The sequence below is a fragment of the Microcoleus sp. w1-18aA5 genome (genome assembly GCF_036701705.1).
Lineage (GTDB): Bacteria > Cyanobacteriota > Cyanobacteriia > Cyanobacteriales > Microcoleaceae > Microcoleus.
In genome coordinates, this window is record NZ_JAUPTE010000023.1 from 1 (window position 1) to 57,671 (window position 57,671).

A 57,671-nucleotide genomic window follows, 5' to 3' on the forward strand; every position below is an offset into this window, starting at 1 on the left:
TTTAGCAGGCATTCACTTTGTCTGAATATCATTATGTTATATTATACCACTATGCGTTTTAAATGCACAACAGCTTATCAAACAAACCTTTGATGTCATTGCATATTTGAGCTAGGAGTCGGCGCATTGAAGGTCGATCGTGGTTTCGTTTTGTTGCCCTAAATCTTGAAGCTTGACGGGAATTTTCTTAGGTTAAGCCATTGCTTGAATAATGACGAGTGGGGAAGGAAACACAGACAAGAAAGCTGCATATTGGTAGAGGCTTATTCCGTGAAATATGCAGCTTTATTTATCACACTTTACCAATCGTTTCTCTCTAAAATTGATTGGGCAAAATCTCTCGTTGCTTCACCTGAGTGGTACCACCAAGATATATTTAAGGGAAAAGCTGGCAAATGCCCTTTAGGAGCATATTGTAAGTTAAAGTTTAAATCATCATAGGATTTCCAACCAAAAACGCCACCGAATAAACCTGCTTTTCCTCGCCAGCCCATCTTTTCTCCAAAATCGCCTACTTTTTTTGACACATCCCAATAAATTTGTTTTTGCGCCTTAAAACCAAAATGTCCATTACTATTCTGTGACCAAAGTTGATTGATAGTCCGTAAATCCTCAATGGGCAAGATTCTCAAATTTTGCTCAAAACCACGGCTAGCTATCTTTACTATGATCTCACAGGTTTCTTGGTCTGCTTTTTTCCATTCTCCCACTTGTAGTAAACTACTGAGTCTAGTATAGTCTATGGTCAAAGCCATATTGATTTCGCTAGAAATCAGAGCAACGATTCCTTCTTCGGAAGTAGCGTTATCTAAATAATGTTGACTTTGTTCCCTAATTTTATTTATAACTGTTGGCGAAGTTAAGGGATTAATATGTTGATTAAGTTTGGCTTCATAGAACTTACAAGCAGCATTTCCTACTGCATAAATCATTAGGGCTTTAGCAGAAGCACTTATTATTTTACTGGGAATCATGCCATATTCTAGCCAGTCTATACCTGCATCAATAGCTCTTTCTCCCAAAAAAGCTGCACCAAAGGCTGTTAAAGCTTCAATTTTTCGTTCGGGATCTTGTAAGTTAAATCCATAAATATCGGCAATCTGATAAACCATTTCTGCCGATAGTTTGGTGATTTCTGGTAAATCGTACTTAGCTATCCCCCTGATAACAGCTTCGGCTCTTGGAATTCCTCTAACTAAATCCACTCCAGCCGCTTGTAAGGATTTGTGAACAATAAGAACATGAGCAATTTCATAGGGAGATTTGTCTCGGTAGCTGTGCTTTAGCCTTTTAACAGACGATTCAGATGCAGCAAAATTAATTTCACAAATAGATTCACCAATCCAATTAACTAGACTATTCCAAGCATTTGAATTAGATTCTTGCTTTAGTTGTCGTAGTTGAGGATTAGCATTGACTTCAGTATTTATTTGAAGAATTTGTTCGCTGGTTTGTGGCGATGATGTTGTATTGGTCGGCGATGGTGCGGGTGTTGGTGCGGGTGCGGGTGCGGGTGCGGGTGTTGGTGCGGGTGTTGGTGCGGGTGTTGGCGATATTCCTTCAAATGGAGGTTCAATAACTTCATCAATAATCTCTGGGTATGTCAGTTCGTCTGACATCTCGAAAATTGCTCGCATTACTGGCTTCATCTGGTGGTCATCCATACTGTCAAAATCCTCATACCGACGGCGCTTGGCACGGTTAGCAACTTGAACAGTAATGCGGTAGCGATTGGAAGATGCCGCCACCAACTCTTCAGCACGTCGGATGAGTTGAGTGGAATCAAATTGAGGACGTTTCACCATAATTGAGTACCTTCTGGTGCAAATTTACCAGTAATAGGAGGGTTACTTATTAAGATTAAATAAGAGCTAGGCGAACTTCTCAACAGGGTAGGCAAGCGACGCTTTTTTTCCTACCCTTATCGCTTAAAACCAGCGCTTTTTGAGTTTCTTCAAGTGCGATCGCCTCAAATTTTCCACCAACCCCCGCAACTGGTTCAAATTACCCGCTTCGCCCCCGTACTTCCACCGCACGTAAGCCTGCGAAACCTCATCAATCACCTCAGCTTCATCAGTTGCATGATTCCCGCGCATAGCCTCAGCATACTCCAAAGGCGTTTGAGCGCGAGGTTTCACAAATCCCCTACTCGCCAAATCTTTCAGCATTTCCTGATAAACTCCCTCCACGGGCGGCAACTTCGCCAGCCAGCGGCGGTGGCGCCACTTGCGCCACAGTTGCCAAATTAACCAGCCAATAAAGCCAAAGGCGATCGCAGCAATCAAACCAGTAAATAACCCCACCCAACCCTTAGCAAACTGTCCCAGAAACCAGCCTACAATCAAAGTTATCCAGCCAATTACAAAACCTATGACTGAATCCAGCCCGCTTCTGAGAGGAGTCGGTAGCCAACCCGCGATCCAATTCCAAAACGATTCCAGCGCACTAAAAGTCTGGTTGTCTTCCACCGAAGCCGGAATCAGCGGATAACCGGGAATCGGATTAAAAGCAAACCAGCCATTATTGGGAAAATATACCTCCGTCATCAAAAAAGCGTCGGTATTTTTCACAACATAGTAACCAGTAAACGGGTTGAATTCCCCCGTATCGAAACCGCCCACCAGCCGCGCCGGAATCCCGATCGACCTCAGCATAATTGTCAGTACCGTCGAAAAGTGGTCTGGATATCCACCTGTAACTTTTTTGCCGTCCTGGGTGTTTTTGTAGCCAAACAGAAAAGCCTGGACTAAATCTTCACCTTCTTCTAAGTAAGGCAAAGCTTTTTCTATTTTGTAATTCGGATTTTGCTTTAAATATTGAGCCAAATACAAAGCTTTTTCGTAAGGAGAATCGATCGCTCTATCAGACTTAGCTACTCTCGTCCTTGCTAGCAATATTTCCTCAGTTTTTGCCCGCACCTTTGCGGCAATTTCCGGCGGCACATCCAAATAGAAATTGCGAATATTTTTCGGGTAATTAGTACCAGTTTTACCCAACAAAGCTCGATCGCGAAAAGGCACATTAGAAATCACCGTATAAGTCACACCTTCTCCCAATTCTGCAGGCGCTCGCAAACCCCCCTCCGCATCAATCGCCGCCTCTGGACTAGGAAAATAAAGCTCCTTCGGCTTGTTTAAAGCCGGAATCAAATTCGGCATTGGAGCAACAATAGTATAACTTTGAATCACCTCTTGAGTCCGAGGCGCATTGGGAAACGGATTCAAATAAAATTGATAAGACCAGCTAGGTCGAGTCAGCTTTTGAGCTTGTTCGTTGCGAGAAATTTCCCAACCCTGACCAGTGTATTTGTCAAAGCCTAATACCCGCCAAAAACCCGCAGCCTGCGATCGCACCCGCATCACCACTTGAGGTTTCATTTCCCCCCGCAAATTTTGATTAATGCGCTGGTTGAAACCGTAATAAAAAGTAGAGTCTACCTCTCCTGGCCCAGAGTCTGGATTTCTCCCCGTTCCTCCGCCAGTTCCTTTTTCATTTCCCCCTCTAACATACCCCGGATTCAGAATGCTGCGCGAGTCAAACTCCCCCTGATATTCAATAGGAGCACTCACCGGAAAAGTCCGCAACTGATAGCCAGGGAGGCGTGGCAAAAACGCAAAAATAGTCAGCCCCAACCCGACAGTTATCAGTAGCAGCCAACCAAAATACTTTGGGGATAAAGTAGCAGCAAATAGCGACAGGCTTTCATTTTTCCCTTTACCTTGTGCTTTTTCGCCAATGGCTTCTGGCTTCAAAAATCCCAAGCGCGATCGATAATCCAACACTAAAGTCGGAAGTGCTAAAGCCAAAAACACCAACAACAGCGGCCCAAAAGTCAAGGTTTGGCTGAGAGTCGCTGCTACCCCTAACAAAATTAGCCCGATTACCATCGAATAGCCCAAATCCTTGCGGCGGGGCAAATCGAAACTGTGCAGCACTTGAAGTTGGATTAACAGTTGCGCCAAAACTAACCGCGTATCGTTCAATTCTCCCACCAAGCGGCTAAAAAAAGCGAACAGCGCCACCAGCATTCCAATAGCTATGCAGAACTTAGCAGCTACATTGCGATCGCGGCGGCGGTACCAACTCCAAGTTGCTCCCACAATACTAACAGGCACAGCCCACAGGTTTAGAGCTTCTTCAGCAGCAACGTCAGTAGCTACAATTCCCACAATTACCAACAACTGAACTAGGATTCGCAGCAGTAAAGAATCCTCAATCACCGGCGGAGGCATGGCCTCAATCTGCTCCCACAGCTTACCCAACACAGGTATATTTCGCAGGTTATCAGTTGTCATGTGCACCCATCCAACTATTTTAGATTTTAGATTTTAGATTTTAGATTGAATCCACAGATAAATCTGGATTTTAACTAATATCTAAATCTTATTTCCCTGTCAAACGATTTTAGATTTTAGATTTTAGATTGAACCCACAGATAAATCTGGATTTTAACTAATATCTAAATCTTATTTCCCTGTCGTTAGATTTTAGATTGAACCCACAGATGAATCTGGTGGCTTTAACTAATATCTAAACTTTTTCGCTTTCCACGACCGAAGTCGAGGGATTCCATCTGTTTTTGTGTGAGGTCAAACCACAGAGTAAACACCTACATTATTTACTCTAAATAGACCTTTCTAGTTGCTATATTGTCCTGCCCAAATTGGACGAATAGCAAACATCAAAGGTCTGGTCTCGAAGTTTTGGAATCGAACTTCTAGGGCATAAGTCTTGTTAGGTTGCGGGTCAAACAACTCCACACTTAAATGCCCCGAATTCGGACGGTGTGCAGTTGCTTCGGCATCTCCTCCCTTGAGTTCCAAACTTCCTGCCCCCGGAAATTGGCACTCAACTCTTAAACACGGCATTGGCTGTTCTCTGTTGGGGTTCGAGAGGTATTGAGCCTCCAGAGTCAGCGCACCCAAACCAGTCAGCCACTCCCGGGAAACCGGCGGCTGATTCACAGGACAATCGAGAGTTAGAGACTCAATGATTTCCTTGGCGGCCAACAGCGATAGCACCATTTGTTGATCGGTACTGGCTGCTTCGTAATTCGGGAAATCTTCTAAATCTAGAAGTCCCCGCAAAGAACCTCGGAGCACTAAACCAGCTAACTCGTTGAGTTCCTGAGACTGGCCCGGAAATAAGCTATCTACAGCGCGAACTAACTTTGAGCCTTGCCGCAGCGACGACATTACCAGTTCCTGACAAGGTTCTAGCAGTTGAGCAAAAACCCCTTGGGCGATCGGAATTGGCAGGCGGCCCCACCTGATATTTTGTAGTTGGGGAGTCCAGATGTGTAGGGGGGGAACCCATTGCGGGGCTACATCGTCTGGGTAGTCGTGGTCGTAGCTTTTGAATTCTGTTTCCCAGGGGAACAGCGGCGGGTTAGATTCAATTTCGGCTCTAAGCCTTTCTTTTAACAAGGTCTGAAAACGGTCTTGCACGGTCGGTATTTCTCCAATTGTCAGCGGTTGTGCGGGTGCATTGTTGTGCGCCCCCACTTGATAGTCCAGCGGGTCTGGTTCGTCCCATTCCCAGTATTCCACCCCGGAATTGTCTTCTGTGTCGCCCCACTCTTCTGAGCGAGGGGATGGATTGAGGTTTTCCTCATTTTCGTTAGAGGTATTCGCGATCGGCACCTGCAATATCCAGTCTAAAAAATGGCGATCGAAAGCCTCTGCATCCCTGTTCGTTTCGTTATTCATCACTAGATGCCCCTTCTCCGGAATCTGAACGATTTCGCAATTCCCACGCAAGTTCCAGCAATTTAAACCACCGCTTCTGTACCTGGGCTACCGTGCTACCCAGGGTTTGGGCGATCGCTGATTCTGACAGACCCTGTTGTTTCAACTTTAGCAAACGCTGTCCCTCTGGACCAATTTGCTCGCCAAACGCCTGCCACTGAGAAGGCAGCAAACCCAAATTGCGGTCTAAGTCTGCTTCCAGCCACTGGTGAACAAGTTCCCAGCGGTGCGACATGGCGAACCTGAGCAAATGGTACTTGAAGCGCTGCTGTAAATAGTCTCTTTGGCGGGGAGTTATGCCCAGAAGCGACTCTATTTCATTAGTCGGCAAGTCTTGCAAGCGCAGCACGAAGTAATCGGCGCAGTCTTGTTGATTGCGCTCTTTCAAGTAAGCCACTAATTCGTCAATCACGTTTAGCCGCAGAGATTCTGACTCGTCGCCTTGCGGGCGAATTGCAGCGGAACCCTGTCCTGCCATCGCTTCCCGCACGGAGTGCACCGAGGTGTCGTTCCAAGTTTGGTCGGAATCGGAAGCCCCTCCGTCAGCGGCTTGTTCCATATCTACGGAGGTTTCTTTGGGCTGCTGCTGGGAAAAGGTTTGGGCCCGTAAAATAATTAGTTGCTGACTGCGGTTCCGAGGTAAAGGAATGCGCCGCTTGCCGAAGCGCTCTACAAAGGCCATGTACTCTGCTAGTTCTAAGCGAGTGCGGGGACTGTAGGTAGGTGGCAGTTGGGTTTCGCGCCGGAATGCCTTTAAAGCTTCCAGATAAAATCCTTGCAAAAAATCTTTGATCAGTTCTACTCGCGCCTGATAGCTAGACTGCACCTGCGGAGGGGTGATGTAGCGATAGACGATCGCGCTGAGGGTACTGTGCAATTCTACTCGCCCGGGCCCGGAGCCTAAATTGTAATAGTGGAGGCATTGTTGCAGGCGGTGCTGAGCTAGGCTCTGGGCTGAACCTTCTATATCTCCAGAGGCCTGAATCCGCTGGCTTTCAGTGCATATCCTGTTGACTTCTGCTGCGAGTCGCCCTGCTACATCTTGGCAGTTCTGCTCAGACGCGCGAGTGGACTTTTTGAGTTCGTCTAACAGCAGTTGAAATATGGTTTCCACGCTCTGGCAGATTTCCCGCATGATGGTTTACAGCTAACAATGAAAGTAGCACAGTTAGTCAAAGTATGGATAAATATTTCCTACCGCTACTTTACCCCGGATTCCCCAGATAGGACAAACTGCAATGCCCTCTTTCTCCTCCTTCGCGCAAACACAGAGGATTGCTTTTTTTATCTCTCCTGGAGACGCCATCCGCCAAGAACCAGGTTTAAACAGTTGCCATAACGATGGTTCATCAGAGTGTCGGGTTGGACAAAGCATTCATGGGGGCCCAAAACGCTACACGGCCGTTGATACCTTCGGCTGAGTGCTGTGGTGGTCACAGCAGCGCAAGTCCTTCCCAAGGTGAAGCGAGCAAACAGGCTCTCTCTTTCGGTCTACTAGATGGGGTCAAGGGTTATATTTAATTGCAAGTTCCTTATGCCATCATTTAAACCCGCCCGCACAATTAAGTGTGTGTGATGTTCGTTAACTTCGGCATAAATTCCTTGATTTTTACTAACAATCAGAGTGCAGCCTTTTTATATAGCGGGATTGAGCGGGGGTTCCCCTGCTGCCCAATCGATGCGATCGGCAAACAAAAGCGCTTCGGAACAATAAGTTTGATTGCATCTATCTAAGGGTATCAATATTGCAATTACTTTAACCTGAAAAGCAGATATTTTACTAAAATGCGATCGTCTTCGATCGTCCTCTGGGTTGATGTAAGTGGTTGGGTAAATTTGTTCTAATAAATGTAAAGTTAGATTTGAAGGAACAATTTCAATGCGTAAGTTAAACATAGGTCTATCTGACGAGCAGCGTGCAGGCGTTATCGAACTATTGAATCACGACCTGGCAGATGCTTATCTGCTGTTAATCAAAACCAAAAAGTATCACTGGGATGTAGTTGGCCCACAGTTTAGATCGCTCCATCAGTTGTGGGAAGAACACTATCAGGCGTTAACACTAAATATCGATGCTATGGCTGAACGGGTGAGAACTTTAGGTGGTTATCCAATTGGTACTGCTGAGGGCTTTCTGAAGTATGGTTCGATAAAAGAACATATCGGCGATTTGCCTTTGGCTACGGAAATGGTATCGCGTTTAGTTGACGACCACGAACTGATTATTCGCAATCTCCGCAAACACGTTGAACAGTGCGGTGAAGAGTTTAAGGATGACGGAACCGCAGACTTTTTGACTGGTTTGATGGAACAGCACGAACAAATGGCTTGGATGTTGCGATCGTTTATTGAAGGGGAATCTATTTCGCCCGATGGTAAGCAGCCCCAAGCTCAAACTGCTACAGCTTCTCACGCTTAGAGATATTAAGTAGAGGGAATAAGGAAGTTCGGCAACGGATTCGCTCCACGGATGTAATGGATGTAACGGATGTCAGGAAGCAGGAAGCAGGAAGAAAAGGAAGAAGTAAGAATGGAAAATTAATTTTTTTTATTTAACCCTCTTTCCTGATTCTCGATCGACCAACCAGGCAGAATTAAACGCCCTCTAGCTTCCTCAAAAACCCGGTTTCTTCAAAAAACCGGGTTTTTCAACGTAGGGTTTATGTAGATTTTCGATTTCCTAAACTATTGAATCGCATTCTTTCGTATAGCTGCGATGGCAACATTCTGTGAGCCTTGGTTCGCGCCTCAATCCTAGCAAGTGTCGTCCCTTCACTCGATTCTGATGCTTGTTTTAACTCTAACCCTGATTCTGTTGGCGGTGGGAGTATTATTTTTAATATACTTTCAATTGACAGCAGATACAAATTGTGGCGCAAAAGTGCCATTAATAAATCTTCTTTGAAAGCTCGATACAGCCAAGATAATGTACTGCGGTGATTGCCGCTGCGGTTGCTTTTAACAGCTAAGTAAATGTAAAAATTGCTGCTAGACCAGTGATAAATTCTGCTGGGAATTTCGGGATGTTGCTGTCGGACATCTGCCATAATTAAAGAGTGAGCTTTGGCCATTGCTGCATAGTTGCTAGACATACTTCTGGCAATCTGCCGATAGCCAACTAAGTATTCTGGTACGACTTTAAATTGATAATGTTCGGCTATGCGGAGGTGCAGTTCCCAGTCTTCGCAGCCTTGAGCGTTTTCTAGTTTAAGTTGGCTGTTGTAACCGCCGACTTTTGCAAAACAAACGCGGCGGATTAGAGATGAGCTGGCATTGCCTATAAAATATTTATAAATTAATGCTGTGTAAACTTCTCCTTCGATGGTGGAGTTATAAAATCCACCTGTGAGCAAGTCTTTTTCATTTATATCAACTGACCAGGAATAGACAACTCCGACAGATGGTGCTGAGGAATTCAGGCAGTTAACTTGTTTTTCTAGGTTTTGCGGATACCAAATATCGTCGGCATCGATGGGGGCAATATATTCGCCTTTTGATTTTTCAATTGCTAGGTTGCGGGCGACGGCGACGCCGGAATTTGGCTGGTGGAATAAGCTGACTCGGCTATCTTTTTGAGCAAAAGATTGGACGATTTTGGCTGTTGTATCTGTAGAGCCGTCATCAACTACTAAAACTTCTATGTTTTGATAAGTTTGAGATAAAACAGACTCTAAGGTTTTAGCAATAAAATTGTCAGCGTTGAAAGCTGGTATGATGACTGAAACTAATGGCTGATTTAAAGTGTTTTGGGAGTTGTTCATGTAATATAAAAAAGGGTTTATGTAAAAGTTTTGGTTCAAAGGGAGCTAGCTAAGGGTATGTTAGCAAATTACGAAAGCTCGATCGTACAGCGTCAGAAATTTTAAGACGTATATTTGACGTATATTTAAAATATATTGCCAAAAATAATAAAATGTGCATTGACTCCGCAGTCGCGATCGACACTTGGTGCAGGAGTCATTCGGAGATGAGGTCTGTAAAATAAATTGTACCGCGCAAGTCCTGACAGTTCCCGGATACCCGTAGAAAGTATGTTTTATTTTATACGGTGTACTTACTTATAAAATCACAGTCTTGTGCGGTGCAACACAGCCGCACAAAAATCCTGCCGGTGCTTTTTCGCAAGTTTACACAAACAATCCTATATTTAAAGATTTTGTAAAGCTGTTGTCTGCATCAGGTCAGTCTCAGCAAGATATGGCGTAGAATACAGGTATGAATTGGGGAAAATCCCATCGAGAATGCCAGCAAAAAATCTAGTTGAATACAAACAGCAATCGAGTTATAAATAAAAAAGTAGAGCTAATTTTACCCTTAGTAAAGTAGCAACAATAAAATCCCAGCAAATTTTAGCCCCTGCAACTTAAACAATTTAGGTAATGATTTCTACCGCCGACCCCACTGTATCCGTTATTATCCCAGTCCACAACGGGGGCTCTTACTTCCGCACCTGTTTGTCAAAACTGGCTCAAGCTGTGCCCAAACCGATCGAAATTATTGTAGTAGCAGATGGCGAAAGCGACGGTTCCTGGCGTCTGGCCAAGGAATTCGGCGCCAAACTGATCAGGATTCCCGAATGCGGGGGGCCAGCGCGGGCAAGGAATTTGGGTGCCCAAGCTGCAAAGGGAGATATTCTGTTTTTTGTGGATGCTGATGTCGCTGTTTGTCCAGAAGCTGTGGGCTATGCGATATCGGTGTTCAAAAATAATCCCTACTTAGCTGCTTTCATTGGCTCTTACGACGATGATCCTGGAGATCCTGATTTTCTATCGCAGTACAGGAACTTGCTGCACCACTACGTGCACCAAACAGGTAACGAAGAAGCTTCGACTTTTTGGGGCGCTTGCGGAGTGATTCGCCGGGAAATTTTTTTGCAAATGGGTGGCTTTAATGAGAGTTATCGCCAAGCTTCGATCGAAGATATTGAGTTCGGCTACCGTTTGAAACAAGCAGGTTATAACATTCGGCTGTGCAAAACATTGCAGGTTAAGCATTTAAAGCAGTGGAAACCTATGGGGATGGTGAAAGCTGACTTTTTCTACCGAGCACTGCCTTGGACAGAACTGATTTGGCGTGATCGCCAATTGAATAACGACCTCAACTTGCAAGTTTCAAATCGCATTAGCGTGATTTTAACTTATGCAGTGCTGCTGGCAGTTTTGGGAACGTGCTGGTCGCTGAGCTTTCTGTTACTGGCTAGTTTGCTGGCCATACCACTGGTAGCAATTAATGCACCGCTTTACCGATTTTTTCACCGTAAACACGGTATCCTATTTGCCCTGAAAACTATTCCGTGGCACTGGCTTTTCTACTTTTACAGCGGACTGGCATTCGCGATCGGCACTGGTCGCTACTTATACCAAAAAAAGCCTGTGACTGGCAAAGTTAGCTTGCCGGTATCCGCTCAATAAATCAAGGTAATTTGTGCTTAAACATCAGGTAGATCGATAGTTTCTCAGGGTATTCACGGGTGCATCTATCCCTTTGACAAGTTATAAATAACTGTATAGTTTCGATAAAAAAGCTGGAGGTAGGCTGAGTGAAACATTATCCTGTTGCGATCGTGGGTGCAGGCCCTGCGGGCTTGACTGCTGCCTATGAGCTCGTCAAGCAAGGCATCATCCCTGTTGTACTAGAAAAAGGTGATAAAGTTGGGGGAATAGCTCGCACAGAAACCTACAAAGGCTATCGTTTCGATATTGGCGGCCACCGCTTTTATACTAAAGTTGAAGCCGTGCAGCAGTTGTGGCAAGAGGTTCTGGGAAATGAGTTTATTAAAGTGCCACGATTGTCGCGAATCTTTTATCGAGGTAAATTTTTTAACTATCCGATCAGTGCCTTCAATACTCTCTTTAATTTGGGCATAATTGAGAGTACGCTAATTATTTTGAGTTATCTGAAAGTGAGAGTTTGGCCACTTACCGAAGAAAAAACTTTTGAACAATGGGTGATCAATCGTTTTGGCGAACGCTTGTATAAAACATTTTTTAAGACTTACACTGAAAAAGTTTGGGGCATTCCTTGTTCGGAAATTCAAGCAGATTGGGCGGCCCAGCGGATTAAAGGATTGTCGCTGACGACAGCAATTATTAATGCTTTGTTTGGTAGCAACGACACTAAAACATTAATCAAAGAGTTTGATTATCCAGCTTTGGGGCCGGGGATGATGTGGGAAAAGTTCGCGGAAGCTGTGGAGAATAAAGATGGCAAAGTTTATCTCGATACTAAAGTGATTAGCTTTGAGCGTGAAGGGAATAAAATTAAAAGTATTACTGCTGAGCAAAACGGAGAATTAATTCAATATTCCGCGGATAATTTCATTACCAGTATGCCGATATCGGCGCTGGTAGCAAGAATGAAACCGCAGCCGCCCGAAGAGGTATTGCACGCCGCGCGATCGCTCAAATATCGAGATTTTTTGATTGTATCGCTGATTGTCGATCGCAAGGATTTGTTTCCTGACAACTGGATTTACATTCACTCTCCCGAAGTCAAAGTTGGACGAATTCAAAACTTTAAGAATTGGAGCGCAGCTTTAGTTCCCGATGTCAGCAAAAGTTGTTTAGGAATGGAATATTTCTGTAGCGTAGGCGACGAGATTTGGGAAATGTCGGACGCTGAACTGATCGAATTAGCAACTCGCGAATTGGTTGGTTTAGGGTTAGCAACAACGGCTGATGTGGAAGATGGAGTGGTCATACGGCAACTTAAAGCTTATCCAGTTTATGATGGAGAATATCGAGGACACTTGCAGGTACTTGAAGGTTTTTTGAAGGGATTTGAGAATTTGCAGACGATCGGGCGCAACGGTATGCACCGATACAACAACCAAGACCATTCCATGCTGACGGGGATGCTGGCTGTGAGAAATATTCTCGGCGAAAAGCACGATTTGTGGGATGTGAATACTGAGCGATCGTACTATGAAGACTTTAGTGTCGATCGCTCAAAAGAAAAGAAGGATTCGGATTTGATTTCGCAGTCAATATAGGCAGCCGAGATAGGGATTGCCATGAAAAAAGCGAACCTGCCAAACTTAATCGGCTTGACAGCAAGCATCTTCGTACTCCTGCTTTCTGTGCAGTGGTTTGTCCCTATCCAACTCGACTTAATGGAAGCGATAGCCGCGATCGCTTCTGCTTGGAGCGTTTGGCTGCTTGCTAAAAACAATCCCCTAGGGTGGTGGATCGGCTTAATCGGAGTTATCGCCTACGCTGCGGTGTTTTATCAAGTTAAACTTTACGGCGAAGTTGCGATTCAATTTTTCTATTTAATCACGAGCTTGCGAGCAATTTATATTTGGCTGCAGGGCGGCGAAAACAGCACAGAAAAACCTGTATCTCGCATGGATCAACGCTGGCTCATCCTCACCGCAGTCTTAGTTACAGTTGGCGTATTTGCCTTGCGAACAGTATTAGTATATTTGGGCGGTGCGGCACCATTTTGGGACGCCCTGACCACCATCTTAAGCTCGATCGCCCAGTTGTATCTGATGGAACGCTATCTCGAAAGCTGGTATTTGTGGATTGTTGCAGACACGATTTACGTTCCCTTGTATGCCTCGCGCGGGCTATATCTGACGAGTATTTTGTACGCGATATTTTGGTTGATGGCAATTTACGGACTGCAAAATTTTCAGCGGATTTACTCGGAACAAAAGTTAAAACAGCAGCAATCTTTATGATACTGGGTGTTACTGTAGGCAAATTTTACCCCTTCCACAAAGGACACGACTACTTAATTCGAGAAGCTAAAAAAAAGGTTGACCGTTTAATCGTTCTCGCCTGTTACAAAACAAATCAAGCAGTTGCAGGAAGCGTTAGAGCCGACTGGATTCGGTTTTTGCATCCCGACGCAGAAGTTATCGAAGTCCTCGACGATTTGCCGGAAGCCCCCGAACCTTGGGCTCAGAGGACTCTTGAGGTGCTTTCCGGGCGAAAACCAGATATCGCTTTTACTTCAGAAGATTACGGGGAACCTTGGGCAAAACTGATGGGAACTCAACACTTTGCAGTCGATCGCGAACGGCTCAAATTCCCGATTTCTGGAACCCAATTGCGATCGCACCTAGCCGAACACTGGCAAATGCTGACTCCCCCAGCCAAAGCCTACTTTGCCAAACGAGTCTGCGTGCTGGGTGTAGAATCGAGCGGCACAACTACCCTGGCACGATCGCTCGCACAGCACTACCAAACTGTTTGGGTTCCCGAATACGGCAGGTGTTACTGGGAAGGTAGGCAATATTCGCCCGAACCTGAAATTTGGGACAGCTATGAATTTGTAGAAATTGCCAAAAAACAAGCTGCTATAGAAGACGATATTGCTACTCGCGCTAACAAAGTCGTTATCTGCGATACAGATTCTTTAGCTACTTGTATTTGGCACAAACGTTACCTTGCTTCGGAACACCCGACACTCGAGCAAATTGCAGACAGCCGCCGCTACGATTTGTATATCTTGACTCAGCCGGATTTCGGGTTTGTTCAGGATGGAACGCGAGAAAGCGAACATTTACGGATGACTATGCACCAACAGTTTGTTGAGGTCCTTCAGCAGAAAGGAAAGCGGTATATTACTGTGGGAGGAACGCACGAGTTGCGAATGTCGGAGGCAATTGGGGCGATCGATTCAGTGTTGGTGTTTGAACGATTAAAGGAGCTAGAGAATTAGGAATAAGTGGAGCGTGAGCGCGCACCTTGTATTTGCGGGCGATCGCTCTTTTGAAATATCTCTTTCTTCTGTAGATATCTATTAGAATAGTCGCACTAGGCGGTTAAAAGGATTGCAGGGAAACGATTTATGCAACTCATGGATTTGCCCCAAGATGTTCTCGATGATTTATGTCAGGATCAACAGTGGCGATTAGATATCGATCCAGGATTTGACAGCAAACACGAATTTTGGATGGCGTGGCACCATTTTCTCAAGTTACCGGAGGAATCCTACTTTGAGATCGCCGAAGATAGTCTCGCAGATTTTCTCACAGTTGAAGAGTATAACCTGCTGCTGCCAGTGCCGCGATCGCACCATGCCAGCATCGATCCCATTCGATTGATTTCGAGTGCTGACCAACAGACACTTACCCTGTTTCTTCAGGACTCTTACCATCGTGATTGGTTCACAAAGCCCAGCGATGCCCGTTATGGATTTCTGGCGATCTGCGATCGCTATCAGAAGTTTGGTTGCGATTTCTATCTTGCCAGCTATTATCATTTCGCTTACCTCCTCGGAAAGGATTATGAAGTGGCTGTAGCGATTCTTACTCAAAAATTAGGTCAGCTACCGTAGTTGATGTCCGATTGAATGATATCGATTCAGATGAGTTTGTAGTGAGGACTTTAGTCCTTCGATCCTGCGGACTAAAGTCCAATGGCAAAGATTCTCCCAAGGTGAGGCAACGCTCTGCAAAAATTGTTGTTTGAGAATGCACGCAGGATTTGACATAATGGAGAGAGATATTTTGGTTGGTCAGGCAATTATCTATGTATATATTGCCTTACAGATTTTTTGGGGCTCATTTTTTCAGTGCCATTAGACTAAAGTCCTCACTACAAACCAATGTGAATGTGGTTGTTTGACCGGAGATAATAGGACTTTACGATTCTTTAAAAAAGCGGATGATTTCGCGGACATGGTTGAGAAATTGTCCGTCATCGGTGAGTTGGGCGATCGCACTTTCTGCATCTCTTCTCAGGTGAGTGTGCTCTGCTTGATTTGTCGCTTGCAAAGATTGTAGAGATGCGGATAAAGTAGTTAGTTCTATTCTGATAGCTTCCCGTTCCCGATTTTGGACAGCCACCCATGAATTCGGATTGTCTGAACTTAATTGATTGCTCAAATCTCTAACTGTAGATTCTAAGTTTGCAAAGCGGCTGCGGAGTTCGACAATATCTTCGCGGGGGTGCAAAAATTGGCGGCGGATACTTGTCAGCCTTTGGGCTAAATACTGATAACCTCGAATAGCTGGACGCAGTACAGTTAACAGCAGTGCAGCAGCGGAACTGAGATAGCCAATCGCACTAATTCCGGCGGCGGCTAGGGCGTAAAGTGTGATCGCGCTAAACAGGTGAAGTGCGATCGCCACAAAGAGCGATCGGCTAACTAATACAGTAACGTATTTGACTTGTTCCTGATCGACAGCAATGTTTTTTTTAGTCGATTCTGCGGCTTGGGCTAAAACTTCTTTAGCTTCAAAATGGATATTCCAGGGAACTGTAACTATCAGCAACAGCCATTCAAAAATAGCAATGGCAATTATCCAATCAATAAAACTGCCGGCGGAGACGTGCAGCCATTGCAGAATGGCAAAAACTAGCAGCAAAAATATGCCTGTGGCGGCACCAAAACCTGCAAAACTGTAATACATAGCGATGCCTTGGTGGAATGTTGTTTTGATTGTGGGTAGGTGTTTTAGGTCTGGAGTAATAAACTGTGACAGTTAAGTGAGCGTCCTATTAATCCCGGTTAATTAGTTATGAGTAAAAGTGCAGGCCAAGGGTTGCGATCAACCTGTTTTTTCCCACAAATGCTTGCTCTACCTCAATCGTGCAAGTTAGTTGAGAATTGGGGTAAGTTGTTTAGGTATGGATTCATAAGGTGTGACAGTTAAGAAATCGTCCTATTGAACCCAGTTTATTAGTGATTAGTAATACTCCGGGAGACAAGGGTTTCCAGACGCCTGGTTTGTTCCATGAAAATACACGGGCTTGAACCCATCAATAATAGTTAAAGGAAACGGTTTGTTTGTTTGGGAGTGCGTAAGTCCTCAATAATGAGTCATTGGCGATTAATTAGAGCGACACAAACAAACTTGACAATGTAACAAAATGTAAACTAATTACAACCTCGGCGATTGCTTCATTTCACTGGCAATGACATACTTATGTTTTTCGCAGTTCATCTAGTTAGTAATCAGGATGAAGTCAATCGATTTTAGATTTTAGATTTTAGATTAAAGAATTGAAGCATTGACCCCACGGATGAATCCGGGGGCTTGTATCCTGGATGCTTTGGGTCACATTCTCCCCTACTCATACCATTTGAGATTTGAGATTTGAGATGGGGAATGGCTGATTATGTATGGGTTTGCAGATTCTATACAGTTGCATTCATTTTTTGAACTGGTATCACTAACGGCGTTACGCGGTGCTAGTCCTAGAAAAGCAGGAATCTCAAAACGCTCCCCTCTATCTATTTTTATTTTCCAGAGCTGCTAAATCACCTGTGGCTGAGATAAACTGATTTGGAAGTAGAGCGCGCGTTTTGCAAGTTGCCTCTGTGTAACCGAGAGACTGCTACTGCAACCTGCCCTCAGCCACAGCAAGATAGATGCCTAAATTAACTCTACATTCTCGGATTTCCATTAACAGGGCGTCTACAATCTAAAATCAAAAGTGAGCAGCAAGGACAAACCGATGGCGAACTCAACTCTTGGCCTAGAACATCAACTTTACGATTATCTGTTATCTATTTCTCTGCGGGAGCCAGATATTCTCGCTTCACTACGAGAAGAAACTGCTAAGCATCCTATGGGGATGATGCAGATTGCTCCCGAACAAGGTCAGTTTATGGAGCTCATGGTGCAGCTTATGGGAGCGACCAAAACCTTAGAAATTGGCGTTTTTACTGGTTATAGCGCGCTGTGCGTAGCTTTAGCACTGCCTCCTAACGGTCAAATTATTGCCTGCGATGTCAGCGAGGAATATACTGCGATCGCACGACGCTATTGGGAAGCTGCGGGCGTGGCTAATAAGATTTCTTTGCATTTGGGCCCAGCAATAAATACTCTCGACAAACTAATAGCCGAGGGACAAGCTGGAACCTTTGATTTTGCCTTCATCGACGCCGATAAAGAAAATTATGAGGCTTATTTTGAGCGATCGCTACAACTTGTACGCAATGGCGGTTTAATTGTAATTGACAATGTTCTGTGGTCTGGACGAGTTGCTGACCCTCAAGTACAAGACGAAAGTACCACCGCTATTCGTAGTTTCAACGACAAATTGCGTAACGATCCCAGGGTTACTCTCAGTGTTGTCCCCATTGCTGACGGACTGACTTTGGCATTGAAACGCCGTTGGGCTACTCTGATGGAACCTGAACAGCATAATTAAAGAGTTATTTGCGGTTTGTGGTGGATTTCTAAGGGACTCATACCAAAGCTATGAAGAAACCGGATTGCTGAGTCAGTCGATTTTAGATTTTAGATTTTAGATTTTAGATTTACCCCACAGATAAATCTGGGATCTTGAACTTTGGTCTAAAATTTTTATCTTTCCACGACAGGAGTACGTGGCACGGTATCCGTTTTTGGGCTGGGTCAAGCTTCTGGGATAAAAGAGATAATTTTTTTTCATACACCCCGTTTATAGGTTCAGTACTGTTTTTAATTGTTGCAAACCGCGAAGAAATAACAATTTAAGAATATTATATATAAACAACGTAATTAATTGATTTGAGGCGTAACTTCGGGTGTCTAATTTACAACTAAAATTACCAATTCACGAAACTTTTCAGTGTACTGTTCAAGGCGAAGGTTACTGGACGGGGACTTTAGTTGATTTTATCAGATTGGCCGGTTGCCCTGTGCGGTGTCCTTGGTGTGACACAGGCTACGCAAATGGGGGCAAAGGTTTGCCGTCTGTGCCGCAGTCGATCGCACAATTGCTCGCTCAATTGCAGTCTCCGAGGGTAGTCATTACTGGCGGCGAACCTTTCATTCACCGCGATTTGCCTGAGTTAGTTGAAGCTTTGTTACAAGCTGACAAGCAGGTGAGTATTGAAACTTCGGGTGCTTGCTGGCAGGATGTTTCCCCCCAGGCTTGGATTACTCTTTCCCCGAAGGAACACGTCAATCCTAACTATCCGGTTCAAGAGCTTTTCTGGACTAGAGCTAATGAAATTAAGTTGGTGATTAGCACTGGCGAAGAAGTTAAATTTTATCACAAGCATTTAGAAAGTAATGTGAATATTCCGGTTTTTTTGCAACCAGAATGGAACTCAAAAAGTTCAGCAATTCCCATTATATTGGAGTTGCTAAAACAGAATCCTAGTTACAGGTTATCTTTGCAAACTCACAAGTTGATTGGCGTGCAATAATTTGATGATTTAGCCCTGGCTATTCGTCAGGTGGGCGGTGCAGAATGGGGAGTGCATCGCCTTAGAATCTGTGGAAATATGTGCGCTATAATTAAAGTAGCAATTTATGATAATTTGAACGTAATGGAAACAACTACGGAAACTCCACTGGGAAAAGTTATCACAACCCTAGTAATTACGAATCGGATTGATGAAGCTAAAGCAGAAGATGGTCTGATTCCAATGGAGCAAGTCAGGTCTGTTACTCTAGAAAATGTTTTGGTGGATACGGGCGCGACAACTTTGTGTTTGCCTAAAGATGTCATCGCCAGACTGGGTTTGAAAATTCTCAAGCAAGTAGTTGGGGAAACAGCCACGGGCATTAGTGAGGCGAGGATTTTTCGGGATGCTTCGATTTCTCTGTGCGGGCGCGAAGGGACTTTTGAGTGTTTGGAATTGCCAGAGGGGAAAACTTCACTTTTAGGGGTGATTCCGATGGAAGCGCTGGGAATTGAAGTCGATTTGAAAAATCAAAGATTGAAAGTTTTGCCCGACGGGCCGACGGAAACTTATTTGACAATTCTTTGATATTCTTGAGTTTGGATGCCAGCTATTCGATCTGCAGCGCTAAGATGGTTAAGCACTGTTTTGCACTACTCTCATGTCCCAACGCGCCGAAACCTCAAACAGCCAGCCAAGTGCATCCCGCAACGGGCATAATGTGACGAATTCTCACTCTAACAACCAAAATACGATTCGGGTTCGCGGTGCGAGACAGCACAACCTGAAAAATATCGATCTGGAACTGCCGCGCGATCGCCTGATCGTTTTTACGGGTGTCTCCGGTTCTGGTAAGTCTTCCCTCGCTTTCGATACAATTTTTGCCGAGGGCCAGCGCCGCTACGTGGAGTCTCTCAGCGCTTACGCGCGCCAGTTTTTGGGACAGTTGGACAAACCGGATGTGGACGCGATTGAGGGGTTGAGTCCGGCTATTTCGATCGACCAAAAGTCAACTTCTCATAACCCGCGATCGACTGTTGGCACTGTTACAGAAATTTACGATTATCTCAGATTACTCTACGGCAGAGCCGGTGAACCGCACTGTCCGATTTGCGATCGCTGCATTGCACCGCAGACTATTGATGAAATGTGCGATCGAGTCATGGCACTTCCCGACGGCACTCGCTTTCACCTTCTGGCACCAGTTGTGCGCGGAAAAAAAGGCACTCACCGCAAATTATTGTCGAGTTTAGCTTCCGAAGGATTTATTCGTGTCAAAGTTAACGGAGAAATTTTAGAACTTTCGGAAAATATCGAATTAGATAAAAATCATACGCACAATATCGAGATAGTTGTCGATCGGTTAATTAAAAAACCCGGTTTAGAAGAACGTTTAGTTGATTCTCTGGCAACTTGTTTGCGCCATTCTGAGGGAATTGCGATTATTGAAGAGTTACCGACTGAAGAAAATTCCCAACCACAGGGGCCGATGGTATTTTCCGAAAACTTTGCTTGTCCCGAACACGGCGCGGTAATGGAAGAACTTTCACCCAGGTTATTTTCGTTTAATTCGCCCTACGGCGCGTGCCAAAACTGCCACGGTTTGGGGAGTTTGCGGACTTTTGCGCCGGAGTTGGTAATTCCCGACGAGAAAGCGCCTCTTTATTGTGCGATCGCGCCTTGGTCAGACAAAGACAATTCCTATTATCTCTCTTTGCTTTGCAGTATTGCTGATAGTTGTGGGTTTGATATCGACACTCCTTGGTATCGATTAAAGCCCGAACACCAGCGGGCGATTTTGTACGGCAATGAGCAAAAGCGCAGCGCAGAAGGTAAAAAGCGCGAGGGCAGCACTGATTTTAGGAGAGATTTTAATGGCGTGATTGCCATGTTGCAGCGCCAGTACGACGATACTGGTTCTGATTTGATCAAGCAGAAGTTGGAACAGTATCGGGTCGATCGCTCTTGCGAGGTTTGTCACGGCAAACGCTTGAAACCCGAAGCGCTTTCGGTGCGGTTGGGACAGTACGGAATTGTGGATTTAACCAGTATTTCGATTCGCGAATGCCGCGAACGAGTAAATAATTTGGGATTGAGCGATCGGCAATTCCAAATATCCGATTTAGCCCTGAGAGAAATCAAAGCAAGGCTGCAATTTTTGCTCGATGTCGGGTTAGATTACCTGACTTTAGACCGCGCCGCAATGACACTTTCTGGCGGAGAAGCCCAGCGAATTCGGCTAGCGACTCAAATCGGTTCTGGTTTGACTGGTGTGCTCTATGTTTTGGACGAACCCAGTATTGGACTGCATCAAAGAGATAACTTTCGCCTGCTGCAAACCTTAACAAAATTGCGCGACTTAGGCAATACTTTGATTGTCGTAGAACACGATGAAGAAACCATGCGGGCGGCCGACCACATTGTTGATATCGGGCCCGGTGCTGGGGTGCACGGCGGCAAAATTATCTCGCAAGGAAGTTTAGAAAATTTACTGGCAGCCGAGGAATCTTTGACCGGGGCTTATTTGTCGGGAAAGCGAGTAATTGAAACCCCTAATGAAAGGAGAAAAGGCAACGGCAAAGCTATTTCAATCATAAATGCAACGCGCAACAATTTAAAAAATATCGATGTCGAAATTCCCCTCGGAAAACTCGTCTGCGTGACGGGGGTTTCCGGTTCGGGAAAATCAACTTTAATCAATGAATTGCTGTACCCGTCACTGCAACATTATATCACCAAAAAAGTGCCTTTACCACCCGATATGGACGCCCTAAAAACTAAAGGGGAACGCTCTCTAGAGGATGTGGTTGATAAGGTAATTGTAATTGACCAATCTCCCATCGGTCGTACTCCGCGCTCTAATCCCGCTACTTACACGGGAGTCTTTGATGTGATTCGCGATTTGTTTGCCGAAAGCATTGAAGCGAAGGCAAGAGGTTACAAAGCGGGGCAGTTTTCTTTTAACGTGAAAGGGGGAAGGTGCGAAGCTTGCGGCGGCCAGGGCGTGAACGTGATTTCGATGAATTTTCTGCCGGATGTTTACGTGCAGTGTGAGGTTTGCAAGGGTGCGCGCTACAACCGAGAAACACTGCAAGTGAAGTATAAAGGCAAGTCGATTTCTGATGTGTTGAACATGACTGTGGAGGAATCTTTGGAAATGTTTAAAAATATTCCCAGGGCGGGCGTCAGACTGCAAACTTTGGTTGATGTTGGTTTAGGTTACATTCAGTTGGGACAGCCCGCGCCGACGCTTTCTGGAGGGGAAGCGCAGCGGGTAAAATTGGCAACGGAACTGTCGCGCCGTGCTACTGGGAAGACGCTTTATTTGATAGATGAACCGACGACTGGTTTGTCGTTTTATGATGTTCACCATTTGTTAAATGTGCTGCAAAGATTGGTGGATAAGGGTAATTCAATTTTGGTAATCGAACACAATTTAGATGTGATTCGGTGCTGCGATTGGGCGATCGATTTGGGCCCAGAAGGGGGAGATAAGGGCGGCGAAATTATTGTGGCGGGGACGCCGGAGGATGTGGCGGCAAATCCGAGGTCTTATACTGGGAAGTATTTGCAAGCGGTTTTGCAGCAGCATCCTTTGGGGGAGGCTGTAGCTGTTAGTTAATAGTAACAGTAATTACGCAATTGGCATACTAAAATCAAATTGTAGGGTGCGTCAGGTGAGCTTTTATAACGATTATTGAGAGTTTAAATATTTGACGCACCTTACAACTGAAATTCGTACTACTCTAATGGGCGATCGGTTACACTTATTGGTGCGTAACATTCGGGTATAATATGTACTAATATTGTCCGATGTAAATCCTTGGGTAAAAGCTACAAATGGCAAAGGATCTCTTCCACAACACGGTCAAAATCGCCCTACAAAAAGATGGCTGGAAAATTACCCACGATCCCTACCAGTTACGCTATGGTGTTGCTGATGTCTACATCGATCTTGCAGCCGAAGAAGCGATCGCCGCTGAAAAAGAAGGACGTAAAATAGCTGTAGAAGTCAAAAGTTTCGCAGGTGGCTCCACCATTTCTGAATTCCACACCGCCCTCGGTCAATTCCTCAACTATCGCATTGCCATCGAAGTCTCTAGCGAACCAGAACGTATGCTGTATCTGGCAGTTCCCACCGATACCTACCAAATGTTTCTCAGATTTGAACCCGCAAAAACAGTCATCGAACGTTATGAAATTCGACTAATTATTTACAATCCAACTCGTGAGGCGATCGACCAATGGATAGACTAAACGAATACCGCAAAATTGTGTGTAACTTTCTCGAAGACTTTTCTACAAATGACGCAAATGCTCAGTTAATATTCGATTTCGCCCGCGATCGATATCTCGTTATGCACAACGAATGGCGCGACGAATATCGCATCTATGGGTGTGCCATGCAGCTCGATATCATCGAAAATAAAATCTGGATTCAACACAACAGTACCGAAATCTACATCGATCGAGAACTGATTCAACGTGGCGTGTCTCCTCAAGATATCATTCTTGGGTTTCGCTCCCCCAGCATCCGAAAACTCCTTGCCGCCAACTCTTGCTAGAGACAAAGGTTGGGAACAGTTAGATAGATATTTGGCTAGGTTGGGACAAGATTCCGGTTGGTTGGTCATTTTCGATCGCCGAGTGAATGCACCCAAACTCGAAAACGGTTGAACACTGAGATTCATACTACTCCAAGGGGGCGATCTGTTACATTATTCGAGGGTGAAATCCTGGTATATTATGTACTAATAGTAGACGCGATATTAACTATCTTGAATTGTGGGAGACATTGCCATATTTTGTGCTTGTGTCTGCATGAATTCAATATCCGATCGCAACCAAGTGCGGGGCCCGCTGCACTGATGAGCAATTAACAGCCCCCACAGTCCTTTGTTCGTTAAAATTGGCACAACTAAATTGGCGCGAACTTTCAGGCTACGCAGAAAATCTCGGTGGCATGGGTTAATTGGTTCTACTTCAATATCTGCAATTGCTTTAACTCTGCCGGCTTCGTACAAAGCAGCGTATTCGTCGTTAAAACACTCATCTGGCCCCGTTGAACCCAAGATTGAGAGTTCGATCGCGCTCAACATCTCGTAAGTCACTCGACCTTGCCACTGTCTGTAAAAATAGTACAGTAAGGCGCGATCGCTCTGCAAAATTTCTCGAATGTCGTAGAGGGATTGTTCAACTAATACATCGCGCTTTAGACGATCTGTCAAGCGGTTAACAATGTTTTGCAGGCGATCGCCCGACATAGTATTAACTCCTTTAATTCCTAGTACACTCGCCAGTTCTTAATTCTTGAACTTGCACAATTACCACACCTCAAATTGTTGCGCTTCGGCATTTTCGCGCGCTCGAAAATGAGTAATTTTTGGCTTAACAGTTGTCTGGATGCCAGCGACATTATACTATTATTTTGACAGAGATAGCAATTTTTTTGGGAAACGGGCGATCGCGTCGGACCCCCCAAGCTACGGCTTTTTTGCGCGAAGAAGCACTGGCGGGACGCCTGTTCCACAAAGGAAGAGAAAAGGAACAGTTTACAAGTGCTGGGAGAATTGCTACATATGCCTAAAGTTGGTTCCTCTTAAACAGAGGAACTGCTAGGATATCTCGAAAGCTAGAGGAAGCATCAAATATGTCTGTGCTAGAAGCTGCTTGGAAACACGAATTTATCCCTACTAACGGCATTAAACTGCACTATGTCACTCAAGGTTCGGGGCCGCTGATGCTGATGCTGCACGGATTTCCTGAATTTTGGTATTCTTGGCGGCATCAAATCCCGGAATTTGCATCAGATTATAAAGTTGTCGCTGTAGATCTCAGAGGTTACAACGACAGCGACAAACCTCACGATCAATCTGCTTACGTGATGGCAGAGTTTGTGCAAGATGTCAAGGGCATTATTCAGGGTTTGGGATACGAAAGTTGCGTCTTAGTTGGTCACGACTGGGGAGGCGCGATCGCCTGGAATTTTGCTTATGCTTATCCCCAAATGGTGGATAAATTAATTGTGATGAATCTACCACATCCTGCCAAGTTTGCTGAAGGGTTACGCACTCCCCAACAATTGTTGAAAAGTTGGTACATCTTTTTGTTTCAGTTGCCAGTTTTGCCGGAGTTGTTAATTCAGTTGGGCGACTATCAGGCAATTTCGGCTGCTTTGGAAGGTATGGCAATTAACAAAAGCACCTTTACCCCCTCAGATATCGAAGCTTACAAAGATGCTGCTGCCAAACGGGGTGCTCTGACTGCTACTATCAATTATTACCGCAATATTGCTCGCGGATTTCTCGATCGCCAGAATTGGAGGGTTCTGGAAGTTCCGACGCTGATGATTTGGGGAGAAAATGATGCCGCCCTCGGCAAAGAGTTAACTTATGGAACAGCAGATTACGTCCGCGATTTTCAGCTTCATTACATTCCTAATTGCAGCCACTGGGTGCAGCAGGAACAGCCGCAGTTAGTGAATCGGTACATGAGAGATTTTTTGGCAAGTAAGTTCATTTAATATCATACTCAGTTTGATCGGAATGCTACTGAGTCTGCGAGTAGGACGATCGCGATCCACTGAGAAAATTATTATTCCCATTCGAGCAGAGATATTCACCGACTGCTGATTCCCTCCGTCGTGCGCCCGCTCATTTCCCAGGGCTGAATGCGGTAAATTGCAATTACCTCCGCAAGTCCCAGCGAGTCAATCCAGGTGCGATTGATGGCGGGTGAAAGTGTGGGGTTGTGTTCTTTGACCAATTGCATCGCGTGATCGATGTCTGGCTGTTCCGTGAGCCGTTCTGCTCGTCCGTTCACCACAACGCTGCGCCAGTGGGGGAATTTCGGTCTAATTATTGCGTTTGTGAGGCGCCTGTTTTGTGATCCTAAACAAGTAGAGAATTTCCGTAAAGATAATTTGGGTTAGTCTCAAATATAATCTACGATATTTTTTGTTAAAAAATTTGTATGATTCTGGAAATAAACCCTCGGCAATTGCTGAGGGTTTATTGTTTTTATTAAATGGGGAGTGTCTAATTAATTAATAAAAAAATATTTGTTTTTAAAGTAATTTAAACAAACTTTCAGCCCAGATAAAGCCCAAACTAGCTTTATCTGCAACTTGGGCGTCCATGTTTTATTGTTACCAGCGAACAAAAGGCGATCGTCCCCTGGAATTCTCTGACACTAGATATAATCCGTCCTCAAAAAACATCGCCGCATAACCGCAGCGCGCAATTTAGGGATGGTTCACGCTGCAGTTATGTGGCAAATGCGATCGGCTTGACGCTGATGACCCGCCCCGCCCGGTCTGGGGTGACTGCTAAGCCGGGTCTATAATTCCCTCAAACGCTGGAAATCTTCTAGCTCGTGAGTGCAAACTGCCCTCATAGCGTAATTGGTGCGATCGATCGGCTTTCCCTCATCCTACCGGCTGGCGATCGGCAATAAACCTAGTGTATGCTTAATCACCTGTTAAAAGAATCAGATTTAACGATCGCAGCTTTCGATATTTCAAGGGTTTGAGAGTCTTCTTTACCACCTTGACAGGGCTGGCGCTTATAACATAGAGTAGAATTTTTGCTGCAGCATCCTAAGAGCGATCGAGTACATCCTAGGCTTACCATCCTAACTGTCCTCACTGTTGCTATAAGTTTGAATTAAACGGAGATTTTTATTAATGAAGTATAATCGATTTCAAGAATTAGATATGATGAGAGGTTTTGCTGCCTGCTGGGTAGTGGCGGTTCATTTTTGGTACTTCAATTTCTTACCTCCATTTTTTGGATACAGCAACTTTTTGGAGTATGCAAAAGTAGTAGGTCCAGCCTCGACAATTGCCAAGTTTTTTCCCCTGCCATTTAATAGTGCAGGCAATACAGTTTTTGATGTGCTGAATATATTTTTCTTGCTGGGATATCAGGGAGTTCATATTTTTTTCATTCTCAGTGGTTTTGGACTGGCTTATTCAAGAATTTTAAAACCTGATGAAAGCTGGAGCATTTTTATGAGAAAAAAATTTTTCCGGCTCTACCCTACCTACTGGATACTTTTAGCTGTCTCTGTGATAATTCCTAGGTTAAGAGCGGATTTATTTTATGGCTATTTTGATTGGTGGTCATTTTGGAGAAGTTGGATAATTCTCGATAAAGCCATACCATTTTCTTGGTTTATGTTTCCACTAATTCAATTTTATTTGTGCTTTTATTTGCTCTTTAAATATTTAAAAAAAAATACTATTAGACAGTTTCTCTTCACTTGTTTTGTTATTAAAGTTATCTATACATTTTTAGTTTTAATATTAGGCTTTAACTTTAAGGTATTTTCGCCAATATTGGGCGATCTCAGTTATCCAGGCTATTTAGCAATTTCAAGGTTATTTGAGTTTTGTTTAGGAATGGCAATGGCCAAGGTTTATGCAAGTAATCCTACTCTATTAATTAATTACCTAACTAAGCCCGTCACAATAGCCATAGCAATAATTTTTGAAATGTTGGGTATTATGGGTTCCTTTGAATTTTCAAATCCAAAATTTCTAGGTATATATTTCCCTTTTGGACTGTGTTTTTATGATGCTTTCCTGGGATTGGGCATATTTGTAATTGTCTTTAATCTTTGTAGGAGTTTAATAAAACTTTCAGACTTAACAACGAGATTTTTAACATGGATTTCTAAAATTTCCTATGAACTATATTTAACGCAGTTTATAGGGTTAATTGTTATACCCAAATTTTTTACTGTGGTAGTGCGAGGTGAACCTTCACTTTTGACTGCTAGCCGTGCTATTTTACTTTATATATTAATTCTCCAACTTTGTATAGTTAATGCTTGTTTATTACAACAGCTAACAAACTCGATCGCAAGTCGATTTAGATTAGCGATGGGTTCCTTTACCTCTGAAATAAAATAACCTAAATTAGTAGTTAATAGTCAAGTGTTATCAAAAACTAGAATTCTGAATTTGTTTCTCGGCCTTTTAATTGCCCTCAGCCTAGAGTTGTTCAGCGGAACGACAACTTTTGCTCAAAACATTGAAACAATTAAAATTTCCGGTACTGCTGCGGGTGTCAGCACTCGCTACATCGGTGCAGTCGAGGGCAATATCAATTTCGACATCAAAGATTTGCAAGATTTGGGAATTAATACCTACCGCATTTACGGCGGGATGTCCCGGTGGGAACCCGAAGACGACGACGGTAAATACGGTTGGCCATCTATTGACGAAATTAAGACAAATCCAAATATAATTAATTGGGCGCATTGGGATCAGATTATGAGTAATCCGCCCCAGGGTAGCGATTATTGGTGGTCGGGACAACCCGGTACGGTTTGGCAAGGCAATGCCAGGACTATTTTTAATACTCTCAAACAAGCAAATATTCGCCCGGTTGTGAGTATTCGGAATGTGGATAATAACTGGAATCCGAGTTGGGCGCTGCAACTGAATCCGCCGCGCACAGGAGAAGATTGGAACGAGTGGTGGGAACACGTTTTTGCTACGGTTTATTGGCTGAATGTTCGCAATGATTACCGCGTTGATGATTGGGAAATTCACAACGAACCGGACAATCGCGATCAGGGTTGGGGCGGGACTAGGGCTGACTATTTTGAATTGGTTAAGGTGGCAAAAGATGCGATCGACTTTGTTTACCAAACTTATTTGCCCGATCGCACTTACCACATCCATGGCCCGAAAACCGTAGGGGGCAGCAATTGGCCGGCTAGTGCTTTGCAGGAAATACCGAATTATTTCGATACAGTCAATGTCCACAACTACGATGCAGATATTTCTAACTACACCCGCAAAGTGCGCGGCTGGATGAACGGTACTGTCCGCGCTAACTCGCAGCTTTGGGTAGGAGAATGGGGAACTTACGAAATTAGCTACGGCGATTTATCTTTAGCTTTAAATTTGATTAAGAATTTGATTCGAGGTTCTCAACCTGGGGATAATTATATTTACGGAAGTCACATATTCTGTTTGTACGACTGGGGCAAGCCCGCAGGGGCGGAAGGTTTGCTAGGTGACGGGGGAAAACGGCGCGCGGGCTACTATGCTTTGCGGATGGGAATTAGGGCTTTGCAGGGCGGGAAAGCTACCTTTTTTCCTATCACTAACAGTTCCGATTTAATGGCAGTTGCAACTCTTGATGCTAGCAAGAATGTTTACTTGCTGGTTGTCAATGACCGAGCAACATCTTACACTGTTAATGCTGATATTTCGGAGCTGATAAAAACTGGTAATGGCACGGTGCGGGAGTTCAGTTCTCAAACAATGGATGAGGTTGTTGGTAGCTTAAGGCTGAAGGGCGGCAATGCGAGTTTTGCACTGGCGGGGAACAGCGCTATTCTCATCAAGTTCGATCGCCAGAAGTGAAGCTCAAATCCTCTGGGCCATAATTGGGATAAGATAGAATTAGTTATGCTCAGAATTATTTATTTTCTGCCTGTTTGGCCCTCGAACCCTCGAACCCTCGAACCCTCGAACCCCTAATTGTACAGTTGCCATACCTAAGTCGTCCTGTTGTGATTCCCCTCCTGTCGCTGGTAAATTGGTAGGGTGCAGGTATCTTGCCTCAAACAGAATGCGAGCGAGAGTTCCGTTGAGGGGCAGAAAGTAGGGTGCAGTCCAGACAATCGCAGAAATTCTTGCTCGTAAACCCGCAGCAGTTATGCTAAGCGAGGAATTGCCCGCCAGCCTTCATGTCCGCCCTCTGTCAGATAGTATTGGTTCTGAAAGTCAGAAGCCGTCAATTATCAGGATATGGCACGGAATTAATTTTAAATGCCAAGATGCTGGAAGTATGGGTGAGTTGAATCGTACAGAAACTTTGAGCGCGCTTGGAAATCTCGCGGGTAAAGCCTCTCAATCAACCTGCTGCTCGCGATCGGCTTTTTCCAACAAATATCACTTTTATGCCCCCTGATGTTTATTCCCTCCCTCAGTCAGGTCATCAACCGCAATCCCCTCACCGTCACCCCTGAGACGCCCGTAGAAAAGGCGATCGAGCTGATGAGTAGCACAGGAGCCAGTTACGTCCTCGTGGTAGAACCGCGCGGGCATTCTCAACTCGGAAATCCCACCAACGGGACTTCCCCACAATCGCGGGAACAGTCGGGTTTCTACAACGGCAAACGGCCTGCGATACACGCAGGAGGCAATGGGCTGCGTCTCAACGGCTCAAAAGCTCCCTATCCGAACAGCCAGACAGTGCTGGGGATTTTTACCACTCGAGATATCGTACAGCTAAATTCCATCGGCGCTGCTTTGAGGGGATTTGCGATCGAGCAAATCATGATCAGAACCGTAACTGTAGCCAGAGAATCGGAAATTCCCGACTTTTTTGCCTTAGCAAATCTGCTGGAGAAAAATCAGATCAGCCATTTGCCGGTCGTTAGCGAGGCTGAAGAACTTGTCGGTTTAATTAGCTCTCAAAGCTTGGTGCAAATGTTGCAGGGAATTGGGGAATCGACACCAAAAGCAACTAGCAGCACTTCCCCACCTGCGGCTTTCGCCTTCCCTCCGCCGCTGCCAATTGTGCATCAGAAATTAGAGCTGCCCGCAAGTTTAATTAAACTTTATCAAATCCCTCAAATAGCAGCTTCAAGAATAATTCACGCTCCTTCTAATTCTTCGGTTCGCTACTTGGCGCAACTGATGTTTAGACACCATGTTAGTTATGTATTAATCACTGAAACCCCCGATCAACACTCGACTGGTGCGGCTCACAATTCCAAATTTACAAATCCCAACATTCACAAACTCGTTGGGGTGGTAAGTTCGCGGGATATTGTGCAGTTGCAGGCGCTGGGAAGAGACTCTAACAAAATTAAAGCGGGAGCAATTTGCAGCAGTTCGCCGCCGCTGGTGCGATCGCACTCTACCCTCGAAGCAGCCGTCGCGCTGCTGCAAAAACACTACTGCCAGTTGCCTTTATTAGTCATCAACGAAACAAATCACCCGATCGGGATTATTAATCCTAAAACTATCCTTTTACAAGCGCTGGATTCAAAATCTCTGCATTCTGGCTTAATTGCTTTGCAGCGCCAGCTAGAATCTAGCAACGCTCAATACAAAAAACTCTCAGCAGAAATACAGCGGACAGCAGCAAATAGCCACGAGATAGCTGAAATTTCTCACCACACTTTCGTAGAGCGGCCAAATCTCCCCCATGCAGTCAACAATCAGGGGATTTGGGACTGGAATCTCGAAACAGATGAGTTTTTTTATTCGGCGCGGTGGCAAGAAATGCTGGGCTACCAAGAAGGGGAAATCTCGAATCGCCGATCGGAATGGTGGAGTCGCATCCACCGAGATGATATTGACTCGGTAAAGGCAGCTTTAGAAGAACACTTCGCCCAAAAGACACCGGATTTTGCAGCAGAATATCGGATGTACTGTAAAGACGGCAGCACTGTCTGGGTGCTGAACCGGGGTCAAGTTTTACGCAGCGTTACTGGCAAACCGCTGCGGGTAGTAGGAACTCATACAGATATTACTCTAAACAAGGAGTTTGAAGTCAAAAACCGCGAGCATGATCGAGAACAATTCCATCTATTTGACTCTTTGAAAGCAACAGTAATTTTCCACATAGATGCGGCGGGGGTTTGGAAATTTCTCAACCGCGCTTGGACGGAAATTACGAATTATGCGGTTTCCGAAAGTTTGCAAACTAATTTTTTAGAGTGGGTGCATCCAGATGAGCGCGAGCAATGTGCAAATTTATTGGAGTCTTTGCTGTCGGGGAAGTCGGAATTTGAACGGCGAGAACTGCGATTTAAGTCCAAGTCGGTTTCGGGCAAAAATTCCTTGGGAATTCACAGTAATTCCGGCTTTGTTTCCGTAGAACTATTTGCCCAAGTTCGCCGGAATTCGCAAGGCGAAATAGCGGGAATTTTCGGGACTTTGCACGATGTCTGCAACCGCCTCGAAGGAGTTGAGGAACTGCGGGAAAGCGAGCGGGCAATTCGATCGCTCTATGAGGTAATGGTGAGCTCGGAAGGCTCTTTTGACGATCGAACGATCCGGTTGCTGGCAATGGGCTGTAGTCAGTTTGGGATGGATATCGGGCTGTTGGGCAGGGTTTTGGGCGATCGCTACGAAGTGATTGCGGCTTATGTACCGGAAGATTTTCCCTTTGGATTTGCTAAAGGAGACGGTTTTGCTTTGAGCAGAACCTTTGAGCGAGAGGTTTTGCGATCGAGCGAACCTATTTCTGTCGAATCAGCCGGCACTACTCAGTGGCGCAACCACCCCGCTTACAGCGTCCGCAAGTTGGAGGCTTTTGTGGGGACGAGGGTAATGGTGCAAGGGCGAATTTTTGGCACTTTGAGCTTTACTTCCCGCACCACTAAATCTCCTTTTAAACCGCTGAATTTTGAAATTTTAAAGTTGATGGGCAATTACATCGGCGCAGAAATTGCCCGCGAAGAGCGAGAGCGAACTTTGCAACGTCAGTACCAGCGCGTTTTACTACTCAAACAAATTACTCAAAAAGTGCGATCGACCTTAGATACTCAAGAAATTTTCCAAACTACCGCCACCCAAATCGGCCGCGTATTTGGTGTCAATCGCTGTACAATTCATACCTATCTTTCCGAACCTTATCCCCACCTTCCTTGCGTCGCGGAATACTTAGAGCCCGGTCACGAATCGGCTTTAGATTTAGAACTTTCTGTCACTTATAACCCCTACACAGAAAAACTTCTCGCTGAAGATATAGCCCTGGCATCTCCCGATGTGTTTGCCGATCCTTTGCTGGAATCTTCGGGGCCGATGTGCCGTCGCATCGGATTAAAATCTATGTTGGCTGTTCGCACTTCCTATCAAGGAGAACCAAATGGAATTATTACTTTGCACCAGTGCGATGCAACTCGCCAGTGGAATCCCGACGAAATTGAACTGTTAGAAGATGTTGCTGCTCAAGTTGGCATTACCTTAGCTCAAGCCCAACTTTTAGAAACGGAAGTTCAGCGACAGCGACAGTTAGCAGAGCAAAATGAAGCTTTGGATCAAGCACGACAAGCGGCGGAAGTTGCTAATAGAGCTAAGAGCGAATTTTTAGCGACTATGAGTCACGAAATCCGCACTCCGATGAATGCGGTAATCGGGATGACGGGCTTGCTGCTGGATATGGAACTAACTCCTGAACAGCGGGATTTTGTGGAGACAATTCGTACCAGTGGCGATGCTTTGCTGACTATTATTAATGATATTCTCGACTTTTCCAAGATTGAATCGGGAAAATTGGATTTGGAGCGCAGCCCCTTCGAGCTGCAAAACTGTATAGAAGAATCTCTAGAATTACTGGCTCCGAGAGCCTCAGAAAAAGGTTTAGAGCTGGCTTACTTTATTGATGATTCTGTGCCAAAAAATATTTTAGGAGATGTCACGAGACTGCGCCAAATTTTGGTAAATTTGCTGGGCAATGCAGTAAAGTTTACAGAATCGGGAGAAATTGTAGTGTGCTGTACGGCTAGGCAAATTGAACAGGTAGCTGCTAATAGTTCACCAGATAAAATTAATATTCTAGCGCCACAACCGCTATTAATTAACCAGGGAGAGTTGGCACGTAGCAAACAATACGAGATTCAATTTGCTGTCCAAGATACGGGAATTGGCATTCCGCCAGACCGGATGGATCGCCTGTTTAAAGCTTTTTCGCAGGTGGATGCTTCGACAACGCGACATTACGGCGGGACGGGTTTGGGACTGGCTATCAGCCAGCGTTTGAGCGATATGATGGGCGGTACAATGTGGGTTGTCAGCCAGGTTACTCCGGGAAGTTCTAAGTCTCAACCGGGAGTTTCTGCGATCGGACAAAGTATCGCTGGAAGGTCGCCTGCAGAATTTACTCCGCCGTCGATATCGGGTTCGGGTTCGATTTTTTATTTCACGGTGACTGCTGAAGCGAATGACCTCCGGGCTGAGGAAAAAAGACCGGAATTTGCCGCTGGTAAGCACTTGTTAATTGTTGAGCATCATGCCATTAATCGGCAAGTTTTGATCCGTCAGGCAGAGTCTTGGGGAATGATACCCGTGGCTGTAACTTCGGGTGCTGAGGCTTTGGAAATCATCAAAGGAAACTCGCCGCTCGATTTAGCTATTTTGGCGATGAATCTACCAGATATGGACGGTGTGGCGTTGGCTGTGGAGATTCGGAAATTTGAGCTGAGCAATTTGTCCGGCGGCGACGGCCTAAATCCGAATGTCATCGTTAAAAACCCTCGCAAAATTGCCCTACCTTTGGTGCTGTTTACTTATTTAAGTAAGGCCGAAGTTTGGAAAAAACTTGAAACTACAGAGGTACATTTTTCTGCTTTTTTAACTAAGCCTTTAAAACAGTCACAGTTTTATAATGTGTTGCTGCAAGTTTTTGGATATGTTACTGGCAGAAGCGGCAGGGGAGAAGTTTCAAATGTGGTGACTGTGACTTCGGGATTGAAGTATTTTGAAAATTCTCAAGAACAGCACCGCGTGCAGCGGACGCCTGCTGTTTTGAGGCAGGTTGCGGCGAATTCTGGCGGACAGGATGCAACTAATTCTAGTCAGATTCGGATTTTGCTGGCTGAGGACAATGTGGTGAATCAAAAAGTCGCTACGCATTTACTCGACAGGATAGGATATCGGGCTGATATTGCGGCTAATGGGTTGGAGGTTTTGGAGGCGCTGAAGCGGCAATCTTACGATGTTGTGCTGATGGATGTGCAGATGCCGAACATGGATGGGTTGGAAGCGACGCGCCGCATTTGTCAGGAATGGCCTGCTAACAAGAAGCCGAGAATTATTGCGATGACTGCTAATGCGATGCAGGGCGATCGCGAAAAGTGTCTGGAAGCAGGTATGGATGATTATATTACTAAGCCGGTGCGCCGGGAAGAGTTGGCGATCGCCTTGAGCAAGTGTTCACCTCTGATTCGGGATGAATTGGATGCGGTTAATGAGGAAAAAAATCAAGATATTTCTGATCAAGTTGACAGTGAAAGGGCGGGATCTTCGAGCGTTCAACCGGGAGCAGATTCGCCGATAGATTTTCATATTTTGCAAAATCTCCGCGAGCTAGATGATGATGAAGACCCAGATTTTTTGGGGGAGCTGATTAAGATATATTTGGTAGACGCACCGCAACATTTAGAAACTATTAAGGAGGCTATTTTTCTGGGAGATGCTGATAGTTTGAAGCTGGCTTCTCACACCCTGAAGTCTAGCAGCGCCAATTTAGGAGCCGTGTCTTTTTCTGCTGTTTGCAAGGAGTTGGAGTATATGGGTCGCGTGGCGGTTGAGTCTGGAGGGGAACAGGTTTTTGATGTGAGTACGGCGCGCGATCGCCTCTTGGAAGCTCAAGCGGAGTGGGAAAAGGTGCGGGCGGCTTTTGAGACGGAATTGGAAACGGGGAAGTTGCGATCGCAAATAGGGTAATTTGTTATATCAATTCCGGTTGCACTCCTCCGGGATTGTTGACTGTTGACTGTTGACTGTTGACTGTTTGAACAATACCGATGCAACCGAAAACGATATTATTTGTTATTTGTTGGTTTTTGGTTGTTAGTTGTCAGTTTCAATGCCCAATGCCCAATGCCCAATGCCCAATGCCCAATGCCCAATGCCCATATTTAACTTTCACCTAAATATGCTTTGCGAACAGTTTCATTTGACTGCAAATCACTAGCAGTACCAGCGACTACAACCTGACCAGTTTGGATGACATAGCCGCGATGGGCTACACTTAAAGCCATGCGGGCGTTTTGTTCCACCAGTAAAATAGTTGTTCCTTCAGCATTAATATCGCGGACGATCGCAAAAATTTGACTGACTAACATCGGTGCCAATCCCATACTCGGCTCGTCCAATAATAACAAGCGGGGGCGCGACATCAAAGCCCGGGCGATCGCCAACATTTGCTGTTCGCCGCCGCTGAGAGTTCCCCCTTTTTGACTAATTCTTTCTCGCAAACGAGGAAATAAATTTAATGCTTTTTCCATATCGGACTTGATGCCGAGAGTATCGTTGCGGAGATAAGCACCCATTTCCAGGTTTTCTTGCACCGTCATGCGCGGAAAAATCAACCGCCCTTCGGGACTTTGAGAAATCCCCAAACGGACGATCGCCTCTGTAGATAGTGCTTCTAAAGGCTTTCCCTCAAATAATACAGTGCCTTGGCGCGGGCGCAGCAGTCCTTGAATCGTGCGGAGAGTTGTAGTTTTCCCCGCCCCGTTGCTGCCGATTAATGTCACAACTTCTCCCTGCGAGACTGTTAGCGATACTCCTTTGAGAGCGTGGATATTTCCGTAGTAGGTGTGAATGTCTTTAATTTCCAACATAATTACTCTTTCTGCTTTGTGCCTTATTATATTATCCCGACTTATTATAAAATTTTATTGCATTTATTTAAAATCAAGCTTTTTTATAGTAAGCAGTAATTTTACTTAGATCAACACCAGCCCTAGCTCCCATACAATGTATTTTTTGTAGCTGTGGCGACCAACTTTACATAATTTTTACTTAAACATAAGATTTCTTGACAGTAGCTTTACAAAAATCTCTAAGTAAATAGGTAGTATTGATACGTAAGCGAAACCCACTGCTACAACTTACCAATAACAACACTTAAAATGTTTCAAATTTAAGGAAATTCACCATGAAATTCAATCACATTAGTGGAGCGATCGCATTTTTATTAGCAACTCCTTTAGTAACCAGCTTGAGTGTAGGTGTAGCGCCCAGCCGTGCTGCCACAATAGCAGGTTCTGCAGCAGCAGTAATGATTGACAACATCAGTCACACACCGACTGACACAGGTACATTTACTAACATTAACACTTACACTCAGGCCATAGCTAACAGCGGTTCAGTTATTAGCGAGGCAACTGCTGATGCAGTTTTTATATCTAACTGTCACGAATTGCTGGCAGAAAATCTCTCGCAAAGTGCAGTCATAGGCAGCGGGAATAACTATTCCGGTTTCGCCCAAAGTCAAGCAGCAGTGATCGGCGACTTCTTCATTGATGCCGAAGAAACTTTTTCCTTCACTTTTCAGACATTTTTAGCTCTTTTAACATCAGTTGACAACCCCCAATCCGAACGCGCCAGGGCGGGTGGCAGTATATCTTTCTGGGTGATTAACACTGTTACTAACATTTTGTTAGACTCTTTTCAATTTGCCATCAGTTTAGACTCTTCTAGTGGCTTTTCTGCAAATGCCTTCGTTAGCAACAGCTTTAAACCCACACAAATTAACTTTAATTTTCTGGCTGAAGGAAGTACAGCAGCTACCCTCCTGTATACTTCTGGGGTATATTCGCGGACATTCAACAGCGCCACTAACTTAACATTGGTAGAAGTTAAAAACAATATCGCAAAGGCAGAAGCAGAAGCAGAAGCAGTTCCAGAACCGAGCACAGTATTAGGTACTGCAATCTTTTTAGGATTGTTTGTCAGGCAGAGAAAACACAAGAAACAAATGTCGGAAGTCAAATCAAAACTTTAGGAAAAACCCCGGATGTTAATCCGTAGGCTGTTCGAGGCGCACCTCCTATCGTTTCCGTTGAATTGCTCGTTATAAAATGCTGTCGCCGTGGGTGTGTTGATAAATATTATCGGTTTGAATGACAGATTGTTGGTGAAACCCGCCCTAATTTTATTGGGTTAATTGGCTGAACATTATCTCGCTTCTTCCGAGGATAAACACTGCCCACGTCACTTATCTGTCGGCACACAATACCCATTAACCATGTCCATCTTCTTCTTTTCCCAAATATGCCTCAATCACGCGAGGATCGGCGCGAACTTGATCTGGAGTTCCCTCAGCAATTTTAGTACCGTACTCCATAACACTCACGCGATCGCTAATTCCCATCACCACTTTCATATCATGTTCAATCAGCAAAATACTCAAATTCAACTCATCGCGAATCCGATAAATAAAGCGAGTTAAATCAGCCGTTTCGTTAGGGTTCATCCCGGCAGTCGGTTCGTCCAAAAGCAACACTTTCGGATCGGAAGCCAAAGCCCTGGCAATTTCCAATCTGCGCTGGTCTCCGTAGGAAAGGTTTTTTGCCAACTCCGGCGCTTTAGCAGCACCTAAACCGACAAAATCAAGCATAGTGAGCGCTTTTATTTTAGCTTCCCGCTCCTCCAGATTTGCAGCGGGAGGGCGGAGGATTGCACCCAACAAACCTGTTTTCAATCGGCAGTGCCTACCTACTAAAACATTATCCAGCACAGTCATGTTGTTAAACAAGCGGATATTTTGAAAAGTTCTAGCAATGCCGAAAGTTGTCAGGCGATCGGGCGGTAAACCCGTGATATTTTTCTGTTCCAAAAGCAACTGACCGCCACTCGGTTTGTAGATACCTGTCAGCATATTAAAAAAAGTAGTTTTGCCCGCACCGTTGGGGCCGATCAAACTGGCGATCGAGCCTTTTTCCAAGGTTAAACTAACCTGGTTGACCGCAGTCAAACCGCCGAATCGCATTGTAAGTTGCTGTGCTTCTAATAATGACATTTTGGTTGTGATTCCTAATATTACTTAAGCGGTTATAGCTGGGATTCTATATAATACCAAATCGGCTCTGTTAAAGTGCGTCAGCTTGGCTGTGGTGGGATGCTCGTTACCACAGGGAAAGATTTGGGGATCGGAATGCGTTACAGAAAGTCTTGGGCTAAGCTTCATGACTGCGTTTCGGTTTAAGGTTTCCCCTTGGGTAGTGCCCTGAAGGAAAGGATTAAGAGAATTAAACTGAATTCAAAGAAAGTAGGCGTTTAGAGTTGTAAATTAGCATTGTAATGATGCACAAAGCGCCAAATGGCAGCAATATGATTTTCTAATTTTTTAGAGAAGGCTAAGCTCTTTCTTACCAATCGAGACACTCGTTGTCGAATAGTACAGTTGAAGCGCTCGATATAGCTAGTAAAACCACTATCTTTGTCTACACTCCGATGACGTTTGCTGGGCAATACAGAATCATAAGCACTCCAATGGTCGGTATAAATTACTGCACACTGACGGTACACTGGTGGCATTGAATTCCATAAAGCTTGAGCCGATACTGCGCTACGCTCTCCAATATGTACACCAACAATTTCCCTAGTCTGGGCATCCAATGCCAGCCAGACCCACTGCTGATTTCCTTTACTATCAACGAATGACCATAACTCATCCATCTGAACACTCAAGCGCTTTTTTTGCTTGGGAGTCACCTCCACTTGCTTCTTAACAGCAGCGGCTTGGCTATTAACGTATCGCTGCACTGTATCTTCTGACACTTGTAGTACCCGAGCAATCCCCGCCTGAGAAATACGTTCAAGTAGCATCCGTGATATCAACTCTTTTTGTTGTTTTGTAATAGGTTTCCATGCCGGATTTAAAACAAATTGACGACCACATTCTCGGCATTTATAATGAAAGTTTATGATGCCGAGTTTGACCGTTTCGACTAACTTCTTCCGAACCACAATTAGGGCAACAATTGATTTCTAATGTCATATCACGCTATGGCAAACACTTCTCTAATCATAACGTACTCTGATCCTTTCCTTCAGGGCACTACCAGTGTAAGGACAAAAAGGGTGGAAAATTAAATTACACTGCTAGTTTTTCATGGGTATGGGCTACTCTAGTAAGAGGGAATGTAGAGGCCGGAACTATGATAAAGCTTGGTTTGCTGGTGCGATCGCGAAGCGTCTCCGCAGAAAAATCGCCAAACAACGACTTAGGAATCGGAAAAGTTACCGAGCTATCCTACTCTACAGCAACGGTTGAATACTTCTGCTCAATTGGGCAACGCCTTGAAAAAACCTTACCCTTAACTTCGCTTTATAGAGTTCAACTCCCGCCTCAGACACGATGCTACATCCAGCCAGAAAGCCAGGATACATGGATAATTGGCCGAATTTTTGACTGGGACGAAGACAAAGGTCAGTATCGAATCGATCTACCCGATAAAAAGATAGCTTTAGTTGCTGAGCACGAAATTTACGTTCGTTGCAACCTACCCATCGATGACCCCATCGAAACTCTAGCGATGAAAGGTCAGGAAACTCCCTACTTTCACGATCGACGTTTAGCTTTTGTCCAGTGTCTCATCCAACAACGCGCTGTCAGTCGCGGGATGACAGGGCTGATTTCTGCCAATATTGACCTTTATCCTCATCAAGTTGAAGTTGTCCGCCGCGTACTCGAAGACCCCATTCAACGTTACCTCTTAGCTGATGAAGTTGGACTGGGAAAGACGATCGAAGCAGGTGCTATTCTTCGCCAGTATCTCCTCGATGAACCGCAGGGACGTGCAGTGGTGCTTGTACCGCAATACCTGCGGGAACAGTGGCTTCAAGAATTAGAACATAAATTCTATGTCTCTGACTTGGACAATAGTGTCCAGGTACTTGCAGTAGAGGATGTCGATCGAGTCAGCCCTCATGCCGATTTGGGCTTCCTGATTTTAGATGAAGCACATCATATTGCAGCAATGGCGACCTCTTCAGATTCGATAAAGCGCAGGCGTTTCGAGACTTGCAAACACCTCGCTCATAAAAGCGATCGCCTACTTCTATTATCTGCAACTCCAGTTCTCAATCACGAGCAAGATTTCCTGGCGATGCTGCACCTACTCGATCCGATCACCTATCAACTTGATGATTTAGAAGGTTTTCGTGCGAGGGTGAAAAACCGCCAACAAATTGGTCGAGTTTTACTCTCATTTAAAGAGAAAGCAAATCCGTTTGTGCTTAAAACTAACCTCAACCAACTGCGAAACCTTTTTGCTGAAGATAAATATCTGCTAAATCTCGTAGACGAATTACAAAATTGTTTGCTTTCTAAAGAAACACTCCCGGCCGATCGAGATGGAATTGTGCGATCGATTCGCACCCACATCAGCGACACCTATCGGTTACACCGTAGAATGCTCCGCAACCGTCGCGCTGCGGTGGAAGATGTAATTTTTGCCCGAAATGTGACACCAAAAGTAGAGTATGACTTAGATGAGCGATCGCCCGAAATTCACGAACTAATTGATGAATGGCGCACAGTCGCTCCTAACCAACAACAATATCAGCAAATTTTTCTCCTTTTATTCCGTGCTAGCGGGACTTGGTTAGGGATTTTAGCGCAAGTGCTCGAAACCCGTTTAAGCGGCATCTCCCATTCTGCCTTGATTCAAGAATTTGGTGCTGATAATATCCGCATTCTGACAGAAACCCCTAAATTTTATGGGGAAGACCAGATTTTGCAATCTTTACTAAGGATTATTCAGCAACCTTCAGAAGAAGGATCTCGCCTCGACTTACTCAAAATAGTCATACTTTATCATCTTTCAGAAACTTTTAAACTTCAATCTTATCGCAGCAACCTTCATAAATTGCTCGAACAGGTGCAACAGCAAATTCGCCGACCGGTATCGGGAAATCCCCTACCTAAAATTGTCATTTTCACCAGTTTTGCCCAAACAGGCGCTGAAATTTTCCGGTGCTTATCAGATACCTTTGGTCAGGCATCTGTAGCTAGCCATCAATTAGGACTGTCTCGTTCTCATGTTGAGAAAAGCCTCAACCAGTTCAAAACTGACCGAAATTGTTTTATCCTTGTTTGCGATTCCTCTGCAGAAGAAGGTCGGAACTTTCAATTTGTTGATTGGATGATTCATTTCGATCTTCCCTGGTCGCCAAATAGTTTAGAACAAAGGATTGGTAGGATCGATCGCATTGGTCGCCCTTTAAATGTTCAATTTACAGTATTCGCCGGCTCAGACTTAGAGGATAGCCCTCACGATGCTTGGTATCAATTATTAAAAGACGGTTTCGGCATCTTGCATCAATCAATTGCCAGTATCCAGTTTTATGTAGATGAAAAATTACCAGGACTGCTAACCACTATGTTTCAATCTGGTGCTAGTGGACTATTAGAAATGATAGGGACTATCCAACAAGAAATTGCTGAAGAACAGGTAAAAATTAGCGAACAAAACGCTTTAGATGAAATAGATGCCCAGGATGAAAACGCTACCCAATATTTTCAAACTTTAGATGATTATGATGCTCGCCATCAGGAAATTAAACGAGCAACAGAAGACTGGATATGTCAAGCACTGCACTTCAAACAAATTGACGATCCGAATTTAGAAAAAGTAGGGCGTTATCAACCTACTAAGCGCACTCTAATTCCCATCCACGATCTGCAAACTCGCTTTGCTGCTTATGCACAACCCTCTGGTACTTATAACCGGAGAATATCAACTCAATATCCTGGTGTCAACCTCTACCGTATTGGGGAAGGATTTGTAGAAGCACTAGCATCTTATATTCATTGGGATGACAGGGGTCAAGCATTTGCAATGTGGCGATGCGATGAATCTTGGGATGCTGGGGAAGGGATGGAATGGTTCGGTTTTCGCTTTAATTATGTAGTCGAAGCCAATTTAGAGATAGCCCAAAAAGTTTTAACAGATTTTGGGATAGATAATAACAAATATAAAGCTCTAAAGCGACGTACAGATGCGCTACTTCCCCCAATTATAGAGACAATTTTCATGGATGCTCGCTCTGAACCAATAAGCATTGTTGAAGATGAAGCACTTGTGAAGATCCTGCAACGTCCCTATAAAGGTAAAAGCAGTCATCCATGCCGAGATTACAACTTGGCGAAAAGTCGATTGCCGATTCTGAATGAGTTTATTGATGCTAGTAATTGGCAAGAATTATGTCATCAGGCACGTCGGACTTCTGAAACATTGTTGGGCGATCGCACTTCTTTCATCGAACTCTGTGAACAACAGGCCCAAATTGCCGAACAGAAACTAGGAAAAAGGCTTGCTCAACTGCGCCTGCGTCTTAACCGCTTAGCTCAAAGCCAACAAACTTCGCATTCATTATTAGCGCAAGAAGTCAACACAGAAACTGCTTTAAGTCAAGCTATTTTAGAAGGAATTCGCCATCCCCGAATCAAGCTTGATTCTGTAGGATTCATCATTGTTTCTGGGCGAGTTCCCGTTCAATTTTTGGAAGAGGGGGATGAGTGATGGCTGATTCATTCCAAGAGTTCAGAGACATTCTACAAACAGGTAATCTACCTGCTGATACAAGTCAGTTTTCAGAAGCTTGTCAAAGGCGCTTGCTTGATGCTTTGGCTGCTGCGGGAACTCCTGACGCGCCGGGAAAAGGGGATATTGCTGCTTTAGTTCGTCACGTATTGCGGCGAGAAGATGAGCTACAGGGCGGAATGCCCCAAATTATAGAAGTACGTCGGACTTCTTCGTTCCCGAATCGCGAAATTTGGCGGCAAAGCGGTATCAATATTTTGCGTGAAGATTCGGATTACTATTTAATTAGCGCTGAGCCTTGGCAACCAAATTGGCTGGATTTTTCCGAACAATATCATCCAGACAAACCCGTATTTAAAGAGGAAGCTCGCCGTAACTACGAGCCTGTAGCGGGAGATCCGTTTCTGGAATTGGTGGATTTGAAGAAATATCGGAGTGTAGGGCAGCGTGAAGCAATTCGTGCTGTTTTGACTGCTCCTGAGTGTGCGACACTTGTGATTAATCTGCCTACGGGTTCGGGAAAAAGTCTCTGCGCTCAATTGCCAGCGCTTTTGCGATCGCAAATTGGTGGTGTCAGTGTCATTGTTGTGCCGACTACAGCACTAGCGATCGACCAAGAACGAGCTTTGAAACCTTTTGTTAACCATGCGACTGCTTATTATGGCGATGAGTCTGAGGCAGGACAACAGAGACGGAAGGAAATTCGCGATCGCATTCGCAACGGCACCCAGCGCATCGTTTTCACCTCACCCGAAAGCTTGATGAGTTCCCTTGCACCCTCTCTTTATGAAGCCGCAATGTCAAAAAAGTTGAGGTATTTCGTAATAGATGAAGCTCATATCGTCGAGCAGTGGGGCGATGAATTTCGCCCAGAATTCCAAGAACTTCCCGGCTTGCGAAGAGACTTGTTGCGTTTAACTTCTTTTACGACTTTATTGCTGACTGCAACCTTAACCGAATCCTGTTTGGATACCCTGGAAACTTTATTCGGCAAACCCGGCCCGTTTCAAGTGATATCTGCCGTGCAGTTGCGACCAGAACCCTCTTACTGGTTTGCTTTGTGTGAAAGTGAAGAAATCAGAAAAGAGCGACTAATTGAAGCTGTTTATCATCTCCCTCGCCCTCTGATTGTTTACGCCACAAAACGGCAAGATGTGAGGCGATGGGAACAGGATTTGTTGCGTGCTGGATTCAAGCGGTGTGCCATTATGACCGGAGATTCTAGTGCAGCAGAACGCTCTCAATTGATTCAAGACTTGCGCGAGAGACGAGTTGATATAGTCGTTGCTACTTCGGCTTTCGGATTGGGCGTAGATCAGTCCGATGTTCGGGCAGTAATTCATGCCTGCATCCCAGAAACTATCGATCGTTTCTATCAAGAAGTCGGTCGAGGAGGTCGAGATGGCAAGGCAGCCATCTCGCTCACATTGCATACCACGGAAGACATAAAAATTGCCAAGTATCTTAATGAAAACTCTGCAATTACGATCGAACGGGGTTTGCAGCGGTGGCAAAGTATGTTTTTAAGCAAAGAAACTATTTCCGATGGTCGGTTTCGCGTTCGTGTCAATACTCCTCCATCTTTCCAACTAGCAGATATTGACATGAACAGCAAAAAGAATCAGGAGTGGAACATCTGTACTTTAACGCTGATGAGTCAGGCTGGTTTAATCGAAATGGATGCCGAACGACCGCCGCTAAGAAAAAATTTTGAATCGAAAGACGCTTATCAAAAAGCGCGGAAACTGCACCGAGAATCCCGATTTATTCGTATTTTAGATGAATCGCATCTGAAAGCCCAAACCTGGGGAAATAAAGTAGAACCAATTCGCCAACACCGCCAAAACTGGAGCTATAAAAATTTGGAATTGATGCGCGAGGCTTTACGACCAAAACGCTGTATTTCGGAAATATTAGCTGAAGCTTACACAATACGCGATCGTGCAATACCAGAACCGAGAAAAATGGTTAGGATTTCTCCTGCTTGTGGTGGATGTCCTGTGTGCAGAAAAAAGGGGGAATCACGATTTTCGGGAATTATGCCCGCCCCATCACCTGTATGGCAAAAGCCTAATTTTTGGGTAGGTGAAGAACTAGAACGATTGCTAGCCGGAGATAAATTAATGCTGATTTTCTATGAATCTATGGAGGAGAAAAATTGGAAAGTCAAAACCCCTAAATTTTTTCAATGGTTGAGGAATCAGGGAATTAGGAATTTAGTTGTTACTCACGAATTTCATAGTACATTTATTAAAGAACCAAATCTAATCTCAGATCCTTTTCTCTTTGTGTTTGAAAAATACCAACCCATTCTGATGCCGCGCATTCCTACCCTCATCTTTCATCCGCCCGGAAAGAGGCTCCCTGACAACTATCTGTCACCAAACAGAAATTCTGAGGCGCCGCTGATTATCGTGCTTCCCTTAGATACACGAGATCCCAGTCGTAGTGACCGCAAGCTGATCGATATTTTTTCAGGTAAATACTTTATGTTTAACCACTTTTGCACGGAGGTTAATTTATGAGCGTATTAAAAACTGCTTTGGCTACTCCTAGCCGAATGCGAGGCATATTTAGATATTTGCTTCAAGTCCCCAAGCAGCGTGAAAACAGGGAAAAACTCACTCGCCTGCTTTCTCCAGAGAAATTATCAGAAGGGAGAAACAAAAGTGCGGAACATCCGATGTTTGATGCTGCACTGCGAGAAAGTATCAAGTGCGACTTATTAATCGAAGAAAACGAGGAGATTGCTATAAATGGTCATCTTCCCGAAGCATCCAGACATCCTCAAACTGGCGATCAGTTCTTACCGAATACGCTGGTAGAGCTATTTTTCGCTTCTGATAATGAAGATGAAGAAGATTTAGGTCGCTTAATAGCATGGTATTTAGCCCAAGATATTTATGATGCTCCCGGTACGTGGGAAGAAGTAGAACAGCGTGTCGCAGAACAGAGAGTTGCTGAGTCTTTAGATTTGAAAATATCCAGCAATACTCTGTTCGGTCAAGTCGCGGACTGGATGTGTTATTTAGGGTTTGCTTGGGGCCATGCTTTAGGAGGGAACAAAATAATAGTTCCTGAGCCAACTGCTTATCTCAGACGAAATTTAAAAGAGTTATTTCAAGGAGAAGTACAAGCTAAAGTTTCGCTCGCAGAGTTTGTCGATCGTTTAGCTAAAAAATGCCCGGTGTTTGAAAGTGGCAAATTTCGAGAACAGGTTGAGGAAAAAATCGGTTTTCGCTTACCCAATCATTTATCCACTAGCACGGCTTTTGCTTTATTGCGCCTTGAGGATGATGGTTACATCCAGCTTAAAAAAGAGTCGGATGCCGATTTATTCATCTTTCCAAGTGCCGACAATGAAGCAGGATTTTCTCATATTATTTTGAGGGGAGTAGAACTATGACTTTTACAAAATTTGTTTGCTGGGATGTGGAGCGCGTTCGCCGTGTGATGGGTGTGGAAGCTACCCAAACTGCAGATAGTATATTTCTGGCAACTCACCATCCGATCGCAATGTACCGCCAGGAACTTATCGAAGTACCGTCGCGATTTCCCTACAGTGAGGAACAATTTCTCAAAGATTTTCTTGCCGAACAAGATTTCGCTTTCGTACCAGTTTTAGGAAGTTCGGGCACGGGAAAATCTCACCTGATTCGCTGGCTGGCCGCCAATATTGAATCGACCGACAAGCGCCGAGTTTTGCTCATTCCCAAAATTGGAACGAATCTCAAAGATATTATCAGTTTAATATTAGAAGGGATGGCAGGAGCAACTTTTGATGAATACCGGCAGCGTTTAAATCGAGCCACTAGCAGCTTGACAGAAGCACAAGCGCGGGAACAACTTCTGAATCAGCTTGCTGCTGCGGTTGGCCCAAATGGTCGGGGCGATCGCACTCAACTTTCTGATGAACAATATTACCTGGTTGATGTAATTGACTCTTTTTTATACGATCCATTTTTCCGAGAACACTGGCTAAAAGATGGAGGTATTATTCATAAATTAGTTGTCCACATTCTCGGACATCGAGATACGGTTGAAATTGTTGAAGAACGGCGGCAATTTTCGCTTGAGGACTTGCCTCTAAATGTTTTAAACTTGCAAAAAGCTGGGGAGCGATCGCGGGAATTTTATAGCTTGTTAATCGGCGATGAGGATATCCAAAAGGCAACTGTAGATTGGTTGAACCGACATTTAGATGAAGCGATCGCTCAAGTTTTGAGCCTCGGACGGGAAGATTTGCAAAGATTAATGCGAGAGGTTCGCGAAGCTTTAGCCGAAGAAGGAGTAGAATTAGTTTTACTGATTGAAGATTTTGCCAAATTTCAAGGAATTGACCGCGAAGTTTTAGAAGCAGTTTTAGCGAGGCCGCAACAAGCCGGAGGCAAATCTTTGTGCGCGATCCGAACGGCGCTAGCTTGTACTACGGGCTATTTTGACGGTTTGAGGTTAGATACTGTAAAACAACGGATTACTTTTAGCGTTAATCTCGATGTCGGTACAGTTGGAAAACAACAATCTTTAGTGAATTATGCAGATATCAAACAATTTGTGGCTCGATACCTCAACGCGGTGCGTTTGGAGGATAAAATAATTCAAGATTGGGCTAAGTCTCGCAATTATGAAGATTCAGATAAAACAGCACTAAGTAGTGCTTGCAATGAATGCGAACACAAACTAGCTTGTCATGCAGGTTTTGGAGAAGCGGACGGTTTTGGTTTGTATCCCTTCACGCCTGAAGCCTTAGAGCAGATGCTTGCCAGGGTAAACCCCGAAACTTTTAAACCTCGATTTTTGATTAGAGATGTTCTCAAGTGGACTCTAGAAAATTCTATTTCTGATATTAAGCATGGAGACTTTCCTGCTAATTCTCTGCGAGAACACTTTGGCAAGATGCGGCTGAGTGCAATGGTTCAGGCCGATATTAAAGCCAAAGATTCACAAAATTACGATCGCCGCCAAACTCTCCTCGATTTGTGGACGGATAGTAACGAGCTTTGTGATTTTCGCCCAGAAATTCACTCCGCATTTGATATTCCTGCACTTGGCGTGAAGGTGCAGCAGACCAAAGTTCGACCCTCAGCTTCGCAGGCTAAAGACTCTAGGACTTCGGTTAGTAATTATCGAGTTGAGCCACAATCTCAAACTAAAAAAATTCCCGATAAGTTGGCGAATCAACTGCAAATTCTCGATCGCTGGAATAACCGAGAAATTCTCCCGCAGGATATCGGTGGAGAACTGCGCCCGTTGATTTACTCAGCTATTGTTGAGCGGATAGAATGGGATACAGAAATGCTACTTCAGGGGAGTTTTGCTGCTAGCGATAGTAAATACTTTAAGCGCCGAAACTTAATTTTTTACAGCCCAAAAGTTACGAGGGAGACGATTTCTGGAGTTAAACTATCTCTTCCTCTTACTCCTGACGATCCTGATGAGTTTCGAGAAAGCGCGATCGCCTTCCAAGGCATTTTACAATACAACCATTACAAGCATTGGAAGTTCCCCAAGGGATCTAGCTACTTTCGCGCTTATGCCACACAACTGGAAAAATGGAGTCAATATGTTTTAGAGCAAATTCGCCTGTATCCCCGCGAGTCTGGGGAACCCTGGAACCCTGTCCCTGCGGCTGTTGAGCTACTGGCGATCGCAGCAACAATGGCCGGACATCCTACAAATTCGATGGAAGATTTGATTAATAGTTTGTTTCTCGATTTAGAAGCAAAAGATTTAGAAAATCGTTCAGCTAACTGGAAAAAGCTATTTAATAGCTTACAAAACCACCGCCAGGCTTTACTAGAAATTGTTAAAAGTCGCACGGCTTGCACAAAAGGAAGTTCTAAACAATTTCAGATTATTGATGTTGTACAAATCCTCGACCCATTGAAACAGGTTAGCAAATCTTGGCAACCTCAATGTGAAATTCCGGCTGATGTTCGAGAGAAGTTTCCCGAAATCGATAAAGCGCGTCAAGCTGCGGATGAACTGCTAGAAAAAGCGATTCAGGAAGAGTGCGATCGCCAACTTGCTGTTTACAATTCTCTAGTAGCTGAATTAGGGGAAGACATCAAGAAAAAAGATGTTACCGATTTAGTAAAGCGGGCGATCGATAGCTCGCAAGAAGCTGGTGTACTTGGAGGCAGAAAGAGTGTCTATGAGCTAAAATCAGTATTGGAACAGTTTAAACGAGTTGGGATTTCTAGCTATTTAGAAACAATGAAGCGCGTGCAAGCTGAGAAAGATAATCCCGATAGTAAACCGAGCAAGCTGCTTAAGTATCTCAGCGAAAATCATCAAAAAGCAATGACAGAGGCTTCCGAATTTGTCGGCAGCACTAACAATTTTCTTGATGCTTCTCTAACCGAGGTGAATAACCGCATTGAAGATTTAGAAGTGTCTGGTGGTGCAACAGTAGAATCTTGCCATAGGGCTATTGAAGATGGATTGGCTAAACTGCGAAATCTAATTACTGAAATTAAAGGAGAGATCGTATGATTTTACAAAAATCCACTCAACTGATTGAGTTATCTCAATATAAAAGTAATCTTCAGAAAGATGCAAAAAATTTGCAAGGTTTTCAATCTAGACAACAACAGATTGAGCAAGCTGTCGCTGAAACTATACCTCTTGTTCAATCTTTGAGAGCTTTTCGCCAAAAAGGAATTACCAATTTTCATTTAACTCAAAAGGCTGAGATTTTGCTCACATTTATTGCTAATGTTGAGGCAGAATTTAAAAAAAATTCTGAATGGATTATACCCAATGAAAATTTTAACAACAAAAAGAATTTCACTTCTAGGATAGAGCAATTACAAAATTCTCTGAGAGAGCAATTGAGTCAAGCTTGGTGGCTGTACCGAATTCAAAAGATGCCGATCACGAATAATGAAATCCTGAATGTGCTGGATAAAGTTTCGGCCTTTAAGCCAACTATCCAACGAATTAGAAATTTAGATGGGCAAATTCGGGAGTCTAACTCAATTCCCCAAAGCAGTGAGGATTTTGATAAAGTCGATCGGCTAATTGAGGAATTAAAGCAGTGCTGGGATGGCTTAAATGCTGATGAGGTTCCTGAAGCAGTGCTTCGTTTTCTGAGAGTGGCTGCTAATGAGGGTGCTAGCCTGGGACTTTTAACGCCAGAGGTAAAAGATTGGTTGACTAAACATGGTCTTATTGATTCTTTACGAATTCACTTGACAAAATAAATGGTTTGCGATTGTCCAAGAAACCACTGACGCACCCTCCTGCATTTTCTAGCGTACAGACAAAGTGCGATCGTCTTTGATCTGGTAAAATGCGTCAGCAGCAAATTGTTTGAGTTTAGTCACTCTCTTGACTGACGCCCCCTACTGCATTTTCTAACGTACAGACAAAATAAAAATTAAAAAGATTAGATTCTAGCGAACGGCCAGGGCGATATTGTGCGTGTAAATCGGCAGTCGAAAAGTTTTCAATAAGTTTGAGATTGAGTTCGTCAGCCAAAGTTGCAATCTTTTCAAACCCAGTAATCCACGGTGCATACATACTTTCGTATTTATCTATGTAATCATTGATATCTTGGTAGCCCGTCGTTCTCAAAATCACCTTTTCCGACATATAATCAAAGGACAATCGGAAATTAGGAACATTGTCGCGAATTTGTTCTAACACAAATATTACATCTTTTTTGTCAAGCAAGGTTGTGTTGCCTTCCCACAAAAAATATGTCGGTAGAGCGAAATCAAATTCACTCTGTTTGAGCAAGGAAATTAAACCGTCTTTTACGTAATCGCCGGGAATATAGCGAACATTAGCAGTAACTTTGTTAGCTTTGAGAGTTTCTTCTTTTAATTGAAGAGTCGCGCTGTCGTCTATTTCAAAATAAATCACTCCTTCTCCATTAATTCTAGCAGCGCGAGTATCCAAACCCGAACCTAAAATAACTACTTGCTTGCAACCTCCTAAAATTTGGTTTGACAAAACATCATCAAAATATTTAGTCCGCAACTTAACCATTTCTTTAGCGGCGGGAGAGTTGTGAGCTATTTGGTTAGCTATTTTTTTTGTTTCCTCATTCAACCAGATTTTTACTACATTATCAGTGTAGAGAGGAATTGCCTCTTCGTTCTCTTCTGCTCTAAATTCCGCAACGATAAAAGCAGTACCAGTTACATTTTTCATGGCTAATCTTTCACCCTTACTAAGTAGTTGGTTACAAGTAAACATTAGATGAGGACGGGGTTTTTACACCCCTAAACTCCCTTGCATCCTAGATTCTTAGCTAAACCCGCCTACAAAATACTATGGTTTTTGCCCTTACCTATTTACTTACTTCTCGCATCTGCTAAAGACTCATTGCTCGCTTCAGCATCAGAATGCAGTTCAGCTTGGTGTATCTTATCAGGAATCAGCCCCTCCGGCCGCACGATCATCATGACAACCAGAGTTAGACCGAATAGAAATAAGCGCATTTGAATCGGGTCTAAACTGGTTGCCAGAAAGTCTCGCAACTGGGGAATTGCAATCCTGGGGAGTACAAAAGTATTCAGAAAACCCTTGAGGACTTGCGCTAATTGTGGCAGATAAAGTCGATCGGCAGACATGATAATGATAGCCCCCAAAATCACCCCGGTCATGTTGCCCAAACCGCCTAAAATCACCATACAGAGGATGATTACCGACACCGAGAAATCGAAAACGCTGGGAAAAATCGCGCTGATATAGGCGGCGTAAAACGCGCCTGCAAAGCCCGAAAACGTCGCTCCCATCGCAAAAGCCGAAAGTTTGGTTTTGACTAGGTTAATTCCCATCGCACTCGCGGCTAATTCATCTTCGCGCATGGCATTCCACGCCCTGCCCAAGCGGGAATCTCGCAGCCGCGAAATCATGAAGTAAGCAAAGACAACTAGCAGCAAAATTAGGTAGTACCAGGGAAAGTAGTTGCCGGTGCTGAAAGTGCCGATAATGGGGAGAGATGGACGCCCGATCGGGTTTATTCCCGCTTCGCCGCCGGTGAGGTTAAAAGGTCGATCGCACCCAACCAGACACAGCACCAACTCAGGTTTACCCAAAACAGCCGCAACAATCTTCGAGACTGGTTCGTCGATCCGAATCGCGGTTAAATTCCTAAAGACAACCGGGATAATTTCGCCAAAACCGAGGGTAACGATCGCCAAATAATCGCCCTTGAGTCGCAGTGTCGGAATACCGAGGATTACGCCCGCGATCGCAGCTACACCGGCGGCGATCGGCAACACCACCCAAAAGTTCCAAGCAATATTTAATTGCCCAGAAGATAGCAAAGCCGTCGTGTAAGCGCCGATCGCAAAAAACGCCGCATATCCCAAATCCAACAAACCCGCAAAACCCACAGTAATATTCAAACCCAGCGCCAACATAATAAAGATTTGAATCTGTACTACAGTAGCAATCCAGCCAGTCTGAGCCTGAATGTCGATAAACGGAAACAGAATTAGAATAAAAGCTAATGTCACCAGAGTTGCCAGCCGCTGGCGTTCTCCCTGCAAGCCCTGCAAAGCACCCATTAACGTAGCGGTCAAAATTGCGATCGTCAAACTGCAAATCCCGTACAGCAGCGTAGTCGGCAAAGCCACAGCAGATTGACCAGAAAAAGGTCTAATCAAAACCCCTTCTACCACACTCGCAATTAACAGCCAAACTCCCAACCCCATTCCCGCGAAACTGCCGATAGTCGCACCCATTTTTGGGCTGTAAATTTTCTGATTCTGACAGCTCATAAACCCTGCAGCCGTACCCATCAGCCAGCCGATCACGGTGCCGCTCCAACCGCCGAATAACAAAACCGTCAAAGAGGCGATCGCCCCTAAAATACCGCTCGATTTAATTGCTTGGATTATTTGATTTGTCATTAGTCATTAGTTATTAGTCATTAGTTATTAGTCACTGTCAACTGTCAACTCTCAACTGCTATATACTGGAACTGTTACCCCAACACACTTCAAACGGGCGATCGCTATATGGTACAAGCACCTCAAAAAACTATCACCCTGGACGAGTTTTTGCAACTCCCAGAAACCAAACCCGCTAGCGAATACATCAAAGGTGCGATCGTACAAAAACCTATGCCGCAAGGAAAACATAGTACAATTCAGGGAGAACTCATCACGAGGGTTAATGCAGCGGGCAAACCTCAGCGGATTGCTTGGGCATTTCCAGAACTTCGCTGCACGTTTGGCGGACGTTCTATTGTTCCCGATGTCGCGATTTTTGTTTGGAATCGCATTCCCCTAGACGCTGACCGCGAAATTGCCAATACGTTTAATGCTCACCCAGACTGGACAATAGAAATTTTGTCCCCAGCCCAAAGCCAAACCAAAGTCACAAACAATATTTTGCACTGTTTGAATGCTGGTTGTCAGATGGGTTGGTTGCTCGATCCCGATGAAAAAAACATTTTAGCCTATCCCGCAAGGCAGCAGCCTATTTCCTTGCAAGAACCAACAGATATACTTCCGATGCCCAATTTTATGCCGGAAATGCAGTTGACTTTAGGTGAAGTTTTTGGCTGGTTGAAACCAGGGAATATTTAAAATGATCGAGGTGGATATTTTAGGCGATCGCAAATCCAGTATGTTTGCGGACTTCCGGCGAATGAAACGCCAAGACAATGCAATTTTCCGGGACGCCACCCTCCAGTAATTCATCAGTAATGCCGTCTTCAATACCGTCATAATGAATCCAGAGTTTTCCTTCGCGAATCTCGACGTGAATGAGGCAATAGTGAACTCGCCTTTGACCCTCCCAACCTTCATTCATCAATAAAAAATCCTTGCGGTCTTGGCTGACAATGACTTTGCTATTAAGATCGGCGTATCTGTAGGGTAGGCTGGCATAGTACGACAGAATTTTATAAATTAAGTCGCGGTATTTGTCTAGTTTATCCATCTGGTAATAACCTCCTGAATAGTATCGACAACGACAATTTTGATTACTCCGTCTCCAAGTACAACTTGTACGATATCTTCATTAAAGAAGCTGGTATAAATCTCTTCAGTAATTGCTAGATAGAGGGTACGATCTGGTTCTTTTTTCGATAGTATTTTTAAATACAAAAAGTATTGCCCGATCGTATTTTCCCAATCTTTTACTAGAGATTTGCCGACAAAACTTTTGATTTAAACTGCAATTCTTTGTCCATCGCGTTCGGCTGCTAGCAGTTGTTTAGCTCCCAAATCCACAAACACACTGCGCGAACCAAATTACAGAGTCAGAGGATCGTCTGTAATTATCCACCCATCCTTTTCTAAAGCAGTCCTTACTTGATAATGATAAATGTCTTTTGCCATTTTTTCAACCCAGCACCTTTAAACCTTCTCCTGAACATTCTCGCCCAACAAACCCCCAGGTCGAAAAGCCAAAATCACCACCAAAACCCCAAACACCCAAGCATTAGTCCAGCGGCTCGACAAATACTGATCGCTCAAAGACGAAAGCAACCCAATCAAAACCCCTCCTAACATCGCCCCGACAATATTGCCAATCCCCCCCAAAACCGCCGCCGTAAAAGCCCTCAAACCCGCCGTAAACCCCATCGTAAAAACAATAGTATTGTTGTACAGACCAACCAAAATTCCTGCCGAACCCGCCAAAGCTCCCCCAATCAAAAAAGTCAGAGCAATAATCTGATCCACATTAATTCCCATAATTTTAGCAGCATCGCGGCTTTGAGCAGTTGCCCGCATCGCCTTTCCCAGACGAGTGTACTGCACAAAAACATGAAGCAAAACCATCAATACCACCGCCACCACCAACACAATTAAATCTTTTGTAGTAAATACAATACTCGTTTGAATTCCCAAAAACTTTAGAATATCAACTCGCGGCAACAAATCGGGAAAGCTTTTCGGAGCCGCCGAATTAGAACCCATCACTGGAATAAAAGCTTTCAATCCTCCCCAAAACAGACCCATATTTTGGAAAATAAAAGAAACTCCAATTGCTGAAATTAAAGGAGCCAAACGGGGAGCATTTCGCAACGGTCGATAAGCATACTTTTCGACAACAATATTCAGTCCAGCACAAAACACCGAACATACAATTAAAGCGACTAACATCACTGGTATAGCAATACCTAAAGGTGCGCCATCTTGAATCCCAAAAGCCCCGAACACGGTTAGGGAAGCAAAAGCACCCAACATATACAAATCGCCGTGAGCAAAATTGATTAACTCAATAATGCCATAAACCATAGTGTAACCCAAGGCAATAATTGCAATCAGCGCCCCGTTCACCAGACCCACTAATAATTGTTGGATAAAAACTTCAGGATTGCTGACTATTTCTCCCAGGATTTTTGGCAAATCAAATCCTGCGATCGGGCCTAATAGCAAAACTATATAAACTACACCTATATATAAGAGAATACTTTTCCAGTTCTTCATGTTTTTGAGTAATTGGGAATTGGGCATTGGGCATTAGGAACATTCATTCTACTCGTTTCTAGGCAGATATTAGAAACGCGGATTCGGAGGCTCTACCTCCAATTTTTCGGATCGGAAAGCCCAGCAGACCAAGAGTTATATTGGTTCCTAAGCAGAGCCTAGGAACCAGTTAAAATCACTACTGACAACAGTCAACTGACAACTGACAACTGACTAATTATTCCGTCTTGAGCGCATTCACGAACTCCCACTTGCCACCTTTAACAACATTTCCTGACATTGTAGTCAAGCTCGTGTCGCCGTTGGTGTCAAAACTCCAAGTGCCGAGTACCCCGTTAAAATCTTTAGTTGCCAAGACAGCTTCGCGGATAGCAGCACGGTCATTTTTGCAAACTTTATTAATTGCGCCGATCGCAACTTTAGCAGCTTCATAGGCGTAAGCTGCATAAGCTTCCGGTTCAGCATTATATTTTGCCTTGTAACTTGTGTACCACTTCGCACCCGCACCAGTCAATTCTTGAGGAGGCAAGCCACCAAAAGTAGCGTAAACTCCTTCGGCATCTTTGCCTGCCGCGTCAATTAAAGCTTGCTCTTTAATGCCGTCGGGCCCCATGAACTTAACCGCATCAGGCGTCATTCCGACATTTCTCATGTCTTTAATTATTTGTCCCGCATTGCTTTGAGTAGTGCCTCCAAGGTAAATCATGTCGGGATTTAAAGCTTTGATTTTATTCATTAACGCCTTATAGTCGCTAGCTTTAATATCAATTCCCTCTCTTCCGAGGACTTGAATTCCCAACTTTTTAGAAGTTGCTTCAAAAACGTCAGCGATGCCTTTGCCGTAGAGTTCTTGGTCGTCTAGAATGTAGACTTTTTGCACGCCTAAAGATTTCGCCCAGTTGCCAGCTACAGCACCTTGAAGGTCGTCAGCGGGGACAACGCGGGTGAAATTACGAGTGCCAGCGGGATAATAAACGTTGGGTTCTTTGGCTTCGCCTTTTCCTGGTTTAGTCAGTCCCGGATAAGTGTTGGCCGGACTGATCATGACGATGTTAGCTTGGTTGAGCACGGGAATGGAAAGTTTGGCTGCACCGGAGTTATAGTGACCGATGACGGCAACTACCGAACCGTCAGCCACGGCTTTGTTGGAGTTGGACGTTACTTGGGCAGGGTCCCATTTGCCGGCGGCGGCGGTGGCGTCATCGTAAACTTCGTATTGGATTTGGATTTTGCCGTCGCAAGCTTTCGAGTTGGTTTCGGCGAGGGCTTGTTGGATACCGTTGACCATTGTTTGAGCTTGACCCAAGGCGCTGCCTGTCATCGGCAGCATGGAGACAATTTTGACAGTATTTGGGTCTCCGGGGTTGCTGACTGCGACGGGAGTGGCTGCGGGACTGGTTCCGGGACTGCCTCCGGGAGTTGTGGCGGTGGGTGCTTGAGGATTTTGACAGCTAGCGCACACAGAGGCTATTCCGGCGGCGAGCAGTAATTTCCGCAATCCTCCGACGCCGAGATTCTTTGTTGGGTTGGTTTTTGTGGATGTGGGACTTTTGCCCCCTGATTTTTCTGAAAAGTTCATAGGTTGGTTGGTTTGTTGCGGGCGTTTTTGCATATTTTTCACTCTAGTCAGTATGTAGTCAAGAGTTAGCACAAGTTTAAAAAATTTGTGTCAACTCTCAAAGATACACTGCTGCCGCCAGAAGGTCGGGACTTGGGCCATATGTGATATCAATGTCGGCGATATCCAAAGTTTAGACTTGAAAAAAGTCTTATTCGCCTGGTTCTGCGTGGTATTGTGCGATCGCAGTTTGGATTTCCTCGGCCGAGACGTTTGCTTGTTCTGATTTCGAGTAAATCAGGTGTAAAACAACCTGGTCGGTGATTCAACTTGATAAATCAAACGATAGCCACCGCTCTTACCAACTTGGGCATCACTGTTTTTAGCCCGGACTTTGTAAACGGTGTATGGGATGCCTGTAATCTGGTCTCCGATGAAGTTTCCTTGGATAATCTGATCGAGGACGGGCTTAACATCGGTTTGAATTTGGCGCTACTTTTTAGCGAGTCCTTTGAGGCGACGTTTGAAGAGTGCCGTGAATTTGAGTTGGACTGGCATATCAGACATTGATGCCGTCCCAGAGCTCATCGATGGGGAAGGTTTGTCCCGCTTTGGCTTGGTGGAGGGAGGCTTTCAGGTCAGCGAGGATTTTGTCGTTGGAGTCGGTGTCTGAGTCAAAATCCCAGTCGAAGTCTGGGGCGAGTGCGGTCTGTGTCCGACTGGTCAAAAATTCCAGGAATGTCAGGGTTTGCTCTAAAAGCGATTCAGGAGTCCGTTCGATCGCTTCTAGAAGGCGTTGTTTTATCGGCGACATAAGATGACCTCTCAATCTAGCTCCTCTCATCTTAT

The 57,671-nt window shown here is 44.6% G+C and carries 43 protein-coding genes and 2 pseudogenes; 25 read left to right on the forward strand and 20 right to left on the reverse strand.

All coding sequences use genetic code 11. The features are described 5' to 3' along the window. Positions 1-299 precede the first annotated feature (299 nt). The 6 genes and pseudogenes from Q5691_RS10920 to Q5691_RS10945 all read right to left on the reverse strand — a co-directional run bounded on the left by Q5691_RS10920 (position 300) and on the right by Q5691_RS10945 (position 7,643). Positions 300-1,112, reverse strand: coding sequence for a GUN4 domain-containing protein (locus Q5691_RS10920; RefSeq protein ID WP_333309254.1), 813 nt, complete (start codon positions 1,110-1,112; stop codon positions 300-302). A gap of 468 nt (positions 1,113-1,580) precedes the next feature. Beyond that, positions 1,581-1,805, reverse strand: a pseudogene (locus Q5691_RS10925) (DNA-directed RNA polymerase subunit omega); the annotation flags it as partial. Between the two features lie 123 nt (positions 1,806-1,928). After that, on the reverse strand, positions 1,929-4,295 hold the full coding sequence (locus tag Q5691_RS10930; protein WP_333229515.1) for a transglutaminaseTgpA domain-containing protein: 2,367 nt from the start codon (positions 4,293-4,295) through the stop codon (positions 1,929-1,931). A 342-nt stretch (positions 4,296-4,637) separates the two neighbouring features. After that, a complete protein-coding gene (locus Q5691_RS10935) occupies positions 4,638-5,708 on the reverse strand; it encodes a hypothetical protein (RefSeq protein ID WP_333309116.1) in 1,071 nt (356 codons plus the stop codon). Continuing rightward, entirely contained in the window at positions 5,701-6,882 is a 1,182-nt protein-coding gene (hetZ, locus tag Q5691_RS10940) for a heterocyst differentiation protein HetZ (protein ID WP_333214106.1), read from the reverse strand. The genes Q5691_RS10935 and hetZ overlap by 8 nt, the downstream gene beginning before the upstream one ends. 500 nt (positions 6,883-7,382) lie before the next feature. Continuing rightward, complete coding sequence (locus Q5691_RS10945; protein WP_333214104.1) at positions 7,383-7,643, reverse strand: hypothetical protein; 261 nt, start codon at positions 7,641-7,643, stop codon at positions 7,383-7,385. On the opposite strand from Q5691_RS10945, the gene Q5691_RS10950 reads away from it, so the two are divergent. Beyond that, on the forward strand, positions 7,627-8,166 hold the full coding sequence (locus Q5691_RS10950; RefSeq protein WP_333080946.1) for a Dps family protein: 540 nt from the start codon (positions 7,627-7,629) through the stop codon (positions 8,164-8,166). The genes Q5691_RS10945 and Q5691_RS10950 overlap by 17 nt on opposite strands. A 241-nt stretch (positions 8,167-8,407) precedes the next feature. Here the strand turns inward: Q5691_RS10950 and Q5691_RS10955 are convergent, their stop codons facing one another. Next, positions 8,408-9,508: a glycosyltransferase family 2 protein gene (locus Q5691_RS10955; RefSeq protein WP_333344818.1), complete on the reverse strand. Its 1,101-nt coding sequence runs from the start codon at positions 9,506-9,508 to the stop codon at positions 8,408-8,410. Between the two features lie 618 nt (positions 9,509-10,126). Here Q5691_RS10955 and Q5691_RS10960 point away from each other — a divergent pair. The 5 genes from Q5691_RS10960 to Q5691_RS10980 all read left to right on the forward strand — a co-directional run bounded on the left by Q5691_RS10960 (position 10,127) and on the right by Q5691_RS10980 (position 15,035). Next, positions 10,127-11,158: a glycosyltransferase family 2 protein gene (locus tag Q5691_RS10960; protein WP_333214100.1), complete on the forward strand. Its 1,032-nt coding sequence runs from the start codon at positions 10,127-10,129 to the stop codon at positions 11,156-11,158. 128 nt (positions 11,159-11,286) lie between these two features. Next, complete coding sequence (locus Q5691_RS10965) at positions 11,287-12,738, forward strand: NAD(P)/FAD-dependent oxidoreductase (RefSeq protein WP_333214098.1); 1,452 nt, start codon at positions 11,287-11,289, stop codon at positions 12,736-12,738. A gap of 21 nt (positions 12,739-12,759) precedes the next feature. Continuing rightward, positions 12,760-13,431, forward strand: coding sequence for a nicotinamide riboside transporter PnuC (pnuC, locus tag Q5691_RS10970; RefSeq protein ID WP_333229511.1), 672 nt, complete (start codon positions 12,760-12,762; stop codon positions 13,429-13,431). Beyond that, positions 13,428-14,417 (forward strand): AAA family ATPase, encoded by a 990-nt coding sequence (locus tag Q5691_RS10975; RefSeq protein WP_333344821.1) that lies wholly within the window; start codon positions 13,428-13,430, stop codon positions 14,415-14,417. Before pnuC ends, Q5691_RS10975 begins: the two co-directional genes overlap by 4 nt. Before the next feature lie 129 nt (positions 14,418-14,546). Next, positions 14,547-15,035, forward strand: a complete 489-nt coding sequence (locus Q5691_RS10980) for a hypothetical protein (RefSeq protein WP_333344823.1) — start codon at positions 14,547-14,549, stop codon at positions 15,033-15,035. A gap of 307 nt (positions 15,036-15,342) precedes the next feature. On the opposite strand, the gene Q5691_RS10985 is transcribed toward Q5691_RS10980, so the two are convergent. Continuing rightward, positions 15,343-16,113 (reverse strand): hypothetical protein, encoded by a 771-nt coding sequence (locus Q5691_RS10985; protein ID WP_333344825.1) that lies wholly within the window; start codon positions 16,111-16,113, stop codon positions 15,343-15,345. 1,048 nt (positions 16,114-17,161) lie between these two features. Here Q5691_RS10985 and Q5691_RS10990 point away from each other — a divergent pair. The 7 genes from Q5691_RS10990 (at position 17,162) to Q5691_RS11020 (ending at position 23,501) form a co-directional block, all read left to right on the forward strand. After that, positions 17,162-17,860, forward strand: coding sequence for a class I SAM-dependent methyltransferase (locus Q5691_RS10990; RefSeq protein WP_333344827.1), 699 nt, complete (start codon positions 17,162-17,164; stop codon positions 17,858-17,860). 358 nt (positions 17,861-18,218) lie between these two features. Then, positions 18,219-18,845, forward strand: a complete 627-nt coding sequence (locus Q5691_RS10995; RefSeq protein ID WP_333344829.1) for a 7-carboxy-7-deazaguanine synthase QueE — start codon at positions 18,219-18,221, stop codon at positions 18,843-18,845. A gap of 123 nt (positions 18,846-18,968) precedes the next feature. Beyond that, a complete protein-coding gene (locus Q5691_RS11000) occupies positions 18,969-19,412 on the forward strand; it encodes an aspartyl protease family protein (protein ID WP_333344871.1) in 444 nt (147 codons plus the stop codon). A 73-nt stretch (positions 19,413-19,485) separates the two neighbouring features. Next, positions 19,486-22,446, forward strand: a complete 2,961-nt coding sequence (uvrA, locus tag Q5691_RS11005) for an excinuclease ABC subunit UvrA (RefSeq protein ID WP_333344831.1) — start codon at positions 19,486-19,488, stop codon at positions 22,444-22,446. Positions 22,447-22,664: 218 nt separating this feature from the next. Further along, positions 22,665-23,081 (forward strand): XisH family protein, encoded by a 417-nt coding sequence (locus tag Q5691_RS11010; RefSeq protein ID WP_333214083.1) that lies wholly within the window; start codon positions 22,665-22,667, stop codon positions 23,079-23,081. Beyond that, the gene (locus Q5691_RS11015) at positions 23,069-23,389 is read left to right on the forward strand and encodes a XisI protein (RefSeq protein WP_333214080.1); all 321 of its coding nucleotides are present in this window, start codon (positions 23,069-23,071) and stop codon (positions 23,387-23,389) included. The genes Q5691_RS11010 and Q5691_RS11015 overlap by 13 nt, the downstream gene beginning before the upstream one ends. Continuing rightward, entirely contained in the window at positions 23,370-23,501 is a 132-nt protein-coding gene (locus Q5691_RS11020; protein WP_333214078.1) for a hypothetical protein, read from the forward strand. The genes Q5691_RS11015 and Q5691_RS11020 overlap by 20 nt, the downstream gene beginning before the upstream one ends. A gap of 92 nt (positions 23,502-23,593) precedes the next feature. Here the strand turns inward: Q5691_RS11020 and Q5691_RS11025 are convergent, their stop codons facing one another. Then, complete coding sequence (locus tag Q5691_RS11025) at positions 23,594-24,088, reverse strand: GAF domain-containing protein (protein ID WP_333214076.1); 495 nt, start codon at positions 24,086-24,088, stop codon at positions 23,594-23,596. A gap of 386 nt (positions 24,089-24,474) precedes the next feature. Here Q5691_RS11025 and Q5691_RS11030 point away from each other — a divergent pair, with 386 nt between their 5' ends. Continuing rightward, positions 24,475-25,347, forward strand: a complete 873-nt coding sequence (locus Q5691_RS11030; RefSeq protein WP_333344834.1) for an alpha/beta hydrolase — start codon at positions 24,475-24,477, stop codon at positions 25,345-25,347. Positions 25,348-25,442: 95 nt separating this feature from the next. On the opposite strand, the gene Q5691_RS11035 is transcribed toward Q5691_RS11030, so the two are convergent. Continuing rightward, positions 25,443-25,649 (reverse strand): hypothetical protein, encoded by a 207-nt coding sequence (locus Q5691_RS11035; RefSeq protein WP_333344835.1) that lies wholly within the window; start codon positions 25,647-25,649, stop codon positions 25,443-25,445. An 859-nt stretch (positions 25,650-26,508) separates the two neighbouring features. Here Q5691_RS11035 and Q5691_RS11040 point away from each other — a divergent pair. The 4 genes from Q5691_RS11040 (at position 26,509) to Q5691_RS11055 (ending at position 35,247) form a co-directional block, all read left to right on the forward strand. After that, positions 26,509-27,738, forward strand: a complete 1,230-nt coding sequence (locus tag Q5691_RS11040) for an acyltransferase family protein (protein WP_333214068.1) — start codon at positions 26,509-26,511, stop codon at positions 27,736-27,738. A 24-nt stretch (positions 27,739-27,762) separates the two neighbouring features. After that, positions 27,763-29,205 carry a hypothetical protein gene (locus Q5691_RS11045; protein ID WP_333214066.1) on the forward strand — a complete coding sequence of 481 codons (1,443 nt, stop codon included), beginning with the start codon at positions 27,763-27,765 and terminating at the stop codon, positions 29,203-29,205. Positions 29,206-29,500: 295 nt separating this feature from the next. Beyond that, on the forward strand, positions 29,501-29,755 hold the full coding sequence (locus tag Q5691_RS11050) for a hypothetical protein (RefSeq protein ID WP_333344838.1): 255 nt from the start codon (positions 29,501-29,503) through the stop codon (positions 29,753-29,755). Then, a complete protein-coding gene (locus Q5691_RS11055) occupies positions 29,755-35,247 on the forward strand; it encodes a response regulator (RefSeq protein WP_333344840.1) in 5,493 nt (1,830 codons plus the stop codon). The genes Q5691_RS11050 and Q5691_RS11055 overlap by 1 nt, the downstream gene beginning before the upstream one ends. A gap of 194 nt (positions 35,248-35,441) precedes the next feature. Here Q5691_RS11055 and Q5691_RS11060 read toward each other — a convergent pair whose 3' ends face one another. Continuing rightward, on the reverse strand, positions 35,442-36,149 hold the full coding sequence (locus Q5691_RS11060) for an ABC transporter ATP-binding protein (RefSeq protein WP_006631855.1): 708 nt from the start codon (positions 36,147-36,149) through the stop codon (positions 35,442-35,444). A gap of 317 nt (positions 36,150-36,466) precedes the next feature. On the opposite strand from Q5691_RS11060, the gene Q5691_RS11065 reads away from it, so the two are divergent. Next, the gene (locus tag Q5691_RS11065) at positions 36,467-37,315 is read left to right on the forward strand and encodes a PEP-CTERM sorting domain-containing protein (RefSeq protein ID WP_333214061.1); all 849 of its coding nucleotides are present in this window, start codon (positions 36,467-36,469) and stop codon (positions 37,313-37,315) included. Positions 37,316-37,552: 237 nt separating this feature from the next. Here the strand turns inward: Q5691_RS11065 and Q5691_RS11070 are convergent, their stop codons facing one another. Together Q5691_RS11070 and Q5691_RS11075 are read right to left on the reverse strand one after the other, a co-directional pair. Further along, complete coding sequence (locus Q5691_RS11070; RefSeq protein WP_333214059.1) at positions 37,553-38,332, reverse strand: ABC transporter ATP-binding protein; 780 nt, start codon at positions 38,330-38,332, stop codon at positions 37,553-37,555. 257 nt (positions 38,333-38,589) lie between these two features. Further along, positions 38,590-39,313 (reverse strand): IS1 family transposase gene (locus Q5691_RS11075; RefSeq protein ID WP_445305826.1). Its coding sequence is split into 2 segments (ribosomal slippage): positions 38,590-39,231 and positions 39,233-39,313, totalling 723 coding nucleotides; the frame shifts between segments, so codons are not numbered across the junction. Between the two features lie 160 nt (positions 39,314-39,473). Here Q5691_RS11075 and dpdE point away from each other — a divergent pair. Genes dpdE through Q5691_RS11100 form a run of 5 tightly spaced genes read left to right on the forward strand, consistent with a single transcriptional unit; the run spans position 39,474 to position 50,068 of the window. Further along, the gene (dpdE, locus tag Q5691_RS11080; RefSeq protein ID WP_333344843.1) at positions 39,474-42,842 is read left to right on the forward strand and encodes a protein DpdE; all 3,369 of its coding nucleotides are present in this window, start codon (positions 39,474-39,476) and stop codon (positions 42,840-42,842) included. After that, positions 42,842-45,388 (forward strand): protein DpdF, encoded by a 2,547-nt coding sequence (dpdF, locus tag Q5691_RS11085; protein ID WP_333344845.1) that lies wholly within the window; start codon positions 42,842-42,844, stop codon positions 45,386-45,388. Before dpdE ends, dpdF begins: the two co-directional genes overlap by 1 nt. Beyond that, a complete protein-coding gene (gene dpdG, locus Q5691_RS11090) occupies positions 45,385-46,269 on the forward strand; it encodes a protein DpdG (RefSeq protein ID WP_333344848.1) in 885 nt (294 codons plus the stop codon). The genes dpdF and dpdG overlap by 4 nt, the downstream gene beginning before the upstream one ends. Further along, positions 46,266-49,358 carry a protein DpdH gene (gene dpdH, locus Q5691_RS11095; RefSeq protein ID WP_333344850.1) on the forward strand — a complete coding sequence of 1,031 codons (3,093 nt, stop codon included), beginning with the start codon at positions 46,266-46,268 and terminating at the stop codon, positions 49,356-49,358. Before dpdG ends, dpdH begins: the two co-directional genes overlap by 4 nt. After that, complete coding sequence (locus Q5691_RS11100) at positions 49,355-50,068, forward strand: hypothetical protein (protein WP_333309145.1); 714 nt, start codon at positions 49,355-49,357, stop codon at positions 50,066-50,068. Before dpdH ends, Q5691_RS11100 begins: the two co-directional genes overlap by 4 nt. A 115-nt stretch (positions 50,069-50,183) precedes the next feature. Here the strand turns inward: Q5691_RS11100 and Q5691_RS11105 are convergent, their stop codons facing one another. Further along, complete coding sequence (locus Q5691_RS11105) at positions 50,184-51,023, reverse strand: class I SAM-dependent methyltransferase (RefSeq protein ID WP_333309147.1); 840 nt, start codon at positions 51,021-51,023, stop codon at positions 50,184-50,186. 143 nt (positions 51,024-51,166) lie between these two features. Further along, positions 51,167-52,732: an ABC transporter permease subunit gene (locus Q5691_RS11110; protein WP_333309148.1), complete on the reverse strand. Its 1,566-nt coding sequence runs from the start codon at positions 52,730-52,732 to the stop codon at positions 51,167-51,169. A gap of 108 nt (positions 52,733-52,840) precedes the next feature. On the opposite strand from Q5691_RS11110, the gene Q5691_RS11115 reads away from it, so the two are divergent. Next, positions 52,841-53,413, forward strand: a complete 573-nt coding sequence (locus Q5691_RS11115; RefSeq protein ID WP_333344852.1) for a Uma2 family endonuclease — start codon at positions 52,841-52,843, stop codon at positions 53,411-53,413. 19 nt (positions 53,414-53,432) lie between these two features. On the opposite strand, the gene Q5691_RS11120 is transcribed toward Q5691_RS11115, so the two are convergent. From Q5691_RS11120 to Q5691_RS11140, 5 genes and pseudogenes are all read right to left on the reverse strand, one after another. Then, entirely contained in the window at positions 53,433-53,768 is a 336-nt protein-coding gene (locus tag Q5691_RS11120) for a XisI protein (protein WP_333344854.1), read from the reverse strand. Further along, a pseudogene (locus Q5691_RS11125) lies at positions 53,756-54,169 on the reverse strand (element excision factor XisH family protein). Before Q5691_RS11125 ends, Q5691_RS11120 begins: the two are co-directional and overlap by 13 nt. A gap of 18 nt (positions 54,170-54,187) precedes the next feature. Beyond that, positions 54,188-55,291, reverse strand: a complete 1,104-nt coding sequence (locus Q5691_RS11130; protein WP_333344856.1) for a branched-chain amino acid ABC transporter permease — start codon at positions 55,289-55,291, stop codon at positions 54,188-54,190. Positions 55,292-55,481: 190 nt separating this feature from the next. Then, complete coding sequence (locus tag Q5691_RS11135; RefSeq protein WP_333210677.1) at positions 55,482-56,843, reverse strand: branched-chain amino acid ABC transporter substrate-binding protein; 1,362 nt, start codon at positions 56,841-56,843, stop codon at positions 55,482-55,484. 538 nt (positions 56,844-57,381) lie between these two features. Beyond that, on the reverse strand, positions 57,382-57,636 hold the full coding sequence (locus Q5691_RS11140) for a hypothetical protein (RefSeq protein ID WP_333344858.1): 255 nt from the start codon (positions 57,634-57,636) through the stop codon (positions 57,382-57,384). Positions 57,637-57,671: the final 35 nt, after the last annotated feature.

What these genes read in the sequence shown, in the direction of transcription:
- Q5691_RS11055 (WP_333344840.1), top strand. Translation starts at nt 29,755, where the DNA reads ATGTTTATTCCCTCCCTCAGTCAGGTCATCAACCGCAATCCCCTCACC.
- Q5691_RS10950 (WP_333080946.1), top strand. Translation starts at nt 7,627, where the DNA reads ATGCGTAAGTTAAACATAGGTCTATCTGACGAGCAGCGTGCAGGCGTT.
- Q5691_RS11060 (WP_006631855.1), bottom strand. Translation starts at nt 36,149, where the DNA reads ATGTTGGAAATTAAAGACATTCACACCTACTACGGAAATATCCACGCT.
- Q5691_RS11100 (WP_333309145.1), top strand. Translation starts at nt 49,355, where the DNA reads ATGATTTTACAAAAATCCACTCAACTGATTGAGTTATCTCAATATAAA.
- Q5691_RS11030 (WP_333344834.1), top strand. Translation starts at nt 24,475, where the DNA reads ATGTCTGTGCTAGAAGCTGCTTGGAAACACGAATTTATCCCTACTAAC.
- uvrA (WP_333344831.1), top strand. Translation starts at nt 19,486, where the DNA reads ATGTCCCAACGCGCCGAAACCTCAAACAGCCAGCCAAGTGCATCCCGC.
- pnuC (WP_333229511.1), top strand. Translation starts at nt 12,760, where the DNA reads ATGAAAAAAGCGAACCTGCCAAACTTAATCGGCTTGACAGCAAGCATC.
- Q5691_RS11065 (WP_333214061.1), top strand. Translation starts at nt 36,467, where the DNA reads ATGAAATTCAATCACATTAGTGGAGCGATCGCATTTTTATTAGCAACT.
- Q5691_RS10980 (WP_333344823.1), top strand. Translation starts at nt 14,547, where the DNA reads ATGCAACTCATGGATTTGCCCCAAGATGTTCTCGATGATTTATGTCAG.
- Q5691_RS11110 (WP_333309148.1), bottom strand. Translation starts at nt 52,732, where the DNA reads ATGACAAATCAAATAATCCAAGCAATTAAATCGAGCGGTATTTTAGGG.
- Q5691_RS11025 (WP_333214076.1), bottom strand. Translation starts at nt 24,088, where the DNA reads ATGTCGGGCGATCGCCTGCAAAACATTGTTAACCGCTTGACAGATCGT.
- Q5691_RS10960 (WP_333214100.1), top strand. Translation starts at nt 10,127, where the DNA reads ATGATTTCTACCGCCGACCCCACTGTATCCGTTATTATCCCAGTCCAC.
- Q5691_RS10990 (WP_333344827.1), top strand. Translation starts at nt 17,162, where the DNA reads ATGGCGAACTCAACTCTTGGCCTAGAACATCAACTTTACGATTATCTG.
- Q5691_RS11130 (WP_333344856.1), bottom strand. Translation starts at nt 55,291, where the DNA reads ATGCCCAATTCCCAATTACTCAAAAACATGAAGAACTGGAAAAGTATT.
- Q5691_RS10945 (WP_333214104.1), bottom strand. Translation starts at nt 7,643, where the DNA reads ATGTTTAACTTACGCATTGAAATTGTTCCTTCAAATCTAACTTTACAT.
- Q5691_RS11105 (WP_333309147.1), bottom strand. Translation starts at nt 51,023, where the DNA reads ATGAAAAATGTAACTGGTACTGCTTTTATCGTTGCGGAATTTAGAGCA.
- Q5691_RS10930 (WP_333229515.1), bottom strand. Translation starts at nt 4,295, where the DNA reads ATGACAACTGATAACCTGCGAAATATACCTGTGTTGGGTAAGCTGTGG.
- dpdG (WP_333344848.1), top strand. Translation starts at nt 45,385, where the DNA reads ATGAGCGTATTAAAAACTGCTTTGGCTACTCCTAGCCGAATGCGAGGC.
- Q5691_RS10955 (WP_333344818.1), bottom strand. Translation starts at nt 9,508, where the DNA reads ATGAACAACTCCCAAAACACTTTAAATCAGCCATTAGTTTCAGTCATC.
- hetZ (WP_333214106.1), bottom strand. Translation starts at nt 6,882, where the DNA reads ATGCGGGAAATCTGCCAGAGCGTGGAAACCATATTTCAACTGCTGTTA.
- Q5691_RS11135 (WP_333210677.1), bottom strand. Translation starts at nt 56,843, where the DNA reads ATGAACTTTTCAGAAAAATCAGGGGGCAAAAGTCCCACATCCACAAAA.
- Q5691_RS11015 (WP_333214080.1), top strand. Translation starts at nt 23,069, where the DNA reads ATGGATAGACTAAACGAATACCGCAAAATTGTGTGTAACTTTCTCGAA.
- dpdE (WP_333344843.1), top strand. Translation starts at nt 39,474, where the DNA reads ATGATAAAGCTTGGTTTGCTGGTGCGATCGCGAAGCGTCTCCGCAGAA.
- Q5691_RS11000 (WP_333344871.1), top strand. Translation starts at nt 18,969, where the DNA reads ATGGAAACAACTACGGAAACTCCACTGGGAAAAGTTATCACAACCCTA.
- Q5691_RS11010 (WP_333214083.1), top strand. Translation starts at nt 22,665, where the DNA reads ATGGCAAAGGATCTCTTCCACAACACGGTCAAAATCGCCCTACAAAAA.
- Q5691_RS10920 (WP_333309254.1), bottom strand. Translation starts at nt 1,112, where the DNA reads ATGGTTTATCAGATTGCCGATATTTATGGATTTAACTTACAAGATCCC.
- Q5691_RS11050 (WP_333344838.1), top strand. Translation starts at nt 29,501, where the DNA reads ATGCTAAGCGAGGAATTGCCCGCCAGCCTTCATGTCCGCCCTCTGTCA.
- Q5691_RS11040 (WP_333214068.1), top strand. Translation starts at nt 26,509, where the DNA reads ATGAAGTATAATCGATTTCAAGAATTAGATATGATGAGAGGTTTTGCT.
- Q5691_RS10935 (WP_333309116.1), bottom strand. Translation starts at nt 5,708, where the DNA reads ATGAATAACGAAACGAACAGGGATGCAGAGGCTTTCGATCGCCATTTT.
- dpdH (WP_333344850.1), top strand. Translation starts at nt 46,266, where the DNA reads ATGACTTTTACAAAATTTGTTTGCTGGGATGTGGAGCGCGTTCGCCGT.
- Q5691_RS10985 (WP_333344825.1), bottom strand. Translation starts at nt 16,113, where the DNA reads ATGTATTACAGTTTTGCAGGTTTTGGTGCCGCCACAGGCATATTTTTG.
- Q5691_RS11070 (WP_333214059.1), bottom strand. Translation starts at nt 38,332, where the DNA reads ATGTCATTATTAGAAGCACAGCAACTTACAATGCGATTCGGCGGTTTG.
- Q5691_RS11115 (WP_333344852.1), top strand. Translation starts at nt 52,841, where the DNA reads ATGGTACAAGCACCTCAAAAAACTATCACCCTGGACGAGTTTTTGCAA.
- Q5691_RS11120 (WP_333344854.1), bottom strand. Translation starts at nt 53,768, where the DNA reads ATGGATAAACTAGACAAATACCGCGACTTAATTTATAAAATTCTGTCG.
- Q5691_RS11140 (WP_333344858.1), bottom strand. Translation starts at nt 57,636, where the DNA reads ATGTCGCCGATAAAACAACGCCTTCTAGAAGCGATCGAACGGACTCCT.
- dpdF (WP_333344845.1), top strand. Translation starts at nt 42,842, where the DNA reads ATGGCTGATTCATTCCAAGAGTTCAGAGACATTCTACAAACAGGTAAT.
- Q5691_RS10975 (WP_333344821.1), top strand. Translation starts at nt 13,428, where the DNA reads ATGATACTGGGTGTTACTGTAGGCAAATTTTACCCCTTCCACAAAGGA.